Origin of the sequence: Stackebrandtia soli (assembly GCF_965137155.1) — a bacterium.
GTDB classification, from domain to species: domain Bacteria; phylum Actinomycetota; class Actinomycetes; order Mycobacteriales; family Micromonosporaceae; genus Stackebrandtia; species Stackebrandtia soli.
This window is the reverse complement of record NZ_CBCRZX010000030.1, coordinates 1-41,028: the sequence shown is the minus strand read 5'-3', so window position 1 is coordinate 41,028 and position 41,028 is coordinate 1. Positions and strand designations below refer to the sequence as shown.

Below are 41,028 nucleotides of genomic sequence, written 5' to 3'. Positions count from 1 at the left end.
CCCCCCCGATCGCTTCGCGGGGGTCGCCCCGTCGCCGACCGGATCCACTGAGGCGATCCGAGCGACGGGGTGGCCTCCGATCAGCCTTGTACGGGGCCGAACCGGTCTTGGCGGGTCTGGCGATCCGCCCCCGTCGCGAGCGGGTTCCAGGTGCACGCGCAACACGTCGGGCGCTGCCGCATACGGGTGTCGTACGCGGCAGCGCCGACGAGGCCGCGAGGCGCCGTCCGGGGCACGCGCGGCAGGGAACGGGTTCGGCGAACCGCCTAGTGCCGACGACGCGGCCGACGGCTGACCGCCGGGGCTCCCTCGCGCCAGGCACGGTTCAGACCCGTCACGACGAAGCGGCGCTTCGAGTCGTACTCGCCGGCCCAGGTGAACGTGCGGGTGCGATCCGAACCGGCGGCTAGCACGCCGATCAGGTTCGACGCGTCGGCGAGGTCGCCCTCGTCGGGGTTGCCGACGGTCGTGTAGACGCCGTACCAGGCGGTCGCGTTGATGCCGTCACGACGGGACCGATTCGTCCACTCGATCGTCCACTGTCCGTCTTCGTGGCAGACGTCGAGGATGCGCGGCGCGCTCGGCGCCCGGCTGGGCAGGTGCGCGCTGTGCGGGACGAAGGCGGGACGGGCGTAGTGCTCGTCGCGAATGATCGACATCGCGTTGAGCTTGTCGGCGCGGACGGCCGAGGCGTTGTAGTAGATGTTGCCGCCGATGGCGGGCAACTCCCGGCTCAGCGCCACGTGACTGTGGAGCTCGCGCGGGTCGTTCTTCCACTCGGGCGAGATCGTGTCGACGTCGACCTTGTAGACGGCCTCACCGATGTACAGGTGGCAGTCGGTGCCCTCGCAGACGTCGTTCCACCAGTTCGCGATGACCGTGTACGACGCGACCGGCAGCGACCGCGCCCAGTAGATCTGGGGCGCGATGTAGTCGATCCAGCCTTCGCGCACCCACTTGCGAGTATCGGCGAAGAGCGCGTCGTACGTCGGGGCGCCCGCCTGCGTGTCGGAGCCCTCCGGGTCGTCGGCCTTGTTGCGCCACACCCCGGCCGGGCTGACGCCGAACTTCACCCACGGCTTGGACTCCTTGATGCGGCTCGCGAAGCCCTGGATCAGCTGATCCGTGTTGTTGCGGCGCCAGTCGCCCTTGTCGGTGAAGTCACCGCCGTACTCGGCGAACGCGTCGTCGTCGTCGAACTCGTGGCCGGCGACGCGGTAGGGGTAGAAGTAGTCATCGAAGTGAACACCGTCGACGTCGTAGTTGTCGACCGCGTCCATCATCGCGTCGATGACGAACTCGCGGACCTCGGGAATGCCGGGGTTGTAGTAGAGCTGGCCGGTCTCGTTGGCCGGGTACGCCACCACCCACTCGGGGTGCTGCCGGGCCAGGTGGTCCGGGTGCAGTTTGGACAGATCGGTGCCGACGTCGCCGGTCGTCGCCTTCATGGAGATGCGATACGGGTTCAGCCACGCGTGCAGTTCAAGGTCGTGCGCGTGCGCCTGCTCGACGGCGAAGGCCAACGGGTCGTATCCCGGGTCCTGGCCCTGCGTCCCGGTGAGCCAGCGCGACCACGGCTCGAAGGGCGACGGCCAGAACGCGTCGGCGGTCGGACGGATCTGCGTCACGACCGCGTTGAAGTGGTACTCCTTCGCGTCGGCGAGGCGACGGAGGAACTCCTCCTTCTGCGTCTCGGCGTCGAGTCCGGCGCGGGACGGCCAGTCGATGTTGACCGTGGTGGCGATCCAACCGGCCCGGAACTCCTCCTTGGGGAGGGCCGGATCGGTCGCCGGGGCCTCGTGATGGTCGACTGGCACCGGGTCGGCCTGGGCCGGCGCGGAGAGCGCGGCACCGGCCGCGACTGTCGCGGCGGTCCCGGCTGCGGCGCCGAGGACACCCCGGCGAGTCAACGTCGGCGGTCTGCGGTCGGGCATCTGCCGGTTCCTTTCGAAAGATCCATATGTTGCTAAGTGTCAAAGACGTTGATCAGCATCGCAGATTTCCTACGCGATAGGAACCCGTCGTGCAGATAGAAATGCGTCGATACGCTGGGTGATTGGCGGTCGCCGACCCCCGCCGTTCGGCCCTTCGCCCCGCCTCCGATTCGTCGCGACGCGTCACCCGCTGGCCGACCTGCCGCGACCGCGCACGACGATGTGACAACCTGTCAGGCGTGGCAGAACAGTATGACGAGCACATCTCGACCTCGACGGCCCTGTTCGAGCGCGCCCGCACGGTGGTGCCCGGCGGCGTCAACTCGCCGGTACGAGCCTTCGCCAGTGTCGGCGGAACACCCCGCTTCATGGTGCGCGGCAAGGGTTGTCGCGTCACCGACGCCGATGGCAACGAGTACGTCGACCTCGTGTCCTCATGGGGTCCGCTGATCCTCGGACACGCCCACCCGGCGGTCATCGACGCGATCACCGCGACGGCCGCCAACGGCACGAGCTTCGGAACCCCGACCCCGGGTGAGGTCGACCTAGCCGAGGAGATCGTCGCCCGGACGCCCGTCGAGTCCGTCCGACTCGTCAACTCCGGCACCGAGGCGACCATGAGCGCGATCCGTCTCGCTCGCGGCGCGACCGGCCGCGACCTGGTGGTCAAGTTCGCCGGTTGCTATCACGGGCACGTCGACAGCCTGCTCGCCGCCGCCGGTTCCGGCGTCGCCACGCTCGGGCTGCCGGACTCCCCCGGAGTCCCCGCCGCGACGACGAGCAACACGATCGTCCTGCCGTACAACGACATCGACGCGGTCCGGGAGACCTTCGCCGAGCGCGGCGCCGACATCGCCTGCGTCATCACCGAGGCCGCCGCCGGGAACATGGGCGTCATCGCGCCGCGCGACGGCTTCAACGGCGTGCTCGCGGAGGTCTGCGGGGAGTACGGCGCGCTGCTGATCCTCGACGAGGTCATGACCGGTTTCCGGGTCGGCCCGGCCGGGGTCGCCGACGAGGCGGACCTGTACACCTACGGGAAGGTCATGGGCGGCGGACTGCCCGCGGCCGCGTTCGGCGGGCGGGCGGACATCATGTCGCAGCTCGCGCCGTCCGGTCCCGTCTACCAGGCGGGCACCCTGTCCGGTAATCCGCTGGCGTGCGCGGCCGGGCTGGCGACACTGCGGCACTGCACGCCCGACGTCTATGAGCACCTGGACGCCACCGCCCGCACACTGCGCGAAACGGCGTCGGCCGCTCTCGACGCCGCAGGTGTGCCGCACCGGGTCTCGGTGGCGGGCAACATGTTCAGCATCTTCTTCACGGACGGGGACGTCTACGACTATGACACCGCCCGCCAGCAGAACACCGGCGCGTACGCCGCGTTCTTCCACGCGTTGCTACGCCGGGGCGTCTACCTCCCGCCGAGCGCGTTCGAGGCGTGGTTCGTGTCCGCGGCCATCGACGAGCAGGCTCTGGACCACATTGCGGCAGCCCTGCCGTCGGCGGCTCGCGCGGCGGCTAGGGTCGAGCCGTGAGTCAGACACAGACGGTCGTGCACGTGCTTCGGCACGGTGAGGTGTTCAATCCCGATCGCATCCTCTATGGGCGAATCGACGGTTTCCGGTTGTCGCCGCTCGGCCTCCAGATGGCGGACTCGGCGGCCACGGCACTCGAGTCGCACGACATCACCCATGTGGTCTCGTCCCCGCTGGAGCGCGCGCAGCAGACGGCCGAACCGCTCGCGAAGCTGCACGGTCTGGAGATCGACACGGACCCGCGGCTGATCGAACCGTCGAACTACTTCGAGGGCAAACGGGTGTCGGTCGGCGACGGGGCGCTGAAGGATCCCCGGAACTGGTGGGCGCTGCGCAATCCGTTCCTGCCGTCGTGGGGCGAGCCGTACCTGTCGATCGCGGCGCGGATGACCGCCGCGCTCCTGGACGCGCGCGAGAAGGCGGAGGGCCACGAGGCGGTGTGCGTGTCGCACCAACTGCCGATCTGGATCCTGCGGTCGTTCACGTCCGGTAAACGCCTGTGGCACGACCCGCGTCGCCGTCAGTGCTCGTTGGCGAGCCTCACCTCGTTCCACTTCGAGGGCGTCCACGTCGTCGACATCACCTATCAGGAACCGGCCGCCGCCCTCGTGGCGCTGGCCGGCGACCCGGCGAAGTCCAAGGGCGCGTAGGCATGTCGATATCGCGATGGTTGCGGTTGGCCGCCGTGCTCCCGATCCTCGCCGGTCTGGCCGCGTGCGCGGAGACCGACGCCAACGCCGACGCGCTGACCGTCCTGTACAGCACCCCGGAGGAACGACCCGACGCCCCCGAACTGTCCGGTGAGGACCTGGAGGGGAACGCCGTCGACGCGGCCGACTTCGACGGACAGGTCGTCGTCGTCAACTTCTGGGCGTCCTGGTGCGCGCCGTGCCGCCGTGAGGGGCCGGAACTGGTCGACGCCGCCGACGAGACCGCCGACGACGGGGTGCTGTTCATCGGGATCAACATCCGCGACGACCGGCCGAAGGCGATCGCCTTCGAGGAGGCGCTCGGGGTCGAGTACCCGTCGCTGTTCGACCCGGCCGGTCGGCTCGCGTTGCAGTTCGAGGGCGTCCCACCGAACACGATCCCCGCGACGATCATCATCGACGCGGAGGGCCGCATCGCCGCGATCTTCCGGCAGGAACTCACGCGATCGACGCTTGTCGACGCGATCGGAGACGTCCTCGCCGATTGACGGCCGTCGAGTCCCGTTCTCGGGACTCACGCGGCGACGAGGGCTGCTCGCGTGGAGCGGCGGGGCCACGTCGTGTTCCGCTCGGCCGTGTTGTGGTCCGAGGGTTCGCGCTCACCGGAGACGTGGCAAAGAACGGCCGGGGTCCGGGAACCGCCGCCCGTCACAGCGGTGACGCCCAGCGGCGACGCCGCGACGTCGACAAGTACCGTCGAATCGCGCCCGGCACCGAGCGGGCCGACCGACAAGCGCGACCTCAGCGGAGCACTGACAGAGAGCCGAGCGGGGGGCGCCATAGTCCGCCGCCGATTTGGATTCTACAATCCGTAGAAAAGTTGCGTCCATGGGACAACACCGAGCCCCAGGACAACCCGCCGCCTGTGGAAAACCTACTGTGGAACCGACCGAGCTGCCATGACCCCCTTCGCCGACCTGGCCCTTGACGGCCCGCTGCTCGTCGCCATCGCCGTTGCCGCGCTGGCCGGGCTCGTCAGTTTCGCGTCACCGTGCATCCTCCCGCTGGTCCCCGGCTACGTCTCGTACGTCACGGGACTCGCCGGCGCCGACCTCGACTCGGGAGGCAGGCGCGGGCGCGTCCTCGCCGGGTGCGTCCTGTTCATCGTCGGCTTCACGGTCGTCTTCACCACCATCAGCTTCGCGTTCTCCAGCATCGGCGGCGCCCTCCTCGCGAGTGCGACACTGTGGACGGAACGGATCGTCGGGGTCGTCATCATCGTGATGGGCCTCGCCTTCCTCGGAATCCTGCCGGGGTTCGACCGCCTGGTGCGCGTGCAGCGTCTCCCCCAGGCCGGGCTCTACGCCGCGCCGCTGCTCGGCGCCGTCTTCGCGCTGTCGTGGACGCCGTGCCTGTCGCCGACTCTCGCGGCGGTCCTCGGGCTCTCCGTCGTCTCCGGCGGAACCGGACGCGGCGTCACCCTCGCCGTCGCCTACTGCCTCGGTCTCGGCATCCCGTTCCTGCTGTTCGGGCTCGGCTTCCGCAAGCTCATGGACGTGTTCGACTTCCTGAAGCGCCACACCCGGCTGATCAGCCGCATCGGCGGTGTCGCGCTCGTCATCATCGGGCTGGCCCTCGTCACCGGGTACTGGACCGAGCTGATGAACTGGCTTCGCGCCACCGTCGGTCCCGGAGAAATAGGCATATGAAAGCGACTCTGCGCCGCTGGTGGCGCCAACTCACGAGCATGCGGACCGCGCTCGTGCTGCTGCTGTTCCTGGCGATCGCGGCCGTCCCCGGCTCGCTACTGCCGCAGCGCCGACTCAACATCGAGCAGGTGCGCCAGTACTTCGCCGCGAATCCCGAGCTGGCGCCCACACTCGACAAACTCTGGCTGTTCGACGTGTACGCGGCGCCCTGGTTCGCCGCGATCTACCTGCTGTTGTTCACGTCGCTGATCGGCTGCCTCATCCCCCGGCTGCGCACGCACCTCACGGCGCTGCGGACACCGCCGCCGGACGCGCCCGCCCGGATGACGATGCTGCCGCAGCACCGCGCGCTCGACACGACGACGACCGTCGACGCCGCCAAGGCCGGCCTGCGGAAGGCCGGGTACCGGGTCGCCGTCCACGAGACGAATGGGCGCGCCACCGTCGCCGGGGAGAAGGGCTACGCGCGCGAAGCGGGCAACCTGCTCTTCCACTTCTCGATGATGCTGCTGCTCGTCGGTGTCGCGTACGGTTCGATCTTCGGCTGGCACGGCAACCGAATCCTCGTCGCGGGCGAGGACGCCGCCTTCTGCAACAGCCTCCAGCAGTACGACGAGTACGGGCTCGGCGCGGGCATCGACGCGACCTCGCTCCCCCCGTTCTGTCTACAGTTGAACGACTTCGAGGCGAAGTTCGCCGAAGACGGCCAGCCGACGACCTTCCTCGCCGACGTCCTGTACAGCGAGGACGGCTCGGCCCCCAGCGAGCAGTACGACCTGCGCGTCAACCACCCGCTCGACCTCGACGGCGCGAGCGTCTTCCTGCTCGGTCACGGGTACGCCCCCGTCATCTCCTACACCGACCGCTACGGCGTCACCCAGACCTCCACGACGGCGTTCCTCCCGGAGGACATGTCGCTCGTCAGCAACGGCGCGGCGGTCTTCCCCGACGCGAACATCGACCCCGAGACGGGCGAGCGCGACCCGGACTCCCAGGTCGCGTTCGAGGGCCTCTTCATCCCGAACGCGCCGGAGCAGCCGCCGTACACGACGTCCATCTCCCCCGCCGCCGACAACCCGCGCCTCCTGCTGATCGCGTACCGGGGCGACACCGGACTCGACGACGGCCAGCCGCGTTCGGTGTACTCGGTCGACGTCAACCAGATCGAGAGCGGCGAGTTGGAGATCGTCGAGACGGAACAGAAGTTCCTGGCGCCCGGTGAGTCGGTGGAGCTCGACGACGGTTCGTATGTCACGTTCGAAGGCTTCAAGCCGTACGCGACCCTGCAGGTGCGCGAGGACCCGGGCGAGCTGCTCGTCCTCGTCGCCGCGATCCTCATGCTCGGTGGTCTGATGCCCGGCCTCATCGTGAAACGACGCCGCGTGTGGGTGCGTGTCGGCGACGAGGGCACCGAGGTGGGCGGCCTGACCCGCAACGAATACGAGGGCTTCGCCGAGGAGTTCGATCGGCTGGCCGACGAGATCAACGAGGCGGGCACGGCCCGCGACACGATAGGAAGCAAGGCATGACCACACACTCGGGGCTCGCCGACGCCTCTGACCTGGCGTTCGTGTTGACGATCGTCGCGTACGCGATCGCGATGTTCGCCTACGCCGTCGAATACTCCTTCGGGCGCAAGGCCGAGAAGGCGGAGGCGCGGGAGCTCGTCGCCGTCGGCGGGCCGTCGGACGCGACCGACGTCGACACCGCGGAGGATCGAGACGAAGGTCAGCCCGCCGTCACCTCACGACAGGCGCGGATCGCGGGACGGATCGGTTTCGTGGCGATGGTGCTCGGCGTCGTCGCGCACGCCGCCTCCCTGGGGTTGCGCGCGGCCGCCGTCGGCCGTTGGCCGTGGGGCAACATGTTCGAGTTCATCGTCGCCGTCGCGCTGATGGGCGTCGTCACCTGGACCGTCATCGTCGTCCGAAAGATGGCGGCGCGCCGACTCGGACTGTTCACGATGCTGGTGGTCGTGCTCCTGCTCGGTGCGGCGACCCGCGTCTACACCGACGCCGGTCCGCTGGTGCCGGCCCTCGACTCGTACTGGATCGCCATCCACGTGTTCGCGGCGATCGTGGCGACCGGCATCTTCCTCGTCGGTTTCGTCGCGGCGGTGCTGCACGTGATCAAGCGTCGATACGAACAGTTCGACGAGGACGACGGGACCCTTCGCTTCCCGATGACGCTCGGTCCGAAGCTGCCCGACGCGACGACGCTGGAACGTTTGACCTGGCGCCTGCACGTCCTCGCCTTCCCACTGTGGACGTTCGCGATCATGGCCGGAGCGATCTGGGCCCGCGAAGCCTGGTCGCGCTACTGGGGCTGGGACCCGAAGGAGGTCTGGTCGTTCGTGGCGTGGGTCGTCTACGCCGCCTACCTGCACTCCCGCGCGACCGGCGCGTCCGGGAAGAAGTGGGCGCCGTGGATCGCGATCATCGGCTGGGGCGTGATGCTGTTCAACTTCTTCGGCGTCAACTTCCTCCTCAGCGGCCTCCACTCCTACGCCTGACCTCGGACGAGGCATCGTCCACGCCAAACGGAGCGTCCATTTCGGGCGCTCCGTTTTCGTGCCACGGCACCGCGCCACGTCGACCGAAGCGTTCGGCCGGGTCGGAAGTGATGGGTGAGACCGCGCCGAACCCGTGCCCAAAGCCACCTCGGTACCCGCACGCGTTCGGCTCGGTCGAGTGACATACGAAACCCGACCGTTCCGCGGAGACTCGAACGAGGCCGAGCCGAGCCGAGCCGCGAGAGCTGACCGTCGGTCGAACCGACGTGGGCAACGCTCCACCGCTCGATTCCGCGGGCGTCGCGTCAACGCCCCGGGACATGCGCCCCGCGGGCAAGACCGGGCCAGTCCCGAAGGACAAGGCGCACCACAGGACCGATCGGGGCGTCACGGCCTCAGCGCAGCAGCAGGTCCGCGCAGGCGAAGCAGAACAGGACGATGCCGATGACGCCGTTCGCCGTGAAGAAGGCCCTGTTCAACTTGGACAGATCCGTGGGTTTCACGATCGCGTGTTCGTACGCGAACACCGCCGCCGTCGCCACGAGGCCGATCCAGTACAGGACGCCGTAGCCGGTGAGCAGGCCGAACCAGACGAACAGACCCATCGTCACCACGTGCGCGACCGTCGAGGTGTGCAGCGACGCGGCGATGCCGAACCGCGCGGGGAACGAGCGGACGCCCTGGCCACGGTCGGCTGCCACGTCCTGGCACGCGTAGATCAGGTCGAAGCCGCCGATCCACAGGCCGACGGCCGCGCCGAGGACGACGGACGGCCCGAAACCGTCGAAGGTCCCCGTGACGGCGAGCCAGGCGCCGACGGGGGCGACCAACTGCGCGAGCGCGAGAATCGCGTGCGGGAAGTCGGTGAACCGCTTCCCGTACGGGTACACGATGAGCGGGATGACCGCCAGCGGCGACAGCACCAGGCACAGCGGATTCAGCAGGGCCGCCGAGCCGACGAACAGCACGAGGGCGACGCCGCTGCCGACGTAGGCGGTGCGCAGGCTGACGGCGCCGGTCACGAGTTCGCGGTTCGCCGTGCGCGGGTTCAGCGCGTCGATGCGTCGGTCGATGATCCGGTTGACGGCCATGGCGAACGTTCGCCCGGCGACCATCGCGATCGTGACGAGCGCGAGCACCCACCAGTCGAGCCAGTCGGACAGGCTCGTGCCGGGACCGCCGTCGACGGTCCACATCGCCGTCAGGGTCGCGAGGTACGCGAACGGCAGCGCGAAGACCGAGTGTTCGATGACGACGAGCTTGGCGAACGCGCGGACATGCCCGGCGAGCGTCACAACCCGTACTCCCGCCACCGGGCGTCGACGGTCGCCTTGACGGCCGCGGTCATCGTCGCCTCGTCGGGCCAACCGCGCGTGTACCCCTCGGTGGGGAGCTTGCGGGTCGCGTCCACCCCGGCCTTGCCGCCCCAGAACTGCTGGTACGAGGCGTGATCGAGGTGGTCGACGGGGCCCTGAGTGACGACGAGGTCCCGGTCGTAGTCGACGTTTCCGAACGCCCGCCACGCGACCTCGTTCAGGTCGTGCACGTCGCAGTCGGCGTCGACGATGACGAGGAGCTTCGTCAGACCGATCATGTGGGCGCCCCAGATCGCGCTCATGACCTTCTGCGCGTGCTTGGGGTAACGCTTGTCGATCGACACGATCAGGCAGTTGTGGAAGACGCCGGGCTCCGGCATGTTGTAGTCCACGATGTCCGGGATCATGAGCTTGAGGAGTGGCAGGAAGATCCGTTCGGTCGCCTTGCCGAGGCCGTAGTCCTCCTGCGGCGGCTTCGAGGTCACGATCGAGTGGTAGACGGGCTCGCGACGCGTCGTCATGCATTCGACGTGCAGCACCGGGAAGTCCTCGACCGGCGTGTAGAAGCCGGTGTGGTCGCCGAACGGCCCTTCGGGGCGACGCTCGCCCGGTTCGACGTAGCCCTCGAGGATCACCTGGGCGTTCGCCGGGACCTGCAACGGCACGGTGAGGCAGTCGACCATCTCGACGCGTTCGCCGCGCAGGAAGCCCGCGAACAGGTACTCGTCGATCTCCCCCGGCAGCGGAGCTCCCGCCACATAGGACACGACGGGGTCGGCGCCGATCGCGACGGCGACGGGCAGTCGCTCACCGCGCCGCTCCGCGACCGCGTGGTGGGCGGTGGAGTCCTTGTGGATCTGCCAGTGCATGCCGAGCGTGCGCTTGTCGTGCTGTTGCAAGCGGTACAGGCCGAGGTTGCGCTTCCCCGTCTCGGGGTGCTTGGTGTGCGTCAGCCCGAAGTTGTGGAAGATCCCGCCGTCGCCCGGCCACGTCTGCAGGCCGGGCAAGCGGTTCAGGTCCACGTCGTCTCCCTTGTAGACGACCTGCTGGCACGGCGCGGTGCGGACCTTCTTCGGCGGCACCGACTTCAGCTGCATGAGCTTGCCGAGCCCTTCGCGGATGCCCGCGAAACCGACCGGGATCTCCAACTTGATCAGATCCGCGATGCGCTCGCCGATCTCGTTGAGATCGTTGACGCCCAAGGCCTTCGCCATCCGCTCCGGTGTTCCGAAGAGGTTGATCGCAATCGGCATGTCGCCGCGCGTCGGGTTCTCGAAGAGGAGCGCGGGTCCCTTGTCGACGACGACGCGTTGCGTGATCTCGCTGACTTCGAGGTCTGGATCGACGGGGGCGCTGATGCGTTTCAGATCGCCGTCGCGTTCCAGTGCGGCGATGAACTCACCGAGGTCGGCGTACGGGAATTTCGCGGAAGACACCCGTTCATTGAACCCGATCGGCCCATGCCGGTGGTAGCGCCGTCCGGTGTGAGTGTCGTCCGATACGCCACCGTCACGCGGCGCGACGGTGTGGTGGGGCACGGCGGCTCGACGCGGTGTCCCCGGCGCGCGGCCGATCAGGCACCCTATCGGCGTGGGGCAACGAGATGAGCGAGACGAGACGACGGCGCGGACGCCCTGGGTGGTCGGGATTTCCGGGGCTTCCGGCACGCCGTACGCGAAGGCCGTGCTGACGGCGTTGATCGACGCGGGCGAGACGATCGACCTCGTCGTGTCACGAGCGGCGCGATTGACGATCCTCGATGAGACGGGCCTGCCGTTCCGGGACGCGCGATGGCGCGGCGACCTGGCGGCCTGGCTCGGACGCGACGACCTCGACGGCGTCCGGCACTGGTCGGCGGGCGACCTCGCGGCGGGACCGTCCAGCGGTTCGTACCGGGTGCGCGGCATGGTCGTCGTTCCCGCGTCGACGGCCGCGTGCGCGGGCATCGCGATCGGACTGTCGAAGGACCTGCTGCAACGCGCGGCCGACGTCAACCTGAAGGAACGTCGGCCGGTCGTCGTCGTCCCCAGGGAGACCCCGGTATCGCGAAGCCACCTCGTCCACCTGCTGAGCCTCCATGACGCGGGCGCCATCGTGCTCCCGGCGTCACCGGGGTTCTACGCGGGTGCGTCCGAGCTTCAACAACTCGTCGACTTCGTGGCCGGCCGGGTGCTCGACGCGATCGACGTCCCGCACACGCTCTATCAGCGGTGGCGGGGCGAGCTCGGATCGGGACGCGAGGCCGAATGACCACAATGAGGGATTGAGATACCGCTCGGCTGGAGGAACCGCCGGGCGAGAGCGGCCGAGCGTGCCGAGGCGAAGATCACGCTCGCGGTGGTGCGTTGACGGGCGGGACTGCGGGTTCCTGGGGCGTTACTTCTCGAGCGGCGAGGCGTCGCCGAGCTCGCCCTGAAGCAGGGCCCGAACCTCGGACTCGCGGAATCTGCGGTGCCCACCTGGTGTGCGGATACTGCCGATGCGACCCGCGGCGGCCCACCGTGTCACGGTCTTGGGATCGACGCGAAACAATGCGGCCACTTCGCCGGGTGTCAAGAGACGGTCATTCTCCATGACGATGTGCACCCCTTTTTTTAATGAACCGTGCCGAATGCCCTGGTAGGCGCGTATGCCCCCATTAGAGCACCAAACGGGGCATTCCGCCAGATGATCATTGACATCTTTTGGTCAGGTTAGGCTCACCGGATGGACGACACTGACGAGCGGATCGTACAGCTACTTCAAAACAATGCCCGCATGTCATATGCCGAGCTAGCGCGCCAGGTCGGGCTCACTTCTCCATCGGTTCAAGAGCGCGTGGCAAAGCTCGAACGCAATGAGATTATTACCGGCTATCGGGCGGAAATCAACCCCGAAGCGGTCGGTTTGGGAATCACCGCGCTGATCGGCATCGTCACGACGGCGGGCGCCGATTATCCGCAAGTGGCGGAGGGCATCCGGCCGATCCGGGAAGTCGAATCATGCTATTTCATGGCGGGTGAGGAGTCGTACCTGTTGAAAGCCCGCGTCGGCACGATGGCCGAACTCGAACAGCTCGTGAACCGATTGAGTCGCCTGCCCGGCATCGGCGGAACCCGCACGACCATCGCCCTGTCCACGAAGTGGGAGTCCCGGCCCCAGGCGCGGCCGCCGTCACAGGATTAGGCTTCGCCGCATGGACACCCTCGATCGCTGCTGCGAGGACACCCGGAGCTGGGTCAACAACGCCGTCCGGGTCGTCGCCGCCGACGCGAACCGTTCCGCCGACACCCACCTCCTGCCGTTCCCACTGTGCGCCGACTGGGGCATCGACCTGTACCTCAAGGACGAGTCCGTACACCCCACCGGGAGTCTCAAGCACCGCCTCGCGCGATCGCTGTTCCTGTATGCGCTGTGCAACGGCTGGATCACCGAGGGAACCACCGTCATCGAGGCGTCCAGCGGTTCGACCGCCGTCTCGGAGGCCTACTTCGCGAAACTCCTCGGCCTCCCGTTCATCGCGGTCATGCCCGCCACCACGAGCCGCGAGAAGATCGACCTGATCACGTTCCACGGAGGCACCCCGCACCTGGTGGACGATCCCGCGCAGGTCGTGGCGACCGCTCGCCGCCTCGCCGCCGATTCGGGCGGGCACTACATGGACCAGTTCACGTACGCCGAGCGCGCCACGGACTGGCGCGGCAACAACAACATCGCGGAGTCGATCTTCTCGCAGTTGAGCGCGGAGCGGCACCCGATTCCATCGTGGATCATCGTCGGCGCGGGAACGGGCGGGACGTCGGCCACGATCGGCCGGTACGTCCGCTACCAGCGGCACTGCACGAAGCTGTGCGTCGTCGATCCCGAGAACTCGGCGTTCTTCGACGGCTGGGCCCGCGAGGACGCCGACGCCTCGGTGACGTGCGGATCCCGGATCGAGGGGATCGGACGGCCGACGATGGAACCGTCCTTCATCCCATCCGTTGTGGACATGATGATGAAGGTGCCCGACGCCGCCTCGGTGGCGGTGCTGCGTGAGGCGTCCCGCGTCCTCGGTCGTCGACTCGGCGGATCGACCGGCACGAACCTGTACGCCGCGTTCGCGTTGATAGCGCGGATGCGGGCGGCGGGCGAGACCGGCAGCGTCGTCACGCTCCTGTGCGACTCCGGCGATCGGTACACCAACAGCTACTTCAACGACGACTGGGTCGCGAGGCAGGGCCTCGACCTGGCGCCGTTCACGGAGGCGACCCGCCGCTTCCTGACCACCGGCGTCTGGGCCGAACCGGCCTGACCACGACCGTCCACGAAGCCTGGACATGGAACACCCCCGAAGCCGTCCGTCGAGGACGACTCTCGGGGGTGTCGGTTCAGACCGGACGGTCCGTCTCGTCCTCGAACTCGCCGATGATCTCCTCGAGGAGGTCCTCCAGCGCGATGAGACCGACAACGGTCGACGAGGCGTCAGCGACGAGCGCCAACTGGGCCCGCTGCGCACGCATGACGGTGACGGCCTTCGAGACCATCTCACCGCCGGGCAACGTCAACGGCGGGAACATCAGGTCCCGCACCGAGGTGTCGGGGTCGGCCTGCACCGCCTCGCGGATGTGGACGAGGCCGACGGGCCGGTCGACGTCCATGACGACGAGCCGGGAACGACCGCACTCACGGCTGGCGGCTTCGATGTCGGCGGCGGTCGCGGTGATCGAGACGGACTGGATCTCGGCGCGGGGCACCGAGATGTCGGCGACCGTCGTCGACTGGACCCGCAGGGCGCCGGCGAGCATCTGGTGCTGTTGCTCCGGCAGGAATCCCTGCTCCCTCGATTCCCGCAACAGGATCCGCAGCTCCTCCGGGCCGTGCGCCTGCGCGGCCGTGTCCTGCGGGGTGATCTTGAACAACCGCAGGAGGCCGTTGGCCATCCCGTTCAGCGCGATCAGGATCGGTCGCATCAGCCAGGTGAAGCCGCGGAACGGCAGCGCCAGCATGATCGCGGAGTCCTCGGGGTGCGAGATCGCCCACGACTTCGGGGCCATCTCACCGACGACCATGTGCAGGAACACGACGACGACGAGCGCGATCAGGAACGCGATCGCGTAGCTGGCCTGGCTCGGGATGCCGATCGACTGGAACGCTGGATCGAGCAGGTGTGCCAGCGCCGGTTCGGCGAGCGCGCCGAGGCCGACGGTGCACACCGTGATGCCGAGCTGGGCTCCCGCGAGCATGAGGGTCAGTTCGCGGGTGCCGTGCAGGGCGGCCTTGGCGGCGCGGGAACCTTCGGCGGCGCGCGCTTCGAGCCGGTGGCGTTTGCTCGCCAGCAGCGCGAACTCGGCGGCGACGAAGAACGCGTTCGCCACCAGCAGGATCAACGAAATGGTGAGGGCGACTCCGGTGCTCATGCCTTCACCTCCGGGTCAATCGTGGTTTCGATGAGCTCGACGACGACCGTCTGCGGCACGTGCCGGCTGACGGACATGACCGTCAGCCGCGCGGAGAGGTGCGCGGCCGGTTCGTCGTCGTCGACGTGGCCGTTCTCGGTGCGGGACACCGGTTCGACGTCGACCGTGTCGCCCGAGTTGGGCACGCGGCCGAGCGCGTCCATGACGAGCCCGCCGAGGGTCTCGTAGTCGTCGTCCTCGGGCAGTTGGAGACCGGTCGCGTCGGCGACCTCGTCGACGCGCAACCGGCCCGGCACGAGCCACGATCCGTCGGGTTGCCGGACGGCGCGGACCTCGACCAGGTCGTCCTCGTCGCGGATGTCCCCGACGAGTTCCTCGGCCAGGTCCTCGAAGGAGATGACGCCCGCGAAGCCGCCGTACTCGTCGAGCACGATCGCCTGCTGGCGGTGCTCACTGCGCAGCCGTTCGAGCACGTCCGGCAGCGGCAGGCTCTCGGGAATGAGCAGCGGCGGCGCGGCGATCTGGCTGACCCGCGACGCGTCCCGCTCGGTTCGGGGGACGGTGAGGACTTCGGCGAGGCCGACGACGCCGATGACGTTGTCGATCTCGTCCTCGATGACGGGGAAGCGCGAACGGCCGGTCGCGAGCTTCTCGACGAGCTGCGCGACGGTCTCCGTCGCGTCGACGGTCTCGACGTCGACGCGCGGCGTCATCGCCTGACCGGCGGTCAGTTCACGAAAGTCGAGCCCGCGGTCGAGCATCTGCGAGAGCTCGTCGTCAAGGTGTCCGCTGTCCCGGGATTCGTCGATGATGTGGTGCAGGTCATCGGTGGACGCCCCGTGCGGGAGTTCCTCGACCGGTTCGATGCCGATGGACCGCAGCAGGCGGTTCGACACCGAGTCGAAGAAGCGGATGATCGGACCGGCGATGGCGACGTAGATCAGCGTCGGTCGGGACAACCAGCGCGCGAGTTCGACGGTCTTGGCGATCGCGAGGTTCTTGGGGGCGAGTTCTCCGAGGACCATCTGCACGACGTTCGCGAACACGAGGGTGAGCACACCCGCGAGCACGCCCGCGACGCCGGCGGGCATGGACGCGCCGAACAGTTCCGACAGGCCCTCACCGAGATAGGGATCGGCGAAGAAACCGACGAACAGGGCGGTGACGGTGATACCGAGCTGCGCGCCCGACAGCATGAACGACAGCCGGGCGGTGACCTTCAGCGCGCGAGCGGCGGGTTTGTCCCCGGCTTCGGCGAGCTGTTCCAACCGCGAACGGTCGACTGCGACGTATGCAAATTCTTGAGCCACGAAGAACGCCGTGGCGGCGGTGACGGCCAGGATGATGACGAGGCCGAGAAGGATTAGCACGGAGCGTTCACCGCGCTCTTTTCGTGCGAGTGCGCACGTAGTTCGCGTATCAGCCGGGCCACGCCCGGCCGAGTACTACAACCTTCTATGTCGCCCGTCGAGGCAGTTGATGTAGGCATGGCGACAAGAATAAAGGACTGTGGCCCTTCGCGAAAGTCGACGTGACCTAACCCGCTGTCGACCATCTTGAGCGCTCCGCACCCGGTTCCACACTTCGTTCGCGACGGAGCCCGCGACCTGCTCAACGGCGCGGGCGAACGACCGCTCGGTTGGGCGGATGTCGAGGACGAACGTGTTCTCGACACCGCCCAACCGGGAGGAATCTAGAGGTCGTCGGCTGGGGTTTCCCGGTACTGCTGGTGCAGTTCGACCGGCTTGGTGCGCTTCTGGGAGACGCGCCGCGCGCGGATGTTGAGGAACTCGACCAGCAGCGAGAACGCGATCGGTCCGTAGACGTACGGCTTGGGGATGTGCTGGTCGAACCCGTCCGCGACGAGCGAGGCGCCGATCAGCACGAGGAACGACAGGGCGAGCATCTTCAGGCTCGGGTGGCGATCGATGAAGTCGGAGATGCGCCCCGCGAACCACAGGGTGATCCCGATGGCGACGACGACGGCCGCGACCATGACGACGAGTTCGTCGACCATGCCGACGGCGGTGATCACCGAGTCCAGAGAGAACACGATGTCGAGGAGCGCGATCTGGATGATGACGCTGGAGAAGACGGCGTGCTTGGCCTTGCCGGTGCCCTCGTCGCCGTCGGGGCCCTCGAGACGTTGATGGATCTCGTGCGTGGCCTTGACGAGGAGGAACAGTCCACCGAGGATGAGGATCAGGTCGCGGGCGGAGAACTCCATCCCGACGAGGGTGAACAGGGGAACGGTCGCGGCGATCAGCCATGACAGCGTGAACAGCAGCGCGAGGCGCATGACGAGCGCCAGGGAGAGCCCGATGAAGCGCGCGCGGGGGCGCTGCTCTTCGGGGAGTCGGCCGGTCAGGATCGAGATGAAAACGACGTTGTCGACACCGAGAATGAGTTCCAACAGCAGCAACGTCGCGAACGACAGCCACGTTTGCGGGTCGGCGAGCAATTCCATCCGCCGAATGTACCGGGGGTGTGCCTGAACGTTTCCCGTCAGTTGCCGGTTGTCGTCCGCGCCACGACCGGAGGGGTTCGCCCACGGCCACTTCGGGAACGAGCCGTCGCCGAGCGACGACGGCCCGTTGTCACTCGGACAACACCCGACCGAGGTGGTCGGACTCGTCTCGCACGCCCGGCGGCACGCGACGACCCCGCTCGAGATGTGCTCGACGGTGACGTCGCTGCGGATCCCATCGCCGATCATGCCGGGCTTGCCCACCGTCTCGTATCCGTCGGCGCTCAGTTCGACGATGGGTTCCCGGGTCAGACCGGGGGTGATGTTCTCGACCTCGCCCATGACGCGATCGCCCTCGGCGTAGACGTGGAACTCGGTGACCTCCCCCTTGTTCCTAACAATGAAGGTGACCGTCCCGGCGGGCGGCCTCGGGGGCCGTGACCTCCGCCTTGCCGAGCCCACGAACGTCCACAAGCAGCAGAGATCGCGACTTAGGATAGTGGCGATTCTCGGGGGGCGAGTCATGAGCTACATCGGGCGGCACTGGTACGACCGCATGACACCTCGCGACACGAGCGAGCCACACCGCGCCGCGACGAATCTGGAGCTGCTGTTCGACCTGGTCTTCGTCGTCGCGATCGCGGGAGCGGCGTCGAGCCTGGAGGTCGCGATCGCGGAGGGCCGCTACAGCTGGGGCGTCGTCCACTTCGTCATGGTGTTCTTCGCGGTGTGGTGGGCGTGGATGAACTTCACCTGGTTCGCGTCCGCCTACGACGTCGACGACGGGCCGTACCGCCTCCTGACACTGGTCGAGATGGGCGGGGCGCTCGTCATCGCCTCGGGAGTCAGCGCGGCGTTCAACGACCAGGACTACACGATCGTCGTCGCGGGCTATGTCCTCATGCGACTCGCCATGATCGTCCAGTGGCTGCGAGCGGCGGCGGGCGATCCCACGCGACGTCCGACCGCCCTGCGCTACGCGATCGGAATCGGGGTGGCCCAGGCCGGATGGGTCGGGCTGCTCCTCATTCCCTCACAGTGGAGCATTCCGGTGTACTTCGCGTTGATGGCGGTGGAGCTCACCGTTCCGATCTGGGCCGAGCACGCGACCGCGACGCCATGGCATCCGGGCCATATCGCCGAACGGTACGGGCTCTTCACGATCATCGTGCTCGGCGAGTCGATCGGCGCGGCGGTGCTGTCGATGCGGGAGGCGGCCGACGAGGGCGGCGAGGACGTCGACCTGTACGGCATCGCCGGCTTCGGACTGATCATCGTGTTCTGCATGTGGTGGGTGTACTTCGATCGCGACGCCGCCACGCTGTTGCGCGGGCGAACCTCGGCCCTCGGCTGGGGATACGGCCACCTGGTGATCTTCGGCAGCGCGGCGGCCGTCGGCGCCGGACTCCAGGTGGCGATCACCGCCGCGACGCATCACGATCACATCCCGCACCAGGTCGTGGGCGCGTCCATCGCGATCCCCGTCATCGGTTTCCTCGCGGGAGTGTGGACGCTGCACATCGTGTCCCTGGGCTCGCGGTGGCTCAACACGGTGTACGCCGTCACGATCGTCGCGGTCGCGCTCACCGTTCCGCTCCCGGCGACGCTCGCACTGGTCGCGATCTGCCTGGCCGGGCTCGTCGCCGTCAGCGCGTGGGCAGGTCACCGGTTCGCCGAGGCTCCCCGGTGATCCACGTCCACCTCAGGCCGTCGACGCCTTGGGTGCCGCGACCAGGTCGGCCGTCGGGCGACCCCGGGTGACGACGACGGGCTCCGCTCCCCGCTGGTGTCGCCGCAACTGCAACGACCCGCAGGCACAGCGCGTCCACACGAGCTGGCTGGAGTCGCGGTCGAGCCGACGCGAGATCGTCTGGTACGGCTCGGCGTCGAGCCAACCACAGTGCGGGCAGTGAGTGGCCATGACGGCACCTTTCCACTAAGGAGTATTGCGGATCGAGGATTGGACCCGATAAGACACGCGTGGCTACCCGGCAAGGATGCATCCGAAATCATTCAGTGTCAACGTCGGAATATTGCAGGAGATCGTTAAGCTATGCCTTGATGATTGATCTACGCCGACTCCACGTCCTGCGCGCCGTCGCCCATTACGGGACGGTCACCGGCGCCGCCAAAGCCCTGCACATGAGCGCCTCGGCCGCCTCTCAGCAGATCCGCCAGCTGGCCAAAGAGTTGCAGGTCACACTGTTGGAGCCGCAGGGCCGTAACGTCCGTCTCACGGCGGCCGCGCACACCCTGCTATCGCACGCCGACGCGATCGAGGCACGTTGGCGGCGGGCGGAGTCCGAGCTCTACGCCACCGGGGACGAGCCGGGCGGCGAGCTCAGATTGTGTGGTTTCCCCACAGCAATCGCCACGATATTGGCTCCCGCAACTGAACAATTGAGGTCGCGGCACCCGGCGATCGAGGTCCGTTTGAAGGAGGCGGAGGTCAGCGAGTGCTTCGACCTGCTGTTCTCCGGGGACGCCGACCTCGCCGTCGTCGAGGCGACCCTCGATTCGCCGCCGCTGGACGACATCCGCTTCGACCAACGTCCACTGCTCGACGACCCGTTCGACGTGGTCGTCTCCGCCGACCATCCGCTCGCCGACCGAGCCGCCATCGCGTTGACGGAACTCGCGCGGGAACGCTGGATCCTCGGCCTGACCGGCAGCACCTTCCGGCAGCACACACTCGCCGCGTGCAGCAACGCGGGCTTCAGTCCGTTCGTCGCCCACGAGGCGTGCGACTGGTCCGTCGTGGCGACGCTCGTCGCCCACGGGCTCGGCATCGCGATAGTTCCGCGTCTCGCCCAGCTCCCCCCGAACCTCCCGCTGCGACGCATCGCCGTCGACGGCCCGTATCGGCCGGTGCGGCACTTCCTGTCGAGCACGCGGCGTGGCAGCCGCGAGCACCCCACGATCGCGGCGGCGTTGACGGCGATCGGCGAGGTCGCGGCCGCTCGCGAGTAGGAGCACTTCTCTCGCCGCGTCCGTCGGGGTACGAGACGGGACCCGCGCGTTCCCGGAGGGAAGCCCCGCACCTCGCTCCCGACACACCGGCACGGCCGGTGTCCGCCGGGTCGGGGTGGCGCCGAAGCAGAATCGAGGCGGTCACGGCGTCCGCCGTGGCACGCAACGACTCGGGGGATTTCCGGACATGACGCGCACGCACCTGGTCGCGGTGGCCATCACGGCCACCCTGTTGCTGTCCGCCTGCGGCGGCGACGAGCCCGAGGCGACGGACGAGGCCAGCCCCTCCCAGTCGACTTCGGACGAACCCCGCACCATCGGCGGCGGCGACGTGCCGGTCACCTTCGACATCCCAGGCAACTGGAAGGACTTCGACTCGACCTCGGGCGACATGCAGGACCAACTCGCCGAGGCCGACCTGCCCGACGAGCTCCAGTCCCTCGTCGAGATGGCGGTCGCCCAGCTCGGCGACACCCCGCTGTTGTACGCGCTCGACCCTCGACCGAAGGGTGACTTCGCCACCAATGTCAACGCCTATTGCGGAACGGGCGAGGAGGACGATTCCCTGACGGCGATTCAGAAGGCCGCCGAGTCGGGATTCAAATCGATGGACGCCACCGATGTCGAATCGGAGCCGATCGCGATCCGAGGCGACGCCGAGGCCGTTCAGACCACGTACAAGCTCGCGCAGGAGGGCGCCGAACTGGCGGGCACGCAGTACGGCATCCCGGTCGACGGGCAGTTCTGCTACGTGACGATGACGACCGACGACACGGCCGCGTACGACGCCGTCGCGGTCCTATTGCGAGACTCGCTCTCCGTCGGATAAATCCTATGTAGACTTTTTGACTTCACTGTCACCCATTGATTATTCGGTATGGCATTCGGTAATGTCCGCGACATCACCGTACGTCGGCCACCCCCGGCCAACGAATCCAGACAGGACCGAATAATGAGAACTGGCACCCCCGGCACCGGTGTCGGCGCGCGCGTACCCGGCATCGCGCGTCGCCTCACCGTCGTGTCGCTCATGACCGGCGGCCTCGCCGCCACGATGATCGGCGGCCCCGCCGCCGCGGCCCCCACGACCACCCCGAGCGCCGAACCGATCGAGGTCGCCGCGGTCGACTTCGCGGGCACGGTCGCGCTCTCGAACTGTTCCGGCGCGCTCGTCTCGATGCCGAACTCCGGCCCCGAGGACCCGGCGTTCGTCATGTCGAACGGGCACTGCCTGGAGTCCGGCATGCCCGGTCCCGGTGAGGTCGTCGTGGAGGCCCCGAGCAGCCGCTCGTTCCAGCTGCTCGACGCCGACGCGTCGACGGTCGGGACCTTGCGGGCCGAGGCCATCGCCTACGCCACCATGACCGACACCGACGTGTCGCTGTACCGGCTCACCCAGTCCTACGCCGAGATCGAGGCCGCGTACGGGATCGCCGCGCTGCCCGTGGCTGCCGATCACCCGGTCGCGGGCACCGCGATCTCGGTCGTGTCGGGGTACTGGGAGCGCGTCTACTCCTGCGACATCGACGACTTCGTGTACGAGCTGCACGAGTCGAGTTGGGTGTGGACGGACTCGATCCGCTACACGCCCGAGTGCCAGACGATCGGCGGAACGTCCGGTTCGCCGGTCCTGAACACCGACACCGGCGAGGTCGTCGGCGTCAACAACACCGGCAACACCTCCGGTGGCCGTTGCACGATGAACGAACCGTGCGAGGTGGACGAGAACGGCACCGTGACCGTCCGCGAGGGCATCAACTACGGCCAGCAGACGTACCAGATCACCGCCTGCGTCGCCGAGGGCAACGTCATCGACCTGACACTGCCCGGCTGTACCCTGCCGCAGCCGTGACGTTCACCCGCCGCGCTCCTGACGGGGCGCGGCGGTTCCGTCTCCGTTGAGGACGCCGCGGCGGGCGAGCAGCCGCGCGTTGAGGACCGCGCCGTACAGCACCACGTTGTTGGACACCCACAGCCACACCAGGAACGCGATGACGCCGCCGAGGGCGCCATAGGTCCGGTTGTACGAGGCGAAGTTCGCGACGTACAGCGCGAATCCCGCCGACACCGCGACCCACGCCACGACGGCGACGATCCCGCCCGCGCTGATGAGCCGGATTCGACCGACGCGGGCGTTGGGCGACGCCCAGTACAGAATCGCGAGGATAAGGCTCACGACGAACAGCAGCAGCGGCCAGCGCGCGACGCCCCAGACCGTCGCTACGGTGCCGCCGGCGCCGAACGCCTCGCCGACCAGTTGGGCGAAGCGCCCGGTGAACGCGAGGCTGGCGAGCGCGAGGACGAGCAGCACGCCGACGGCGACGGTGATCCCGATCCGCAGGCCGTAAACCTTCCACCATGGACGACCCTCGGCCACTCCGAAAATCACATTGGATGCTCGCATGAAGGCGCCCGTGTAGCCGGACGCCGACCACAGCGCGCCCGCGAGTCCGACGATCGCGAGGACGCCCGCCGCGCCGCGCGATTGCTGAAGCCCGAGGATGCCCTCGCTGAGGGTGTCGGCGACGTCCTGCGGCGCGAGTCTCTCGATGTTGGCCACGAGCGTTCGGGTCGCGGCGGGACTGAGCATGCCGAGCACCGACACCAGCACCAGCAGACCCGGGAAGATCGACAGGACCGAGTAGTAGGTGAGCGCTGCGGCCCGGTCCATCATGTGTTCGCGCACGAAGACGCGGCCCGCGTCGACGGCGGCCCCTCGCAACTCCGTGCCGAATCGCCCCACGCGCATTGCGCCTCCTCGCCGAGACCGCCGGTCGTCGATGTCGGATCCCGCGCTCACATGTCCTGTGGCCGTGCGTGTTCTCCCGCGAGTACCTCGGCGAGTCCGAGCGGGCGCCGCCCGGTGACCTGCTCGATCGTGTGGCTGACGACGGAGAGTTCCCCCGTGGCGATCGCCAGATACGACCCCACCCAACCGTCCACAAGATACTTGTCGGCGCCGGATCGGGAGGCGCGCGCCTCCGTCTCGGTCTCGGCGACGTACTCGACCGGTTTCCCGGCGGCGACCGACAGCAGCCGCGCCGTCTCGGTCAGGTCGATCGCCACCGGTCCCGTCACGTCGTAGACCGCGTCGGCGTGGGCGTCGTCCAACAGGGTCGCGACCGCCAGCCGGGCTATGTCGGAGCGCGCGACCCACGCGACCCGACCGGTGCCCGCGGGCCCGCGCAGCACGCCGTCCTCACCGACGAAGTACGGCGCGAGGTCGGCGTAAAGGCTGTTCCGCAACGCCGTCAACGAGAGTCCGGCGTCGAGGATCGCGCGCTCCGTGGCACAGTGCTCGCGCGCGAAGGTGAACGTCGCGTGCGGCGCGGCGGACAGGAACGACGTGTAGACGACCCGTTCGACGCCCGCCTCCGCCATGGCCTCGATCGCGGAGGTGTGCGCCGCCATCCGGTCGACGGACTCCGGCAACGACACCATGAGGACCGTGCGGACCCCGCGCAGGGCCCGCCGCATCGCGGCCACGTCGGCGTACTCGGCGACGTTGGTCTCGGCGGCGTCCAGCGCCGGTGCCTTCTTGGGATCGCGGACGATGAGCCGCTGCGGGACGCCCTGTGCCGCCAGTCGCGCCGCGACCGCCCCGCCGAGCGCTCCCGTCGCGCCGGTGACCGCGATGCTCGGTGTCGTCATGTCGTCTCTCCCTCACGGCCTGAAAACTCTCGTCCCGTCCCCGGCGGACGGGCCATCACGGCGCCATCACCCTCGTCGTCGAACCGCCACTGGGGCGACGACGAGGGGCCGCGGTGCCGAGTGACGCCCTGGCGTCGCCTCGCGCGACTCTCGGAAACGGGACGACCCCCGGTCTGTGTCGCACCAGCCAATCACGAAACATCGTGGCGTGGGCGGCGTCCGGGCGCCCGGTGGGGACACCCGATGCGGCCCCGAAACGCGGCGGCATGTGCGACCCTCGCTGGTACGACCGTTCTCTATCCGACGGGAGACCTCCATGAGCCCAGGAATCGACAACGAGTTGTGCCACCGATCGCGACGCGGATGGGCCGTCATGGCCGCGGTGCTCGCCGCCGCCGTCATCGGGGTGATCATCGCCAGGCAGCGATCCCGGACCGCCGAGGAGGCCACGCTCTCCGTGCCGAGCCGAGCGCGACGCCGAGCCGCCGACGCGGCGCAGTCGGCGCGAGTCGCGGCGACCCGCGCGGTCGAGGGAGCGCAGAACGCGGCCACGGACGCCTACGGCAAACTGCGCCACCACTGACATCCACCAGGACGTCCCGACGTCCCGACGCTTCGCCGTCGTGACCACGGTGCCCGTTCGACCCTTCCGTGAGTCGTTCCCTCATGGACGGAGGTCTCACCATGTCCATTCTCATTCGTTCGACCGTCGCCGTCGCCGCGATCACGGCGCTCGCCGTCAGTGCGGGCTCCGACATCGTCCGGCCGCCGTCGAATCCGACCCACGCCTCGTCGAACGTCAGTCTCACCGAGATGAAGCACCATCTCGAGAGCTTCGAGGACATCGCCGAGGAGCACGACGGCAACCGCGCGGCGGGCACCGGTGGCTACGACGCCAGCGTCGACTACGTCGCCGATCGACTGTCCGACGCCGGTTTCGACGTCACGCTCCAGACGTGCGAGAGCTGTGAGAACTCCGGTGACGTCAACGTCATCGCCGACTGGCCCGGCGGCGACGAGGACGCCACCATCCTGGCGGGCGCGCACCTCGACGGCGTCGAGGCGGGCCCCGGATCGAACGACAACGCCTCCGGGTCGGCCGCGTTGCTACAGGTCGCGTTGACCGTCGCGAAGGCCGACCCCGATCTCGAACGCCACCTCCGGTTCGCGTGGTGGGCCGAGGAGGAGGCAGGCCTGCACGGCTCACAGTACTATGTAGATAGTATTGGCGTGTCGAAGCTCGACGCGTACGTCAACCTCGACATGGTGGCCTCCCCGAACGCGGGCTACTTCGTCGACAACATGACCCAGGACCAGTCCGCGTCGATCGCCGAAGCACTCAACGACGACGGCCTCCCGCCCGCGGAGATGACCGCCTGTTGCAGCGACGACATCTCCTTCTCCGAAGCCGGCCTGCCGACCACGACCTTGTCCGCCGGCTACAGCGACGCGAAGACCCCGGACCAGGCCGACGCCTGGGGCGGGACGTCCGGGGCGCCGTTCGACCCGTGCATCCACACCGCGTGCGACGCCTACCCCGGCAACATCGACCCGACGGCGCTCAACGCGCTCGCGGACGCCGCCGCGATCGGACTCATCGACCTCGCCGGACGATGACCGCCGCGTCGAGAGAACCGGCCGAACGGATTCCCTCGACGCGGCACGACCACGGTGTCACCGTGCCCATAATGGCCGAAAGGATCGCCGACACCGTGGGGGCACCGCCATGACCGACACACTGACCGACGCCCGCGTCGCGTTCCTCGTCGCGCCCGAGGGCGTGGAACAGGTCGAACTGACCACGCCCTGGCGCGCGGTCAAGGAGGCGGGCGGGGCACCGGAACTCATCTCGATCGACGGCGCGTCGGTCGTCCAGGGCTTCGACCATCTCGACCGCGCCGACACCTTCACCGTCGACCACGACATCACCACCGCCCGCGTCGACGACTACGCCGCGCTGGTCCTGCCCGGCGGCGTCGCCAACCCGGACCGCCTGCGCACCGACCGCGCGGCTCTCGCGTTCGTCGCCGAGTTCTTCAGCCACGACAAACCCGTCGCCGCGATCTGCCACGCGCCGTGGACCCTCATCGACGCGGACGTCGTCGACGGGCGGCGGATGACCTCCTACCCCAGCCTCCAGACGGACCTGCGCAACGCGGGCGCCCACTGGGTCGACGAGGAGGTCGTCGTCGACGGACGCCTCGTCACCAGCCGCCGCCCGAACGACCTGCCCGCGTTCTGCGCGGCGCTCATCGACCAGATCAACGGCGACTGATACACGAGACGACCACCGTTGCGTATCGGCCCGATCGTCCGGTACCCATCGCGCCGAAGAACCCGGAACCCGCCCGCATCGACTGTGGTCTCCATACGCTCGGGTGGATAGGACCTCACCGACGAAGGGGGCGGTCACCATGTCATCCGACACACGCCAAGCCTGGGCGCTCGGCGGCACCATGTTCGGCGCCACGATGATGCTCGTCATGGGTGTCTACCAGGTGGTCGTGGGGATCGCCTTGATCTCCAACGACAGCCTGTTCGTGGCCGGACCGGGCTACACCTACACGATGGACACGACGGTCTGGGGTTGGTTGCACCTGGGCATCGGCGCGCTCGCCGTGTTGACGGGTCTATTCCTGTTCACGGGTGCGATGTGGGCGCGTGCCATCGGTATCGCCCTCGCCGCGATCGTCGCGGTGGCGAACTTCGTGTTCCTGCCGTACTACCCGCTGTGGTCGATGGTGATCATCGCGATGAGCATCTTCGTGATCTGGTCGCTCGCCTCGGTATCCATGTCGTCGGGGGTCAGCTCCCGCGGTGACATGGGCACGATGAGCGAGGAACCGTCGGGCCGCGGCCGGGGCAAGGACTGGTCGCGGGTCAACGAACCCTCACGACACGAGGAGGTCGGCCAGTCCTCCTACAAGGCGACAGCCGAGGAGGAACCGTCGTCCTCGATGAAGCGGCCACCCACACGGGGGTCGTCGAGCTGACGACACCACGACGCGGCGCCGGGGCTGATCGCCCCGGCGTCGTCATGTGTCGCCACCGAATCACGAGTGGTGGTTCGGCAGCGGCGCTCGGCTGGTGACCCGCCACGCGACGGCGACGGCGACGGCTATCGCGATGAGCGCCACCGGCAGCCCGATCGCGAGGTCGACGTCCTCGTTTCCGACGATGAGACCCGAGACTCGACCGGGCCAGCCCGCGCCGACCGCGAGTTCGACGACCGCCGCGAGGCAGTACACGCCGATCGCGCAGACCACCGCGAACATCCACCGCATCCGGAAGAACAGGATCGCGATCGACCAGCCCGCCACGAAATGCGCGATGTACACGAGCAGGCTCTCCAGGAAGACGAGTCCGAACTGGTCGGGGCTCGCGAACAGGTGGGCGCCCTCTATCGACTGCTCCCAGCCGTACGCGTCGTAGACGAGCGTCTCCGCGTAGTACGCGCTCGCGATGAGCAGCGCCAAGGCGATCGAGATCAACGGAATGGTGATGACCAGGGTGATCGAGAGCGCCCGTCGAGTGAATCCGACCGCGATGTACGGCTGGAAGCACATCGCGATGAGCACGATGCCGAGCCCGAGCATCCAGTACCGGGGAGGCATGGTGGCGAAGTCCAGGATGCTGTCGGAGACGGTGCCGACCGCGTTGATGATCGCGGTGATCGTCGCGACGACGGCCAACACGAGCATCCAGATCGGCCCGACGTACATGAGGGCGCCGCGGGTGAAGTTAAACGCCAGTCGGGACGGCGAGTATGAGGCATGGGTTGTCATTGTTTGTCCCTTCAGGACTATATGCGGGAGGGGTGGGCGATGGGGCCGTGGGCGGTACGGTCGATCGGCGTCGGCGGCGTCGGCGCGCCGCGGCGACGGCGAGAACCGTCGCCGCCAGCAGCAGGACCGGCACGAGGGCGTCGACTCCCGGCTCGGTGGCCCCGTGCGCGGTCACCGAGAGCCAGGACTCGATCCACGTCCACAGTTGAACGCCTGGAGTAGAGACCGTCATCGCCGCCTCCGGTCAGCGAATCGTCAGGGGCGCGATCGTGGCGCGACGCAGCATCGCCGCGATCGCCACGAGACTCAGCAGCGTCAGTCCGAACGGGACCGCCAGCATGCCGGGCCCCGCGATCAGATCGAATCCATCCACAAGAGATCCCGTGATGCTCTCCCGCCACGACACGGCCTCGGCGATCAGCGCCGGCAGGATCGCCACCGGCAGGATCGCGGTACCGATCCAACCACCGAAGCAGACATAGCCGCTGCAGATCAGCCAACCGGCCACGAAGTACGCGAGATAGAGGACCAGGAACTGCGCGAACAGGGTCGCCGTCGACCCGGCCGAACCCAGCAGGTCCACACCGGAGAACTGCTCGACACCGGCCAGGCCGAACGCGAACCGTTCGAGGCCGAAGCCGACCATCATCAACACCGCCACCAAGAGCGACATCAACGCGCCGTGCACCACTCCGCCGACGAGCACGTCGCGGCGGGTCCGTCCGTGGGCCACGAACACCCGCAGGCTCGGCGCCGACACCGCGACCCCCAGCACGAGCAGGAAGTACTGCGGCAGCCAGCGGGCGCCGCTCCACACCGACGACGTCACCTCACCGAGGGAGCCGATGGCGATGGTGATCAGCGCGACCACGACGACGAGCACGGCCCACAACCCGAGTGCCAGTGGGCCGAGCAACCTCGTCAGCCACCATCCGATCGACGGGGGACGCTTCATGACCGACGCTCCTTCGCCGTGAGGTGGATGAACAGGTCCTGCAACGGAACCGGACCGAGTTCCAGTCCGGCGGCCTTGGCGGCACGACGCTGCTCGGCGCCGAGCTCCCCGAAGGTCGTGACCTGCGTCGTCCCGCCGAGAATTCGCTCATTGAGGACGGTGAGCCCCGCCGTGAACTCCGCGACGGCCGCGCTCGGCCCCGTCACGGACACCCCGCGCTCGCGCAGGTCGTCGGTCGGCTCGTGGAACAGCACCCGTCCCTTGTCGATGATGACGACCTCTTCGAGCAGCGACACGACCTCCTCGATGAGGTGCGTCGAGATGATGATGGTGCGCGGGTGCTCCAGGTAGTCGGCGAGCAGTTCCTCGTAGAACGCGGCCCGACTGGGTGCGTCCATGCCAAGGTGGACCTCGTCGAAGATCGTCAACGGGGCGCGACTCGAAAGCCCGAGAACGACGCCCAGCGCCGAACGCATTCCCCGAGACAGCGCGCTGACGCGCTTGCGAAGCGGCAGTTCGAAACGGTCGACCAGGCGCGCGGCCAAGTCCGCGTCCCAGTTCGGCCGGAAACGAGCCGCGAAGTTGAGGGCGACGGACACGCGGTCGGAGTCGAAGACGTCGCCGCCCTCACGGATCAGGCAGATCTGGGAGACGATGTCCGCGTTCTCGAACGGCGGTTGACCACCGACGAGGACCTCCCCGCTGGTCTGCGGACGAAACGCCGCGATCACGGAGGCCAGGCTGGTCTTGCCGGAGCCGTTGCGGCCCAACAGGCCGTAGATCTTCCCACCGTCGAGCCGCAGACTCATCTCGTCGAGAGCGCGAGTGTCCTTGTACTGCAAGGTGAGGCGAGACAGTTCAATACCGAGGGTCATGGTGGGGGTCACCGATCCTTGTGGTCGTTGATGTAGGTGATGACGTCGTCGAGGCTGATGCCGATGGTCTTCGCCTCATCGATGAGGGGCTGAAGGATCTCGACGAAGAAGCGCTCGCGGTGCTCCTGGCGGAGCTTCTCCCGTGCGTCGGGGCTGACGAACATGCCAATGCCGCGTCGCTTGTAGAGGATTTCCTCATCGAGCAACTGCCGAAGCCCTTTGGCCGCCGTCGCCGGGTTGATCCGATAGGCGGCCGCGTACTGATTCGTCGACATGACTTGCGAGTCCTCCGCCAACGCTCCCGAGAGGATGTCGGCCTTGATGCGCTCGGCGATTTGCCGGTAGATCGGGCTGTGATCGTCGAACATGTGGCCACCTCCTAGTTCGCTAGCTCTGTGGTTCATTACTTGACTAATGAACCATACAACAGACGAACCATGATCGGCAAGCGGATGACCCCGCGCTTCACTCCTCGTCCGTCCTCGCCGCCGCGTCGGAGGAACGGGACCGACGAAACCGCTGGTGGAGCGCCGATCTTGAGCATCGCGGCCGGGGTCGGCGACGCACGGACATCGGAACTCAACTCGTGCACGACTCGATTCGGCGCGCGCCGAAATGAGGACCATCAAGCCGGCCTACTACGGCGGCAGCGCGAGCGTCCGACCGAGGACGGTCCTCTCCTACGACGTCACGGCGGGTGTCAGTTACTTCATGCGGATCCGCGCGGTCGTCGGCGCCTCCGACGTGACGCCCGTCCGCTGCTCGTCGAAGTTCATCAGCCAGTAGCCAGCGTCACCGCGAACATCGCCGGGCGGCCATGTCGACTCCGACATGGACACCCGACTGGCGGACACGGGGCGGGACAACCCACCACCTCGCCGGGCCGTTCTTCGGCTTGGTGGGGCGGTGTACGTCTCGAAGCCGTTCTGCGGGCAGCGGTAACGAAGACCCACCAAGCCGCAGAAGACCACCACGGCACAACTGAAGCGAATCCCTTCCACCCCACAGTGGCNGAGTTCCCCGGNTTGGTGGGTCTCCCTTCCTGCCAGTGGTCCACGTCGCGGACCCGCACACCACCCCCACCGAGCCGCAAGTCTCCGACCACCCGACAAAGCACGCGAGCCCTGACAGCGAACAAAGGCCGCGCCCGAAGAACACTCCTCGGGCGCTGCACCGAGCCCCGCCGTCGTCCAGCCCTTTCACTCGCCTTGCGCCGCAGGCATTGCACACTGATGGGCTCGGTGCCGAACCTCGCGTCCGGCACCGAGCCGCTCGACGATCCCGCGATCGTCGCCTTTCGAGGGTCGGCCGCGTCGCCTCGGCGAGGGTCGCGGCTCGACCGGTCAGCTCGTGAGGATGACGAGCCGCTGGGTCGCCCGCGTCATCGCGACATAGCGGTCGACCGCTCCTTCGATGCCCCCGCCGAACTCCTCCGGGTCGACGAGTACGACGAGGTCGAACTCGAGCCCCTTCGACAGCTCCGGCGTCAACGACCGCACTCGGGAAGTGACCTGGAACGTCGGATCGCCGATGACACAGGCGATCCCGTCGTCATGCGCGGCGAGCCACGCGTCGAGGATCGAGCCGAGATCCGAGATGGACCCGTGCGTGACGGGGACGCCGCCGCTGCGGATGGACGTCGGCACGTTCGCGTCCGGGAGCACGGCCCGGATGACCGGCGCGGCCTCCGCCATGACCTCCTCGGGCGTCCGGTAGTTGATGCTCAACGACGCCAGGTTGATCCGGTCGAAGCCGACCCGTTCGAGCCGATCCCGCCACGGCTCGGTGAACCCGTGCCTGGCCTGGGCGCGGTCCCCGACGATCGTGAAGCTCCGGGACGGGCAGCGCAGCAACAACATCTGCCACTCGGCGTCGGTCAGTTCCTGAGCCTCGTCCACGACGATGTGCGCGAAGGGCCCCGCCAGTTCGTCCACCTCCGTCCGAACCGGACCCTCCACGTCGATGAGCGCGTCCTGCAGATCCCGCCCGTGCAACATGATCATCGCGCCCTCGTTGTCGTCCTCGGCCTCAAGCAGGTCCTCGATGACCCTCGACCTGCGCTCGCGTTCGACCGCGACGGCGGCGTCCCGTCGGCGTTTGCGGCGGGAAGCCTCCGGGTCACCGAGCCGCTGCCGCGCCGCGTCCAAAAGGGGCAGATCGGATACGGTCCAGGCCCGGACGTCCTCGCGTTGGAGGCTTCGAACGTCGTCCGGGTTGAGCCACGGAGCGCACTTCCTCAGGTAGGCGGGCACCGACCACAGGTCTCCGACCAGGTCGGCGGCCTCGATGAGCGGCCACGCGCGGTTGAAGGTGGTGACGAGCTCCCTGTTCCGCAGCAGGGATTTCCGAAGCTGATCGTCGGGGACGTCCTCGTCGTCGTGCTTGTCCACCAGGATCGCCAGCAGCTCCTCCCAGATCTCGTCGCGCGCGTCGTTGTGCGGCGTTCCGGGATCGGGCGCGCCGAACGCCTCGGCCCAGTCGTCGGCGCTCAGCCAGACGTCCGACCAGTGGGTCGTGACCGTCATTCCCTTCGTCGGGGGCTCCTCGTAGAACTTGACGGCCGTCTCGATCGCCTTCACGAGATTCGCGGACGCCTTCAGGGCCGCCACGTGCGGATCCGTCTCGATCCCGGCGGCGGAGCCCTCGGCGATGAGGTCCCGCAGGGTGCACGTCTGAACGCCCTCCTCCCCGAGTCCGGGAAGGACGTCGGCCACGTACGCGAGATATGGCTCATGTGGACCGACGAACAGCACTCCGCCTTGGCGGTGGCCGAGACGCGGGTCGGCGTACAGAAGGTAGGCCGAACGGTGCAGCGCGACGACGGTCTTTCCCGTGCCGGGACCGCCGTCGACGACGAGGGCGCCCCTGGATCCCGCGCGGATGATGGCGTCCTGATCGGCCTGGATGGTGCCGAGCACGTCGCGCATGCGGTCCGTTCGCTCGCCGCCCAGGCTCGCGATGAACGCGGACTGGTCGTCGAGTGCGGCGGCGTGCCCCTCGAAACCGTCCGAAGTGAACACCTCGTCCCAGTAGTCGGTGATCCGGCCGAGGGTCCAGCGATAGCGGCGACGCCTCGTCAGGCCCATCGGGTTGCCGTGAGTCGCCCCGAAGAACGGCTCGGCCACGGGCGACCGCCAGTCGAGCAGCAGCCGACGGCCCTCGCTGTCGGTGAGTCCGAGTCGTCCGATGTAGATGAACTCGCCGGTGTCCGCGCTGACGATGTGGCCGAGGCACAGGTCCAACCCGAAGCGACGCAACGCGCGCAGGCGAGCCGTCAACCGATGGATCTCCATGTCCCGATCCAGGGCCTTCTGGCCGACGCCGCCGGGCGCCCGGCGTTCGACGTCGAGACGCTCGGACAGTTCCGCGATCGACTGTTCGAGGCTCGCCTCGATGGCCGCGAAGTGCCGCTCGTCGGCGGCGATGAGCGCGGGGTCGGCCTTGGCGGCGAGGGCGACGGGCAGGTCGAAGACGCCGTTGTTCGGTGGATTCACGTCATGCACTCCGATCGAGCAGTAGGTTCGCGGCGACGGTCGCCCCGTCCGCGCGGATCGCGGCGGCCACAGTGGTAGCTCGCTCGCGGGTGGCGGGCGTCAGCGCCGTCTCGAGCGCGGCCGACAGGGATTCGGCGGTCGGAACGGAACCGTCGTGGGCCACACCGATTCCGAGTTCGGCGACCCGACCCGCCCAGTACGGCTGGTCCACCGCCTGCGGCACCACCACCTGCGGTGCCCCGGAACGGGTGGCCGTCATGGTCGTGCCCGCCCCGCCGTGGTGCACGACGGCCGCCGTCCGACGGAACAGTGCCTGCTGGTTGACTTCTCCGACGGCGAAGCAGTCGGGCTCGTCGTCGATCAGGGCCAGGTCCGCCCAGCCGCGGCCGACGACGACTCGACGGCCCCGCGCGCGGATCGCCTCGATGACCGCCCGCGCGACGTCCTCGGGAGACCGAAGACCGGGGGCGTGCGCCGCCATGCTGCCGAAGCCCACGTACACCGGCGGCGCGCCCGCGTCCAGGAATTCCTCCAATTCGGATGGTAGCGGAGGGTCGTCGTCCAGGATCCAGGCGCCGGTCTGCACGACGTCGACGTCGGAGGTCTCCCGCCACGGATCCAGCGTCGGGTCCGTCGCCAGCCACGGCGTGTCGGTGTAGACGTGGTCACGAACATCATCCACTATCGACATTCCGAGCGATGCCCGATGGTCGTTGAGAGTCGGACCGAACAACTCCCCGATGTCCTTGGCGTCCAACTCCCACAGCGCCCGGTTGTCGGTCACCTCCGGAGGGAACGCCCGACCCGCCCGCGCCAGCGGCGCGCGGAACGGCGACGGCAGGGTGATCTGCTGGAAGGTCACGTACACGTGGCGGACGCCGAGTCTCTCGGCGGCGGACCGTTCCGCGACCGGCATCATGCCGCCGCCCACCACGACGTCGCAGCCCTCGGCGGCGGCGATGACGGTCTCGAACTGCGCCGAGACCCACTCGGCCGCGCGTTCGGGCAACCCCTTCGCGGACGGTGGCGTCGTCCCGGTCACCATGGGGCGCACCGGTCGTCCGACCGGTACGAAGGACACCCCGAGCCCGACCGCCAGCCCCGCGAAGTCGGGCGGCGCGCACAACCGCGCGTCCGCTCCGAGAGCCCGCAACCGCACCGCCAACGCCAGCATCGGTTCGACGTCCCCACGCGACCCGTACGTCGACAACAACACACGCATTCCGTTACTCCCCAGCCTCGCCGTTTCCGGTCTCGGTCGGCAATTGTGCAGCACAGGGCCGTCATCGAAGGGCCCCCGGTGTGCCCTGTACCGGGGCCCGTGCGCTATACATTGAAAGAGGCGGGGGAACGGATGTCTCCTTTCCCAAGTCGTCCACTACGGACCAGACAAGCCCTCGCGTCGCACCGGTGGGGCCGAACAACTCCCCCGTGGAACGTCTTCGGCGCACACCGCTCTCGCCCCCGCGTGAAACCTCCGCAAGGCCAAGCCTTCCCGCGTCAAACCACCAAATCCGGTGTCGTTGAGGCGTGGCGGCGGCGGTTCGACCGACCGCTAACATGTTCGATCGTGGACACGAACGGCTGGCTGACCGACACCCGAACCTCCTACGACACTGTGGCCGCCAGTTACGCCGAGCAGTTGCGTGACGGCCTGGCCGGGAGGCCGCACCTCCGCGCGGCGTTGTCGCTGTTCGCCGACCTCGTGCGCGACGTCGGCGACGGACCGGTCGCAGACGTCGGCTGCGGCCCTGGCCACGTCACGGCGCACCTGCGGGCCTTGGGCGTCAACGCCTTCGGCATCGACCTGTCCCCGTCCATGATCGACGTCGCCCGGCACGAGTACCCCGATCTTCGGTTCGAGGTGGGCTCGATGACGGACCTGGACCTCGCCGACGCGTCGGTGGTCGGCCTGCTCGCGTTCTGGTCGCTGGTGCACGTTCCCGACGAGGCGATCCCCGGCGTCCTCGCGCAGTTCCGGCGCGTGGTGCGCCCAGGCGGGCCGCTTCTGCTCGGCTTCCACGTCGGCGACGAGTCTCGGCTGAAGTCCCAGGGCTACGGCGGCCACCCGATGAATGTGTACGTCCACCGGCGCAGGCCGGAGACGGTGACCGCCTGGCTGCGCGACGCCGGGTTCACCGTCACGTCGCAGCTGCTTCTCGGACTGGACGAGGACATTCCGGGCGCGATCCTGTTCGCGCGCTGACCGGGCGGCCGAGCCGGATCATCAACCGGACGTGCCGCGCCATCGTCCACTCAGGCCTCTCGCGACCGGAAAGCCCTGGCAACGCTCAGAGGGTGAAGCCGCCGTCGCTCGTGATGACCTGTCCGACGATCCAGCGGCCCGCGTCGGTGGCGAGCCATCCGATGAGACGCGCCGGGTCCGACGGCGTCCCGAACCTGCCGAAGGGTGTCCCCGCGATGAACTCGTTCAGGTCGTCCAGGGGTCGATCGGCGGTCTCGGCGTCCAGGTATCCCGTGTTGACCGGGCCGGGATTGACCGTGTTGAGCACGATGCCGCGTCGCGCGAGTTCGCTGGCTGCGGTCTTCGTCAGGCCCGCGAGCGCGGCCTTGCTCGCGGCGTAGGCGACCTCGCCGGGCATCGGCCCGTCCTGTTGGCCGGACGTCATCCACACGACGCGACCGGTCTCGTGTTCGTCGACCCGTTCGATCTCGGCGCGTTCCCCCGGTCGGGTCGGCTCGGTGTCCGTCGACGGCGCGAAGCGGTCGGCGAAGTGCTTGGTGAGCAGGATCGTCGCTCGGGTGTTGACGGCCCAGTGCCCGTCGAGGCGTTCGGCGGTCATGTCGAACATGGACCCATCGCCGCCGGAGCGGGCGTGGTTGCAGACGAGGACGTCGAGCCGTCCGGTGAGCGCGAGCGCTCGGTCGATGAGTTCGGCGGGGGCCGCCGGGTCGGCGAGGTCGGCGTCGTCGTCACCGAAGGACGCTCCGGGCGTGAGGGCCGAGCGGATCCCGTCGGTGACGGCGTCCAGGGAGTCGCCGCCCCACGGCTGTTCGGCGTCGTGCCGCGCGAAGTGGTGGATGAAGACGCTGGCGCCGAGTTCGGCGAGCTGTCGCGCGATCGCGTAGCCGATGCCTTTTCGCCGGGATACGCCCGTGACGAGCGCGGTCTTCCCGCGTAGGGGGAGAGGAGGGCGCACCGGTGATCCTTCGTTCAGGGGCAAGGTGGTGACCAGGGTAACGACCGGGAATCGGTCGATGACGAGCACCCATCACAACACAATGGATGATTGTCGAGGAGGCTCGTCGGGCGGGGACGGCACCCGGCCCGAGCCGTCGGGCTCGGGCCGAGTTCATCGTCCTCAGGGGGTCACGAACGTCCCGGTCGTCGGGACACCGTGACGGGCGGGTCCTGTTCAGTCCCAGCGGTCCTGGTTGAGGAAGCGGGCGACGCCACGCCAGGTGTTCGGTCCGGGAACGCCGTCGATCGGGCCGGTGTAGCCGTGCTCGGCGGCAAGGCGTTGAAGGGCGGCGTAGGTGTTGGGTCCCGGAACGCCGTCGATCGGGCCGGTATATCCATAGTGGTCGCGCAGTTCGCGTTGCAGCGCGGCGTATGTGTTGACGCCGGGAACGCCGTCGATCGGGCCGGTGTAACCGGCTTCCATGGACAGCCAGTTCTGGGCGCGCTGCCAGAAGATGACGCCGGGAATGCCGTCCGTCTCGGTGCTCGTCTTGGGGAGCGGGTCCTCGCCCGGGGGCGGTCCACCGTCACCGGGAACGATCTCGAACGCGTCGGGCTTGGCGACGTTCAGGTCGACGGGGTGCGTGCCGCCGGCGGTGCCGACCGAGGTGTACTGGTGAGCGGCCCAGCCGGGGAACTTCCCGCCGAGGTCGGGCTCGCCGGGGTAGGAGCCGTCGTTGGCGCCCCACATCGCGACCCACAGTTTGACGCCGGTGGCGACGGTGGCGTCCCAGTCCATCGACCGGACGACCGAGGACGACATGTAGACCCACGGCACGAGGTCACCGAGTCGTGATTGGACTCGCTGGAACCAGGTCGCGACCTGCGCGTCGTTCCACAGGTTCACGGAGTCGTCGAGGGCCTCGTTGTCGAGGGCGATGACGTCGCCCTCGCGGTAGTCGTGCAGGTGGTCGACGAAGTAGTCGGCGGCGGCGACGGGCGACTGGAAGTCGCCGACGAGCCAGTAGTGTCCGACGGTCATGCCCGCCGCGCGGGCCTCGTCGACCTGGCGGGTGTAGTGCGGGCTGACGTACGGACCGTCGGAGAGCTGGGAACCGCCGGCCTTGACGATGGCGAACTGGTGGCCCTCGGCCGCGGCCTGGCCGAAGTCGAGGGAGGCCTGGGTGGTCGCCGCGTCGATGCCGGGAACCGTCGTCGCGTCGATGGACGCCGCGTGCGCGGGCGCCGACAGCACCGCGGCCGCGAGCAGGGTCGTCGCGCCGAGTGCGGTCAGCGCGGATCGGTAGTTCATGGGCATTCTCCTGCCATGAGTGAATCGAACCTCATCAATATCACCGTGGGTGTCGCGCGACGGTGGCGGTCCGTGGCACTTCACGCCGGACTCACAGCACGGGGCGACGTCCGTCACGAAAGTGCCCCGCGCCCCGGAGCCCGCCGCGATCAGGAAAGTTAGGCTTACCTTCTTTCAGCGTTTCGTCGGACAGGGATCAGCACATGGAGTCATCCGTGACACAGGGCCAGAGCATCGACAACCCGTTCCTGCTGTACGCGGTCCGGGTCACGGCGATCAAGCAGGTGAGCCCGACGTTCCGACGGTTCACCTTCGCCGGCCCCGACACCACGTCGATCGCCGACACCGGTTACGACCAGCGGATGAAGTTGATCTTTCCGTTGCCCGGCAAGGACTTCAGCGACTTCCCGATGATCGACAACTGGTACAGCGCGTGGCGGGCGCTGCCGAACGACGAGCGTCCCCCGGTCCGCACGTACACGCTGCGCAACGTCCGCCCCGAGACCGGCGAGTTCGACGTCGACATCGCCCTGCACGGTCGGCTCGGCCCCGCGTCGACGTGGGCGTCCGACGCCGTCATCGGCGACGAGATCATCGTGACGGCACCGAACTCGCGATCGGCGACCTACGGCGGCGGCATCGACTGGCACCCGCCGGCCGCCGTCAACCGGGTCCTGCTCGTCGGTGACGAGACCTCGGCCCCCGCGATCGCGGGCATCCTCGAGCGGCTCGACCCGTCGACGATCGGCGCGGCGGTCCTCGAACTCCCCGACGCCGCCGACGCGGCGATCATCGGACGCAAACCCGACGGCGTCGAACTGACGGTGCTCGGGCGGGGCGACGGCCCGGTCGGTTCGGCGTCGATCCCGCGCGTGTGCGCGATCGCGACGGAACTCGTGGAGGCCCCGATCGAGTCCGCGACACCCCTTGAGGACGTCGACGTCGACACGGACCTGTTGTGGGAGGCCCCGACCGCCGACGTCGTTCCGTCGTCGGCACCGCTGTACGCGTGGCTGGCGGGCGAAGCCGTCGTCATCAAGACCCTGCGGCGACACCTCGTCACCGAGTGCGGCGTGGACCGGCGCGCGGTCGCGTTCATGGGGTACTGGCGGCACGGCAGAGCCGAGACGAACTAGGGACCCCGCATCTCGCCGGGTGCCTCGCGACGCACCTGGAACCCTTGCGGCGGCGAAGAACCGGGGTCGACGGGTCTCACCGCGTCACGGTCACCGGGAACGACGCCAGACCGCGCAGCCCCGGTTCGACGCGCCAGGCCGCGCCCTCCGCTCCGGGGCGGATGTCCCGGTAGGTGGCGAGTAGCCGCGTCAGCGCGATCTCCGCTTCGAGCCGGGCCAGCGGCGCACCGAGGCACAGGTGCCGCCCGCGCCCGAACGCGTGATGGCGTGGGCTCTCGCGGGTGACGTCGAAACGCTGCGGGTCCTCGTTGAGCGTCGGGTCTCGGTTGACGGCCGCGAGGTTGACCAGAACGAGGTCTCCGGCCGGGATCGTGACCCCGGCGAGGTCGACGTCCTGGGTCGCGTAGCGCCCCGTCGAATGGCTCGCCGTCGGCTCGAACCGCAGGATCTCCTCGATGGCGGTCGGGATGAGCCCGGGGTGTTCGCGCAGCGCCTTCAGTTGCCGCTCATGGCGAAGCAGGGTGTACACGCCGACGGTGACGAGACTGACGACGGTCTCGTGGCCCGCCGACAGCAGCAGGAACACCGTCGCGGTGACCTCTCCGTCGGAGAGCGTCCCGTCGACGTCCCGCGCGCGAACCAGAGTGGACAGCACGTCGTCGCCCGGTTCGGCGGCCCGCCGCTCCACCAGCTCGGCGAGATCGTCACGGACTCGCGCCAGCCGACCCGTGTCGCCGTTCGACGCGGCGACCAGCGGCGCGAGGTACCGGTCCTGCTCCTCGTCGGGCACACCGAACAGTCCGAACATGACCCGCAGCGGCAGGACCGCGGCGACGTCGGCGACGAGATCGACGTCGCCGTCGACCCCGCTCAGCAGGTCGTCCACGACCTCGGTCACCCTCGACCGGAGTCGCGCGATCTGCGGGGCCGCGAAGTGCCTGGCGACCACCCCCCGCAGCCGCCGATGGTCCGGCGGATCGGCGATCCCCATATGCCTATGCCCGTCGAACACGCCGACGCCCGCCCGGTGCGCCGGATCGTTCGAGAACCGCCGATCGGTGAACACCGACGCCGCGGCGTCGGCCGTCGTCACCACCCACACTCGACGGCCGTCCGGCAACGTCGCGGGGTGGACGGGCGCGCCGTCCCGCAGCGAGGTGTACCACCGGTGCGGATCGGCGGTCAGCGGTCCCGGCAACTCGCCGTATCGCGCGAGGGCCTCGAGCCCGGCCGCCGCGTAGCGTTCATCCATCATGGTCTTCCTTTCGCGATGCCCGTGAGCGCGGATCGCCCCCGCCGTCGACGGCGGGGGCGATCGTCAACCACTGTCAGTCGCCGAACGGCGCCGGCACCGGCACCGGCTACCAGCAGGACGGGCAGCGCGAGGCGCTCCAGTAGGTCGTGCAGGTCGACGTGGCGCCTCCGGCGCGCACGCGCTCGGCCGCCATCGTCGAGGCGTCGTCGGATTCCACAATGGTGAGATCGAGATCGAGGAGGTCCATGTCCTCGACGGCGGAGAGCTGGGGGTTGTCGGTGATGGGTTGCATCACGCACTCCTTTCCGGCAAGCTGGCGACATTTATTGCCAGCCAATGAATTTCGGCGAATGTTACCATGAGATTACGGATTTCAAGTCCAGATTGGACATAGACTGTGGTCGATCATTACGCCCTCGCCGGCCCCCTGCTCGCACGCGTGGCGCCATGGCCAGCGGGTTCACTGCCAACGATCCCCGACATCGATCCGGGCGAGAACGCCGACGCCGCCCCCCGGCTCCTCGCCGAGTCCATCAAACACCCATCATTCATGGCGGCCTTGTGGGCGGCCAGCCCCGACACCGCCCGCGCCGTCACCACGCCCACCGCGTCAACCAAACCCGATCGACTGGCGCTCACCGTCTCCCGCTACGCCCTTCGCGCACGATCCCGCGCCACCCCCTTCGGCACGTTCGCCGGAGTCTCCATAGGACGATTCGACGACGAGGCCGCGTGGCGACTCGGCACCGACCACCGACGACTCATCCGCGCCGACGGAGCCTGGACCGACACCATCGCCGCCCAAATCGAACAGAACGATCCACACGCGACGGTCATGGCGCATCCACTGCGCCGCGTCAGAGGCAACCGCGTCACCCTGCCCACCACACCCGACCGCGAAACCTCCATCCGCGCCAACCCCCTCGTCACCGCGCTCCTCCACCGAGCG

The 41,028-nt window shown here is 68.5% G+C and carries 41 protein-coding genes; 21 read left to right on the top strand and 20 right to left on the bottom strand.

Translation table 11 applies throughout. The features are described from left to right. Positions 1-266: 266 nt before the first annotated feature. Positions 267-1,934, bottom strand: a complete 1,668-nt coding sequence (locus ACM9NP_RS16770) for a glycoside hydrolase family 10 protein (protein ID WP_415647653.1) — start codon at positions 1,932-1,934, stop codon at positions 267-269. A 239-nt stretch (positions 1,935-2,173) separates the two neighbouring features. Here ACM9NP_RS16770 and hemL point away from each other — a divergent pair, with 239 nt between their 5' ends. From hemL to ccsB, 6 genes are all read left to right on the top strand, one after another. Continuing rightward, positions 2,174-3,472, top strand: a complete 1,299-nt coding sequence (gene hemL / locus ACM9NP_RS16765; RefSeq protein ID WP_415647652.1) for a glutamate-1-semialdehyde 2,1-aminomutase — start codon at positions 2,174-2,176, stop codon at positions 3,470-3,472. After that, a complete protein-coding gene (locus ACM9NP_RS16760; protein WP_415647651.1) occupies positions 3,469-4,122 on the top strand; it encodes a histidine phosphatase family protein in 654 nt (217 codons plus the stop codon). The genes hemL and ACM9NP_RS16760 overlap by 4 nt, the downstream gene beginning before the upstream one ends. 2 nt (positions 4,123-4,124) lie before the next feature. Continuing rightward, positions 4,125-4,670, top strand: a complete 546-nt coding sequence (locus tag ACM9NP_RS16755; protein WP_415647650.1) for a TlpA family protein disulfide reductase — start codon at positions 4,125-4,127, stop codon at positions 4,668-4,670. A gap of 411 nt (positions 4,671-5,081) precedes the next feature. Then, positions 5,082-5,831 (top strand): cytochrome c biogenesis CcdA family protein, encoded by a 750-nt coding sequence (locus ACM9NP_RS16750; protein WP_415647649.1) that lies wholly within the window; start codon positions 5,082-5,084, stop codon positions 5,829-5,831. After that, complete coding sequence (gene resB, locus ACM9NP_RS16745; protein ID WP_415647648.1) at positions 5,828-7,360, top strand: cytochrome c biogenesis protein ResB; 1,533 nt, start codon at positions 5,828-5,830, stop codon at positions 7,358-7,360. Before ACM9NP_RS16750 ends, resB begins: the two co-directional genes overlap by 4 nt. Further along, entirely contained in the window at positions 7,357-8,343 is a 987-nt protein-coding gene (ccsB, locus tag ACM9NP_RS16740) for a c-type cytochrome biogenesis protein CcsB (protein ID WP_415647647.1), read from the top strand. The genes resB and ccsB overlap by 4 nt, the downstream gene beginning before the upstream one ends. A gap of 395 nt (positions 8,344-8,738) precedes the next feature. Here the strand turns inward: ccsB and mqnP are convergent, their stop codons facing one another. Next, a complete protein-coding gene (mqnP, locus tag ACM9NP_RS16735; protein WP_415647646.1) occupies positions 8,739-9,638 on the bottom strand; it encodes a menaquinone biosynthesis prenyltransferase MqnP in 900 nt (299 codons plus the stop codon). Next, positions 9,635-11,095: a menaquinone biosynthesis decarboxylase gene (locus ACM9NP_RS16730; protein WP_415647645.1), complete on the bottom strand. Its 1,461-nt coding sequence runs from the start codon at positions 11,093-11,095 to the stop codon at positions 9,635-9,637. Before ACM9NP_RS16730 ends, mqnP begins: the two co-directional genes overlap by 4 nt. 154 nt (positions 11,096-11,249) lie before the next feature. Between ACM9NP_RS16730 and ACM9NP_RS16725 the strand changes: the two genes are divergently transcribed. Continuing rightward, on the top strand, positions 11,250-11,909 hold the full coding sequence (locus tag ACM9NP_RS16725) for a UbiX family flavin prenyltransferase (protein WP_415647644.1): 660 nt from the start codon (positions 11,250-11,252) through the stop codon (positions 11,907-11,909). A 126-nt stretch (positions 11,910-12,035) separates the two neighbouring features. Here ACM9NP_RS16725 and ACM9NP_RS16720 read toward each other — a convergent pair whose 3' ends face one another. Next, complete coding sequence (locus ACM9NP_RS16720) at positions 12,036-12,233, bottom strand: BldC family transcriptional regulator (protein ID WP_415647643.1); 198 nt, start codon at positions 12,231-12,233, stop codon at positions 12,036-12,038. Between the two features lie 132 nt (positions 12,234-12,365). Here ACM9NP_RS16720 and ACM9NP_RS16715 point away from each other — a divergent pair, with 132 nt between their 5' ends. After that, positions 12,366-12,824: an Lrp/AsnC family transcriptional regulator gene (locus ACM9NP_RS16715; RefSeq protein WP_415647642.1), complete on the top strand. Its 459-nt coding sequence runs from the start codon at positions 12,366-12,368 to the stop codon at positions 12,822-12,824. Between the two features lie 10 nt (positions 12,825-12,834). Continuing rightward, positions 12,835-13,932 (top strand): L-cysteine desulfhydrase Cds1, encoded by a 1,098-nt coding sequence (gene cds1 / locus ACM9NP_RS16710; RefSeq protein ID WP_415647641.1) that lies wholly within the window; start codon positions 12,835-12,837, stop codon positions 13,930-13,932. 76 nt (positions 13,933-14,008) lie between these two features. Here the strand turns inward: cds1 and ACM9NP_RS16705 are convergent, their stop codons facing one another. The 3 genes from ACM9NP_RS16705 to ACM9NP_RS16695 form a co-directional block, all read right to left on the bottom strand. Continuing rightward, the gene (locus ACM9NP_RS16705) at positions 14,009-15,037 is read right to left on the bottom strand and encodes a hemolysin family protein (protein WP_415647640.1); all 1,029 of its coding nucleotides are present in this window, start codon (positions 15,035-15,037) and stop codon (positions 14,009-14,011) included. Continuing rightward, entirely contained in the window at positions 15,034-16,407 is a 1,374-nt protein-coding gene (locus ACM9NP_RS16700; protein WP_415647639.1) for a hemolysin family protein, read from the bottom strand. The genes ACM9NP_RS16705 and ACM9NP_RS16700 overlap by 4 nt, the downstream gene beginning before the upstream one ends. Positions 16,408-16,730: 323 nt before the next feature. Continuing rightward, positions 16,731-17,846: a TerC family protein gene (locus tag ACM9NP_RS16695; RefSeq protein ID WP_415647638.1), complete on the bottom strand. Its 1,116-nt coding sequence runs from the start codon at positions 17,844-17,846 to the stop codon at positions 16,731-16,733. Between the two features lie 181 nt (positions 17,847-18,027). Between ACM9NP_RS16695 and ACM9NP_RS16690 the strand changes: the two genes are divergently transcribed. Beyond that, positions 18,028-19,194: a low temperature requirement protein A gene (locus ACM9NP_RS16690; RefSeq protein WP_415647637.1), complete on the top strand. Its 1,167-nt coding sequence runs from the start codon at positions 18,028-18,030 to the stop codon at positions 19,192-19,194. A gap of 12 nt (positions 19,195-19,206) precedes the next feature. On the opposite strand, the gene ACM9NP_RS16685 is transcribed toward ACM9NP_RS16690, so the two are convergent. Beyond that, on the bottom strand, positions 19,207-19,425 hold the full coding sequence (locus tag ACM9NP_RS16685) for a hypothetical protein (RefSeq protein WP_415647636.1): 219 nt from the start codon (positions 19,423-19,425) through the stop codon (positions 19,207-19,209). Positions 19,426-19,565: 140 nt separating this feature from the next. Here ACM9NP_RS16685 and ACM9NP_RS16680 point away from each other — a divergent pair, with 140 nt between their 5' ends. The 3 genes from ACM9NP_RS16680 (at position 19,566) to ACM9NP_RS16670 (ending at position 22,326) form a co-directional block, all read left to right on the top strand. Continuing rightward, on the top strand, positions 19,566-20,474 hold the full coding sequence (locus tag ACM9NP_RS16680) for a LysR family transcriptional regulator (protein WP_415647635.1): 909 nt from the start codon (positions 19,566-19,568) through the stop codon (positions 20,472-20,474). A 187-nt stretch (positions 20,475-20,661) separates the two neighbouring features. Then, positions 20,662-21,303: a hypothetical protein gene (locus tag ACM9NP_RS16675; protein WP_415647634.1), complete on the top strand. Its 642-nt coding sequence runs from the start codon at positions 20,662-20,664 to the stop codon at positions 21,301-21,303. A 201-nt stretch (positions 21,304-21,504) separates the two neighbouring features. Then, complete coding sequence (locus ACM9NP_RS16670) at positions 21,505-22,326, top strand: trypsin-like serine peptidase (RefSeq protein WP_415647667.1); 822 nt, start codon at positions 21,505-21,507, stop codon at positions 22,324-22,326. Positions 22,327-22,329: 3 nt separating this feature from the next. Here ACM9NP_RS16670 and ACM9NP_RS16665 read toward each other — a convergent pair whose 3' ends face one another. Continuing rightward, on the bottom strand, positions 22,330-23,223 hold the full coding sequence (locus ACM9NP_RS16665; RefSeq protein WP_415647633.1) for a YihY/virulence factor BrkB family protein: 894 nt from the start codon (positions 23,221-23,223) through the stop codon (positions 22,330-22,332). 47 nt (positions 23,224-23,270) lie between these two features. After that, the gene (locus tag ACM9NP_RS16660; RefSeq protein ID WP_415647632.1) at positions 23,271-24,125 is read right to left on the bottom strand and encodes an SDR family oxidoreductase; all 855 of its coding nucleotides are present in this window, start codon (positions 24,123-24,125) and stop codon (positions 23,271-23,273) included. 316 nt (positions 24,126-24,441) lie between these two features. On the opposite strand from ACM9NP_RS16660, the gene ACM9NP_RS16655 reads away from it, so the two are divergent. The 4 genes from ACM9NP_RS16655 to ACM9NP_RS16640 all read left to right on the top strand — a co-directional run bounded on the left by ACM9NP_RS16655 (position 24,442) and on the right by ACM9NP_RS16640 (position 27,118). Beyond that, positions 24,442-24,708, top strand: a complete 267-nt coding sequence (locus ACM9NP_RS16655) for a hypothetical protein (RefSeq protein ID WP_415647630.1) — start codon at positions 24,442-24,444, stop codon at positions 24,706-24,708. Between the two features lie 101 nt (positions 24,709-24,809). Continuing rightward, positions 24,810-25,742: a M20/M25/M40 family metallo-hydrolase gene (locus tag ACM9NP_RS16650; protein WP_415647629.1), complete on the top strand. Its 933-nt coding sequence runs from the start codon at positions 24,810-24,812 to the stop codon at positions 25,740-25,742. A 109-nt stretch (positions 25,743-25,851) separates the two neighbouring features. Beyond that, the gene (locus tag ACM9NP_RS16645; RefSeq protein ID WP_415647628.1) at positions 25,852-26,400 is read left to right on the top strand and encodes a type 1 glutamine amidotransferase domain-containing protein; all 549 of its coding nucleotides are present in this window, start codon (positions 25,852-25,854) and stop codon (positions 26,398-26,400) included. A gap of 139 nt (positions 26,401-26,539) precedes the next feature. Continuing rightward, positions 26,540-27,118: a DUF7144 family membrane protein gene (locus ACM9NP_RS16640; RefSeq protein WP_415647627.1), complete on the top strand. Its 579-nt coding sequence runs from the start codon at positions 26,540-26,542 to the stop codon at positions 27,116-27,118. Positions 27,119-27,178: 60 nt separating this feature from the next. On the opposite strand, the gene ACM9NP_RS16635 is transcribed toward ACM9NP_RS16640, so the two are convergent. The 4 genes from ACM9NP_RS16635 to ACM9NP_RS16620 all read right to left on the bottom strand — a co-directional run bounded on the left by ACM9NP_RS16635 (position 27,179) and on the right by ACM9NP_RS16620 (position 30,108). Further along, complete coding sequence (locus ACM9NP_RS16635; RefSeq protein WP_415647626.1) at positions 27,179-27,910, bottom strand: hypothetical protein; 732 nt, start codon at positions 27,908-27,910, stop codon at positions 27,179-27,181. A 244-nt stretch (positions 27,911-28,154) separates the two neighbouring features. Beyond that, a complete protein-coding gene (locus tag ACM9NP_RS16630; RefSeq protein ID WP_415647625.1) occupies positions 28,155-28,865 on the bottom strand; it encodes a hypothetical protein in 711 nt (236 codons plus the stop codon). Further along, positions 28,862-29,740, bottom strand: a complete 879-nt coding sequence (locus ACM9NP_RS16625) for an ATP-binding cassette domain-containing protein (RefSeq protein WP_415647624.1) — start codon at positions 29,738-29,740, stop codon at positions 28,862-28,864. Before ACM9NP_RS16625 ends, ACM9NP_RS16630 begins: the two co-directional genes overlap by 4 nt. A gap of 8 nt (positions 29,741-29,748) precedes the next feature. Beyond that, the gene (locus ACM9NP_RS16620) at positions 29,749-30,108 is read right to left on the bottom strand and encodes a GntR family transcriptional regulator (RefSeq protein ID WP_415647623.1); all 360 of its coding nucleotides are present in this window, start codon (positions 30,106-30,108) and stop codon (positions 29,749-29,751) included. Between the two features lie 247 nt (positions 30,109-30,355). Between ACM9NP_RS16620 and ACM9NP_RS16615 the strand changes: the two genes are divergently transcribed. Beyond that, positions 30,356-30,526 carry a hypothetical protein gene (locus ACM9NP_RS16615; protein WP_415647622.1) on the top strand — a complete coding sequence of 57 codons (171 nt, stop codon included), beginning with the start codon at positions 30,356-30,358 and terminating at the stop codon, positions 30,524-30,526. Positions 30,527-31,083: 557 nt separating this feature from the next. Here ACM9NP_RS16615 and helR read toward each other — a convergent pair. After that, complete coding sequence (gene helR, locus ACM9NP_RS16610; RefSeq protein ID WP_415647621.1) at positions 31,084-33,234, bottom strand: RNA polymerase recycling motor ATPase HelR; 2,151 nt, start codon at positions 33,232-33,234, stop codon at positions 31,084-31,086. A 1-nt stretch (position 33,235) separates the two neighbouring features. Further along, entirely contained in the window at positions 33,236-34,456 is a 1,221-nt protein-coding gene (locus ACM9NP_RS16605; RefSeq protein ID WP_415647620.1) for a glycosyltransferase, read from the bottom strand. 348 nt (positions 34,457-34,804) lie between these two features. Here ACM9NP_RS16605 and ACM9NP_RS16600 point away from each other — a divergent pair, with 348 nt between their 5' ends. Beyond that, on the top strand, positions 34,805-35,440 hold the full coding sequence (locus tag ACM9NP_RS16600) for a class I SAM-dependent methyltransferase (RefSeq protein ID WP_415647619.1): 636 nt from the start codon (positions 34,805-34,807) through the stop codon (positions 35,438-35,440). Between the two features lie 85 nt (positions 35,441-35,525). Here the strand turns inward: ACM9NP_RS16600 and ACM9NP_RS16595 are convergent, their stop codons facing one another. Together ACM9NP_RS16595 and ACM9NP_RS16590 are read right to left on the bottom strand one after the other, a co-directional pair. After that, a complete protein-coding gene (locus tag ACM9NP_RS16595) occupies positions 35,526-36,395 on the bottom strand; it encodes an SDR family oxidoreductase (protein WP_415647618.1) in 870 nt (289 codons plus the stop codon). Positions 36,396-36,611: 216 nt separating this feature from the next. Next, on the bottom strand, positions 36,612-37,688 hold the full coding sequence (locus ACM9NP_RS16590; protein WP_415647617.1) for a GH25 family lysozyme: 1,077 nt from the start codon (positions 37,686-37,688) through the stop codon (positions 36,612-36,614). A gap of 215 nt (positions 37,689-37,903) precedes the next feature. Here ACM9NP_RS16590 and ACM9NP_RS16585 point away from each other — a divergent pair, with 215 nt between their 5' ends. Then, positions 37,904-38,824, top strand: a complete 921-nt coding sequence (locus ACM9NP_RS16585) for a siderophore-interacting protein (RefSeq protein ID WP_415647666.1) — start codon at positions 37,904-37,906, stop codon at positions 38,822-38,824. 76 nt (positions 38,825-38,900) lie between these two features. Here ACM9NP_RS16585 and ACM9NP_RS16580 read toward each other — a convergent pair whose 3' ends face one another. Both ACM9NP_RS16580 and ACM9NP_RS16575 read right to left on the bottom strand, forming a co-directional pair. Continuing rightward, positions 38,901-40,079, bottom strand: a complete 1,179-nt coding sequence (locus tag ACM9NP_RS16580) for a cytochrome P450 (RefSeq protein WP_415647616.1) — start codon at positions 40,077-40,079, stop codon at positions 38,901-38,903. A gap of 106 nt (positions 40,080-40,185) precedes the next feature. Further along, positions 40,186-40,371, bottom strand: a complete 186-nt coding sequence (locus ACM9NP_RS16575) for a hypothetical protein (RefSeq protein WP_415647615.1) — start codon at positions 40,369-40,371, stop codon at positions 40,186-40,188. Between the two features lie 105 nt (positions 40,372-40,476). Here ACM9NP_RS16575 and ACM9NP_RS16570 point away from each other — a divergent pair. Continuing rightward, positions 40,477-41,028, top strand: a 552-nt coding sequence (locus tag ACM9NP_RS16570; protein ID WP_415647614.1) for a lantibiotic dehydratase, incomplete at its 3' end; no start/stop codon positions are given.

Bases quoted from the DNA above. Each gene is read 5' to 3' on its own strand.
- ACM9NP_RS16770 (WP_415647653.1), bottom strand. From the start codon at position 1,934: ATGCCCGACCGCAGACCGCCGACGTTGACTCGCCGGGGTGTCCTCGGC.
- ACM9NP_RS16755 (WP_415647650.1), top strand. From the start codon at position 4,125: ATGTCGATATCGCGATGGTTGCGGTTGGCCGCCGTGCTCCCGATCCTC.
- ACM9NP_RS16750 (WP_415647649.1), top strand. From the start codon at position 5,082: ATGACCCCCTTCGCCGACCTGGCCCTTGACGGCCCGCTGCTCGTCGCC.
- resB (WP_415647648.1), top strand. From the start codon at position 5,828: ATGAAAGCGACTCTGCGCCGCTGGTGGCGCCAACTCACGAGCATGCGG.
- ccsB (WP_415647647.1), top strand. From the start codon at position 7,357: ATGACCACACACTCGGGGCTCGCCGACGCCTCTGACCTGGCGTTCGTG.
- ACM9NP_RS16720 (WP_415647643.1), bottom strand. From the start codon at position 12,233: ATGGAGAATGACCGTCTCTTGACACCCGGCGAAGTGGCCGCATTGTTT.
- ACM9NP_RS16715 (WP_415647642.1), top strand. From the start codon at position 12,366: ATGGACGACACTGACGAGCGGATCGTACAGCTACTTCAAAACAATGCC.
- cds1 (WP_415647641.1), top strand. From the start codon at position 12,835: ATGGACACCCTCGATCGCTGCTGCGAGGACACCCGGAGCTGGGTCAAC.
- ACM9NP_RS16705 (WP_415647640.1), bottom strand. From the start codon at position 15,037: ATGAGCACCGGAGTCGCCCTCACCATTTCGTTGATCCTGCTGGTGGCG.
- ACM9NP_RS16695 (WP_415647638.1), bottom strand. From the start codon at position 17,846: ATGGGCGAGGTCGAGAACATCACCCCCGGTCTGACCCGGGAACCCATC.
- ACM9NP_RS16690 (WP_415647637.1), top strand. From the start codon at position 18,028: ATGAGCTACATCGGGCGGCACTGGTACGACCGCATGACACCTCGCGAC.
- ACM9NP_RS16685 (WP_415647636.1), bottom strand. From the start codon at position 19,425: ATGGCCACTCACTGCCCGCACTGTGGTTGGCTCGACGCCGAGCCGTAC.
- ACM9NP_RS16680 (WP_415647635.1), top strand. From the start codon at position 19,566: ATGATTGATCTACGCCGACTCCACGTCCTGCGCGCCGTCGCCCATTAC.
- ACM9NP_RS16675 (WP_415647634.1), top strand. From the start codon at position 20,662: ATGACGCGCACGCACCTGGTCGCGGTGGCCATCACGGCCACCCTGTTG.
- ACM9NP_RS16670 (WP_415647667.1), top strand. From the start codon at position 21,505: ATGACCGGCGGCCTCGCCGCCACGATGATCGGCGGCCCCGCCGCCGCG.
- ACM9NP_RS16665 (WP_415647633.1), bottom strand. From the start codon at position 23,223: ATGCGCGTGGGGCGATTCGGCACGGAGTTGCGAGGGGCCGCCGTCGAC.
- ACM9NP_RS16660 (WP_415647632.1), bottom strand. From the start codon at position 24,125: ATGACGACACCGAGCATCGCGGTCACCGGCGCGACGGGAGCGCTCGGC.
- ACM9NP_RS16655 (WP_415647630.1), top strand. From the start codon at position 24,442: ATGAGCCCAGGAATCGACAACGAGTTGTGCCACCGATCGCGACGCGGA.
- ACM9NP_RS16650 (WP_415647629.1), top strand. From the start codon at position 24,810: ATGTCCATTCTCATTCGTTCGACCGTCGCCGTCGCCGCGATCACGGCG.
- ACM9NP_RS16645 (WP_415647628.1), top strand. From the start codon at position 25,852: ATGACCGACACACTGACCGACGCCCGCGTCGCGTTCCTCGTCGCGCCC.
- ACM9NP_RS16640 (WP_415647627.1), top strand. From the start codon at position 26,540: ATGTCATCCGACACACGCCAAGCCTGGGCGCTCGGCGGCACCATGTTC.
- ACM9NP_RS16635 (WP_415647626.1), bottom strand. From the start codon at position 27,910: ATGACAACCCATGCCTCATACTCGCCGTCCCGACTGGCGTTTAACTTC.
- ACM9NP_RS16630 (WP_415647625.1), bottom strand. From the start codon at position 28,865: ATGAAGCGTCCCCCGTCGATCGGATGGTGGCTGACGAGGTTGCTCGGC.
- ACM9NP_RS16625 (WP_415647624.1), bottom strand. From the start codon at position 29,740: ATGACCCTCGGTATTGAACTGTCTCGCCTCACCTTGCAGTACAAGGAC.
- ACM9NP_RS16620 (WP_415647623.1), bottom strand. From the start codon at position 30,108: ATGTTCGACGATCACAGCCCGATCTACCGGCAAATCGCCGAGCGCATC.
- ACM9NP_RS16615 (WP_415647622.1), top strand. From the start codon at position 30,356: ATGAGGACCATCAAGCCGGCCTACTACGGCGGCAGCGCGAGCGTCCGA.
- ACM9NP_RS16605 (WP_415647620.1), bottom strand. From the start codon at position 34,456: ATGCGTGTGTTGTTGTCGACGTACGGGTCGCGTGGGGACGTCGAACCG.
- ACM9NP_RS16590 (WP_415647617.1), bottom strand. From the start codon at position 37,688: ATGAACTACCGATCCGCGCTGACCGCACTCGGCGCGACGACCCTGCTC.
- ACM9NP_RS16580 (WP_415647616.1), bottom strand. From the start codon at position 40,079: ATGATGGATGAACGCTACGCGGCGGCCGGGCTCGAGGCCCTCGCGCGA.
- ACM9NP_RS16575 (WP_415647615.1), bottom strand. From the start codon at position 40,371: ATGCAACCCATCACCGACAACCCCCAGCTCTCCGCCGTCGAGGACATG.